This is a genomic window from Chryseobacterium sp. SSA4.19 (assembly GCF_022601875.1).
Taxonomy (GTDB): domain Bacteria; phylum Bacteroidota; class Bacteroidia; order Flavobacteriales; family Weeksellaceae; genus Chryseobacterium.
Genome location: NZ_JAKVIP010000006.1, coordinates 111,107 through 168,777, shown reverse-complemented (window position 1 = coordinate 168,777; position 57,671 = coordinate 111,107). Strand labels below are relative to the sequence as shown.

General features: G+C 38.1%; 44 protein-coding genes (1 of these 44 cut by a window edge). 23 read left to right on the top strand and 21 right to left on the bottom strand.

All coding sequences use genetic code 11. The features are described from left to right. Positions 1-303: 303 nt before the first annotated feature. The gene (gene dnaE, locus MKJ01_RS06210) at positions 304-4,977 is read right to left on the bottom strand and encodes a DNA polymerase III subunit alpha (protein ID WP_241612631.1); all 4,674 of its coding nucleotides are present in this window, start codon (positions 4,975-4,977) and stop codon (positions 304-306) included. Positions 4,978-5,247: 270 nt separating this feature from the next. Between dnaE and MKJ01_RS06205 the strand changes: the two genes are divergently transcribed. From MKJ01_RS06205 to MKJ01_RS06195, 3 genes are all read left to right on the top strand, one after another. Beyond that, positions 5,248-7,356: a S8 family peptidase gene (locus tag MKJ01_RS06205; RefSeq protein ID WP_241612629.1), complete on the top strand. Its 2,109-nt coding sequence runs from the start codon at positions 5,248-5,250 to the stop codon at positions 7,354-7,356. 72 nt (positions 7,357-7,428) lie between these two features. Further along, entirely contained in the window at positions 7,429-9,501 is a 2,073-nt protein-coding gene (locus tag MKJ01_RS06200; protein ID WP_241612627.1) for a thiamine pyrophosphate-dependent enzyme, read from the top strand. A gap of 131 nt (positions 9,502-9,632) precedes the next feature. Next, positions 9,633-10,664: a bestrophin family protein gene (locus tag MKJ01_RS06195; protein ID WP_241612625.1), complete on the top strand. Its 1,032-nt coding sequence runs from the start codon at positions 9,633-9,635 to the stop codon at positions 10,662-10,664. Positions 10,665-10,666: 2 nt separating this feature from the next. On the opposite strand, the gene MKJ01_RS06190 is transcribed toward MKJ01_RS06195, so the two are convergent. After that, a complete protein-coding gene (locus MKJ01_RS06190; protein ID WP_241612623.1) occupies positions 10,667-11,125 on the bottom strand; it encodes an Lrp/AsnC family transcriptional regulator in 459 nt (152 codons plus the stop codon). A 154-nt stretch (positions 11,126-11,279) separates the two neighbouring features. On the opposite strand from MKJ01_RS06190, the gene MKJ01_RS06185 reads away from it, so the two are divergent. Further along, positions 11,280-12,503, top strand: a complete 1,224-nt coding sequence (locus tag MKJ01_RS06185; protein WP_241612621.1) for an aminotransferase class I/II-fold pyridoxal phosphate-dependent enzyme — start codon at positions 11,280-11,282, stop codon at positions 12,501-12,503. Positions 12,504-12,649: 146 nt separating this feature from the next. On the opposite strand, the gene MKJ01_RS06180 is transcribed toward MKJ01_RS06185, so the two are convergent. The 3 genes from MKJ01_RS06180 to MKJ01_RS06170 form a co-directional block, all read right to left on the bottom strand. Beyond that, a complete protein-coding gene (locus MKJ01_RS06180) occupies positions 12,650-13,654 on the bottom strand; it encodes a glycosyltransferase family 2 protein (RefSeq protein WP_241612619.1) in 1,005 nt (334 codons plus the stop codon). Between the two features lie 112 nt (positions 13,655-13,766). Next, complete coding sequence (locus MKJ01_RS06175) at positions 13,767-14,162, bottom strand: hypothetical protein (protein WP_241612618.1); 396 nt, start codon at positions 14,160-14,162, stop codon at positions 13,767-13,769. 5 nt (positions 14,163-14,167) lie between these two features. Continuing rightward, the gene (locus MKJ01_RS06170; protein WP_241612616.1) at positions 14,168-15,334 is read right to left on the bottom strand and encodes a class I SAM-dependent RNA methyltransferase; all 1,167 of its coding nucleotides are present in this window, start codon (positions 15,332-15,334) and stop codon (positions 14,168-14,170) included. 136 nt (positions 15,335-15,470) lie between these two features. Here MKJ01_RS06170 and MKJ01_RS06165 point away from each other — a divergent pair, with 136 nt between their 5' ends. Next, positions 15,471-16,196, top strand: a complete 726-nt coding sequence (locus MKJ01_RS06165; protein WP_241612614.1) for a bifunctional 2-polyprenyl-6-hydroxyphenol methylase/3-demethylubiquinol 3-O-methyltransferase UbiG — start codon at positions 15,471-15,473, stop codon at positions 16,194-16,196. Then, positions 16,193-16,924, top strand: coding sequence for a ZIP family metal transporter (locus MKJ01_RS06160; RefSeq protein WP_241612612.1), 732 nt, complete (start codon positions 16,193-16,195; stop codon positions 16,922-16,924). The genes MKJ01_RS06165 and MKJ01_RS06160 overlap by 4 nt, the downstream gene beginning before the upstream one ends. 77 nt (positions 16,925-17,001) lie before the next feature. Here MKJ01_RS06160 and MKJ01_RS06155 read toward each other — a convergent pair whose 3' ends face one another. Further along, positions 17,002-18,384, bottom strand: coding sequence for an OmpP1/FadL family transporter (locus MKJ01_RS06155; RefSeq protein WP_241632534.1), 1,383 nt, complete (start codon positions 18,382-18,384; stop codon positions 17,002-17,004). A 51-nt stretch (positions 18,385-18,435) separates the two neighbouring features. Beyond that, positions 18,436-19,530: a hypothetical protein gene (locus MKJ01_RS06150; RefSeq protein ID WP_241612608.1), complete on the bottom strand. Its 1,095-nt coding sequence runs from the start codon at positions 19,528-19,530 to the stop codon at positions 18,436-18,438. 144 nt (positions 19,531-19,674) lie between these two features. Between MKJ01_RS06150 and proS the strand changes: the two genes are divergently transcribed. The 5 genes from proS (at position 19,675) to dnaJ (ending at position 26,022) form a co-directional block, all read left to right on the top strand. Next, complete coding sequence (gene proS, locus MKJ01_RS06145; protein WP_241612606.1) at positions 19,675-21,150, top strand: proline--tRNA ligase; 1,476 nt, start codon at positions 19,675-19,677, stop codon at positions 21,148-21,150. A gap of 125 nt (positions 21,151-21,275) precedes the next feature. Further along, entirely contained in the window at positions 21,276-22,577 is a 1,302-nt protein-coding gene (locus MKJ01_RS06140) for an OmpA family protein (protein WP_241612605.1), read from the top strand. A 107-nt stretch (positions 22,578-22,684) separates the two neighbouring features. Continuing rightward, positions 22,685-24,019: an Nramp family divalent metal transporter gene (locus tag MKJ01_RS06135; protein ID WP_241612604.1), complete on the top strand. Its 1,335-nt coding sequence runs from the start codon at positions 22,685-22,687 to the stop codon at positions 24,017-24,019. A gap of 265 nt (positions 24,020-24,284) precedes the next feature. Further along, the gene (locus MKJ01_RS06130) at positions 24,285-24,821 is read left to right on the top strand and encodes a nucleotide exchange factor GrpE (protein WP_241612603.1); all 537 of its coding nucleotides are present in this window, start codon (positions 24,285-24,287) and stop codon (positions 24,819-24,821) included. A 79-nt stretch (positions 24,822-24,900) separates the two neighbouring features. Continuing rightward, positions 24,901-26,022 carry a molecular chaperone DnaJ gene (gene dnaJ / locus MKJ01_RS06125; RefSeq protein ID WP_241612602.1) on the top strand — a complete coding sequence of 374 codons (1,122 nt, stop codon included), beginning with the start codon at positions 24,901-24,903 and terminating at the stop codon, positions 26,020-26,022. Positions 26,023-26,121: 99 nt separating this feature from the next. On the opposite strand, the gene MKJ01_RS06120 is transcribed toward dnaJ, so the two are convergent. From MKJ01_RS06120 to MKJ01_RS06110, 3 genes are all read right to left on the bottom strand, one after another. After that, positions 26,122-27,699, bottom strand: coding sequence for a T9SS type A sorting domain-containing protein (locus MKJ01_RS06120; protein WP_241612601.1), 1,578 nt, complete (start codon positions 27,697-27,699; stop codon positions 26,122-26,124). Between the two features lie 81 nt (positions 27,700-27,780). Next, positions 27,781-28,704, bottom strand: coding sequence for an acyltransferase family protein (locus tag MKJ01_RS06115; protein WP_241612600.1), 924 nt, complete (start codon positions 28,702-28,704; stop codon positions 27,781-27,783). Positions 28,705-28,762: 58 nt separating this feature from the next. Further along, positions 28,763-29,662, bottom strand: a complete 900-nt coding sequence (locus tag MKJ01_RS06110; protein WP_241612599.1) for a DUF808 domain-containing protein — start codon at positions 29,660-29,662, stop codon at positions 28,763-28,765. A 253-nt stretch (positions 29,663-29,915) separates the two neighbouring features. On the opposite strand from MKJ01_RS06110, the gene MKJ01_RS06105 reads away from it, so the two are divergent. Then, on the top strand, positions 29,916-30,788 hold the full coding sequence (locus MKJ01_RS06105) for an alpha/beta hydrolase (protein ID WP_241612597.1): 873 nt from the start codon (positions 29,916-29,918) through the stop codon (positions 30,786-30,788). Positions 30,789-30,852: 64 nt separating this feature from the next. On the opposite strand, the gene MKJ01_RS06100 is transcribed toward MKJ01_RS06105, so the two are convergent. The 3 genes from MKJ01_RS06100 to MKJ01_RS06090 form a co-directional block, all read right to left on the bottom strand. Then, positions 30,853-31,557, bottom strand: a complete 705-nt coding sequence (locus tag MKJ01_RS06100) for a DedA family protein (protein ID WP_241612595.1) — start codon at positions 31,555-31,557, stop codon at positions 30,853-30,855. 85 nt (positions 31,558-31,642) lie between these two features. Next, positions 31,643-32,755, bottom strand: coding sequence for a peptide chain release factor 2 (prfB, locus tag MKJ01_RS06095; protein ID WP_241612593.1), 1,113 nt, complete (start codon positions 32,753-32,755; stop codon positions 31,643-31,645). A 132-nt stretch (positions 32,756-32,887) separates the two neighbouring features. Then, positions 32,888-34,243 carry an AAA family ATPase gene (locus MKJ01_RS06090; protein WP_241612591.1) on the bottom strand — a complete coding sequence of 452 codons (1,356 nt, stop codon included), beginning with the start codon at positions 34,241-34,243 and terminating at the stop codon, positions 32,888-32,890. A 162-nt stretch (positions 34,244-34,405) separates the two neighbouring features. Here MKJ01_RS06090 and MKJ01_RS06085 point away from each other — a divergent pair, with 162 nt between their 5' ends. From MKJ01_RS06085 to MKJ01_RS06075, 3 genes are all read left to right on the top strand, one after another. Next, complete coding sequence (locus MKJ01_RS06085) at positions 34,406-35,308, top strand: ABC transporter ATP-binding protein (RefSeq protein ID WP_241612590.1); 903 nt, start codon at positions 34,406-34,408, stop codon at positions 35,306-35,308. Positions 35,309-35,310: 2 nt separating this feature from the next. Continuing rightward, entirely contained in the window at positions 35,311-36,156 is an 846-nt protein-coding gene (locus MKJ01_RS06080) for an ABC transporter permease (RefSeq protein ID WP_241612588.1), read from the top strand. Between the two features lie 155 nt (positions 36,157-36,311). Continuing rightward, positions 36,312-36,938: a hypothetical protein gene (locus tag MKJ01_RS06075; RefSeq protein ID WP_241612586.1), complete on the top strand. Its 627-nt coding sequence runs from the start codon at positions 36,312-36,314 to the stop codon at positions 36,936-36,938. A 109-nt stretch (positions 36,939-37,047) separates the two neighbouring features. On the opposite strand, the gene msrB is transcribed toward MKJ01_RS06075, so the two are convergent. The 3 genes from msrB to MKJ01_RS06060 all read right to left on the bottom strand — a co-directional run bounded on the left by msrB (position 37,048) and on the right by MKJ01_RS06060 (position 39,841). Further along, on the bottom strand, positions 37,048-38,070 hold the full coding sequence (gene msrB, locus MKJ01_RS06070) for a peptide-methionine (R)-S-oxide reductase MsrB (protein ID WP_241632535.1): 1,023 nt from the start codon (positions 38,068-38,070) through the stop codon (positions 37,048-37,050). Between the two features lie 448 nt (positions 38,071-38,518). Next, the gene (locus MKJ01_RS06065) at positions 38,519-38,806 is read right to left on the bottom strand and encodes a hypothetical protein (protein ID WP_241612584.1); all 288 of its coding nucleotides are present in this window, start codon (positions 38,804-38,806) and stop codon (positions 38,519-38,521) included. A gap of 60 nt (positions 38,807-38,866) precedes the next feature. Beyond that, positions 38,867-39,841 carry a D-glycerate dehydrogenase gene (locus MKJ01_RS06060; protein WP_241612582.1) on the bottom strand — a complete coding sequence of 325 codons (975 nt, stop codon included), beginning with the start codon at positions 39,839-39,841 and terminating at the stop codon, positions 38,867-38,869. 167 nt (positions 39,842-40,008) lie between these two features. On the opposite strand from MKJ01_RS06060, the gene alaS reads away from it, so the two are divergent. From alaS to MKJ01_RS06040, 4 genes are all read left to right on the top strand, one after another. Then, on the top strand, positions 40,009-42,612 hold the full coding sequence (gene alaS / locus MKJ01_RS06055) for an alanine--tRNA ligase (RefSeq protein ID WP_241612581.1): 2,604 nt from the start codon (positions 40,009-40,011) through the stop codon (positions 42,610-42,612). A gap of 504 nt (positions 42,613-43,116) precedes the next feature. After that, complete coding sequence (locus MKJ01_RS06050; protein WP_241612579.1) at positions 43,117-45,600, top strand: hypothetical protein; 2,484 nt, start codon at positions 43,117-43,119, stop codon at positions 45,598-45,600. Between the two features lie 211 nt (positions 45,601-45,811). Further along, complete coding sequence (locus tag MKJ01_RS06045) at positions 45,812-48,232, top strand: hypothetical protein (RefSeq protein WP_241612577.1); 2,421 nt, start codon at positions 45,812-45,814, stop codon at positions 48,230-48,232. Between the two features lie 34 nt (positions 48,233-48,266). After that, a complete protein-coding gene (locus MKJ01_RS06040; protein WP_241612575.1) occupies positions 48,267-48,503 on the top strand; it encodes a hypothetical protein in 237 nt (78 codons plus the stop codon). Between the two features lie 53 nt (positions 48,504-48,556). On the opposite strand, the gene folP is transcribed toward MKJ01_RS06040, so the two are convergent. Next, positions 48,557-49,402: a dihydropteroate synthase gene (gene folP, locus MKJ01_RS06035; protein WP_241612573.1), complete on the bottom strand. Its 846-nt coding sequence runs from the start codon at positions 49,400-49,402 to the stop codon at positions 48,557-48,559. 117 nt (positions 49,403-49,519) lie between these two features. Between folP and MKJ01_RS06030 the strand changes: the two genes are divergently transcribed. The 4 genes from MKJ01_RS06030 (at position 49,520) to tpiA (ending at position 52,473) form a co-directional block, all read left to right on the top strand. Further along, positions 49,520-50,086, top strand: coding sequence for a DUF1599 domain-containing protein (locus MKJ01_RS06030; protein WP_241612571.1), 567 nt, complete (start codon positions 49,520-49,522; stop codon positions 50,084-50,086). A gap of 1 nt (position 50,087) precedes the next feature. After that, entirely contained in the window at positions 50,088-51,200 is a 1,113-nt protein-coding gene (locus MKJ01_RS06025) for a BT_3928 family protein (RefSeq protein ID WP_241612570.1), read from the top strand. A 62-nt stretch (positions 51,201-51,262) separates the two neighbouring features. Next, a complete protein-coding gene (locus MKJ01_RS06020) occupies positions 51,263-51,610 on the top strand; it encodes a TerB family tellurite resistance protein (RefSeq protein ID WP_241612569.1) in 348 nt (115 codons plus the stop codon). A gap of 104 nt (positions 51,611-51,714) precedes the next feature. Next, complete coding sequence (tpiA, locus tag MKJ01_RS06015) at positions 51,715-52,473, top strand: triose-phosphate isomerase (protein ID WP_241612568.1); 759 nt, start codon at positions 51,715-51,717, stop codon at positions 52,471-52,473. Positions 52,474-52,824: 351 nt separating this feature from the next. Here the strand turns inward: tpiA and MKJ01_RS06010 are convergent, their stop codons facing one another. The 4 genes from MKJ01_RS06010 to dnaG all read right to left on the bottom strand — a co-directional run. Beyond that, entirely contained in the window at positions 52,825-54,093 is a 1,269-nt protein-coding gene (locus tag MKJ01_RS06010; protein ID WP_241612567.1) for an esterase-like activity of phytase family protein, read from the bottom strand. A 137-nt stretch (positions 54,094-54,230) separates the two neighbouring features. Beyond that, positions 54,231-54,779 (bottom strand): type 1 glutamine amidotransferase domain-containing protein, encoded by a 549-nt coding sequence (locus MKJ01_RS06005; protein WP_241612566.1) that lies wholly within the window; start codon positions 54,777-54,779, stop codon positions 54,231-54,233. 242 nt (positions 54,780-55,021) lie between these two features. Beyond that, positions 55,022-55,708, bottom strand: a complete 687-nt coding sequence (gene clpP, locus MKJ01_RS06000; RefSeq protein ID WP_241612565.1) for an ATP-dependent Clp endopeptidase proteolytic subunit ClpP — start codon at positions 55,706-55,708, stop codon at positions 55,022-55,024. A 118-nt stretch (positions 55,709-55,826) separates the two neighbouring features. After that, positions 55,827-57,671, bottom strand: partial view of a DNA primase gene (dnaG, locus tag MKJ01_RS05995; protein WP_241612564.1) — the 3' portion only. Its footprint extends 144 nt past the window's final position; only the last 1,845 of its 1,989 coding nucleotides appear in the window; its start codon lies off the right edge, out of view; its stop codon occupies positions 55,827-55,829.

The window sequence follows — 57,671 nt, the reverse complement described above, 5'->3', positions numbered from 1 at the left end:
ATTAATAAATATTAATATTAAAAATCAAAAATTAACATAAAATATTAAATAAAAAATAATTATTAACAATTATATTAACAAAAAATCAAATGTATAGTGAATTTTAACAAAAATTTACTAATTAAAATTATCACAATAACAAGTTAATATACAATGCATTACAATGGTTATTAAATCACTTTAATATGATTTATAATAATCTTATACCACTCAATATATTTATTTTATCACTAAAAAATGATTTAAATAAATAAAAAAAAACGACAAAAAAATGTCGTTTTTTAATTTATAATCTGTTTAATTTTAGTTTAAATAAAACTCATATTTATTTAAAAGCTGAATTTGTTTGATAAGTTCGCCATTAAGATCCACTGAATGCTTCATCGACTGAACCTCAAGATGTTCAGCCTGTATATCATCATCCATATTTTTTATATAGAATTTGATTTTCTGATTCCCCTGATTTCTTTCCAGCACTTTCCGGAAAAACGAAAGATCTTCCGGCCGGAAATCCATGACATCCATTACCAGTGAAATGCTTTTTGCAAATCTTTCAAAAGCTTCCTGCAATTCAATTACTTCATTTACATTGACAAATACACGACCATCCTTCACCTGGGCAAACTTAATTTTTAAGATGACAAATCGCTGAACTTCGAGTTTTTCCTTTAACTTCATGTAATCCCTGTCTCCCAACCTGAAAGAGTATGACCCGGAGTAATCTTCCAGTGTTAAAAAAGCTACTTTCTCACCGCTTCGGAAGCCATCTTTTACCACATATTCCGTAATTAGTCCGGCAACAGTGTATTCTTTTCCGCCACCGCCGTTCTCCCGCTCTTTCTGTATGGTTTTCCAATCTTTTTTCTTTTCTTCAAACAGCTCTTCCTGCTTATTGGCAAATGCCTGTTCCTTATAAGCATCTACTTCATCAAGATTCAGGAACTGGAAGACCCCTTTCGGCTCAGCTTTTTTGGTAACCTCTTCAATTATTTCTTCTCCGGTCGATAACTCATCGGAAACAATTTCCACAAGATCAGCAACATCTTCCGGCGCATCCTGTTCTAAAATCGGAACCTCCCCGGTCACCAGTTTTGTATCCTCTTCCTTTTCCAGCACTGCTTTCTTGGAAAGCTGTCCCTGCATAAACTGAAAATGATACCTGAATTCGTCCAGCGGATGGGCAGAGAGGTAAAATCCAATAATCTCTTTTTCTTTATTAAGCTTATGCATATTCGGCCATTCCGGGCATGGAGCTAACTTCGGCTGTTCAATCTGAACTTCATCTGCAAAATCTGCAAACAGGGAATTTTCCATTTCGTTTTTACTTTCCTGGAAACTCTGCCCATATCTGATCAGTTTTTCCAGATTGGTTCTTCCTGCCATATCAATATCGAAGTACTGTCCTCTGTGGAATTTGTCAAGTTCATCAAATGCTCCTGCCAGCACTAAACTTTCCGCCACCCTCTTGTTCATTTGAGAAGGCAGGATTCTTTCAAAAAAATCATAGATATTTTTAAACTTACCGTTTGCCCTTTCCCTGGTTATAGCTTCACTCGGACCTTCTCCGATTCCTTTAATCGCTCCGAGGCCAAAGCGGATCTGCCCTTTTTCATTAACTGAGAATTTATATTGAGATTCATTAACATCAGGCCCTAAAACATCAACGCCAATACTTTTACAATCTTCCATGAACATGGTGATGGATTCGGTATTGTTAATATTATTACTCATTACGCTGGCCATGTATTCTGCCGGATAATTGGCTTTCAGAAAGGCTGTCTGATAAGCAATCAGCGCATAACAGGTAGAGTGGGATTTGTTAAAAGCATATTCTGCAAAAGCCTTCCAGTCATTCCATATTTTTTCTAACCGTTCTTCATTCAGATTATTTTTTCTTCCGCCTTCTATAAACTTAGGATACATTTTATTCAGGACATCAATCTGTTTTTTACCCATTGCTTTTCTCAAAGTATCGGCTTCCCCTTTTGTAAAGTTGGCCAGTTTTTGAGACAGGAGCATTACCTGCTCCTGGTATACTGTGATTCCGTAGGTTTCTTTTAAGTATTCTTCGGTTTCAGGCAAATCATAAACAATTTCTTCAATCCCGTGTTTCCTGTTGATAAAGTTTGGAATATATTTAATCGGTCCCGGACGGTAAAGAGCATTCATCGCAATAAGATCGGCAAAAACCGTAGGCTTAAGCTCCCTCATATATTTCTGCATTCCCGGACTTTCATACTGGAAGATCCCGATTGTTCTCCCTTCTTTAAAAAGCTGATAGGTCTTTGCATCTTCTAATCCTATTTTATCAGGGTCAATATCAATTCCGTGTCTTTGTTTAACTAATTTCAGGGCATCTTTAATAATCGTCAGTGTCCTGAGGCCCAGGAAATCCATTTTGAGCAGACCGGCACTTTCTGCAACCGAGTTGTCAAACTGGGAGACAAGAATGTCCGCATCTTTTGCTGCAATAGTCACCGGAACCAGGTTACTCACATCTTCGGGCGTAATAATCACCCCACAGGCATGAATCCCTGTATTCCGGATACACCCTTCCATTTTCTTTGCACTCGCCAGAACATCATGGCGCGGATCCGACGGACTGTCAAGCACCGATTTCATTTCATCAACCAGCATCTGGTCTTCCGGTCTTAATTTGTCATATTTAGACAGTGCTTTTGCAATATTCATCCCCGGTGTGGAAGGAATCAGTTTGGCAATATTGTTTGTGTCAGGAATCGGGAGATCGAGAACCCTTCCTGCATCTTTAATCGCAGATTTCCCTCCTAATACCGAATACGTAATAATCTGAGCTACCTGGTTTTTACCGTATTTTTCTACTACCCATTTGATAATCTTATCCCTTCCTTCATCATCAAAATCAATATCAATATCGGGCATGGAAACCCTTTCCGGATTAAGAAACCTCTCAAAAAGGAGATCGTACTTAATAGGATCTACATTAGTAATCCCGATACAGTAAGCTACCGCAGAACCTGCTGCAGAACCCCGGCCGGGACCTACCCATACGCCCATATTGCGGGCTTCATTACAGAAATCCTGAACAATAAGAAAATAACCGGGATACCCCGTATTTGCGATAACTTCCAGTTCGAAATCCAGACGTTCTTTAATTTCATCGGTAATTCCGGTTTGAAAATATCTTTTTTTCGCACCCTCATAGGTAAGATAGGTAAGATAAGCCATCTCCCCTCGTTTTCCACCATCAACATCATCCTCTGTATGAATAAATTCTTGTGGAATATCAAATTTAGGTAATAAAACGTCCCTTTTTAAAGTGTACGGTTTAAATTTAGCTGTAAATTCTTCATATGCATCAAAAGCATCGGGGTACGCTAAAAAAGCTTCTTTTAATTCATCTGAATTTTTAATATAATATTCTCCCGTCGCAAGACCTCTTCTTTTTCCGAATCCTTTTCCAACCGGCGTGGTCAGTTTTTCCCCGTCCTTGATACAGCTTACGATATCCTGTATATTGGAATCGTCTTTATGGGTATAAAAAGTTTCGTTCTGCGCTAAAATTTTTACATTGTACTTATCTGCAAAATGCAATAAGACATCATTTAAATGCTCTTCTTCAGGCAATTTATGATTTTGTATCTGTACATAGAAGTCATCTTCAAACGTATTTTTCCACCATTTGAAAAGCTCCTCCCCTTTTTGTTCACCGGTATTCAGGATGGCATCCGGAATATCTCCGTGGATACCTGAAGTCAGGGCGATAATACCTTCTTTATATTGAGCAATCAGTTCCCTGCTTATTCTTGGAACACCAAAATAAAATCCTTTCAGGAAACCGATACTTGAAAGTTTCGCTAAATTTTTATATCCTTCAAAATCTTTTGCCAGCAAAACAACCTGTGTCCTTCTGTCAGGATCGTCTTTGGTAAACTGTTTTTGCTCGTAACGGTCTGAAATATAAAACTCGCACCCTACTACAGGAATCAGGGGTTCTGACAGAGGTTCTTTTTCGTTAAATTCTATTCCGCTTTCTTCCGCTTCCTGTTTCTTTGCTAAAAATTCCTTATGTTTTTTTGCCCTGTCCCCATTTGCACTTTCTACTGCGGTAACAAATTTAAAAGCTCCCATCATATTCCCGAGATCTACGATACCCACGGCCGGAAAATTGTCATCTGAGGCTTTTTTAATCAGGTCATTAATACTCGAAGTAGCTGATAAGGTAGAAAAAACACTGTGATTATTGAAATTGAAATATTTCCCGAGGTCAATTTCATCTATGTTTCCGAAGTCCTGTTGTTTTTTCTTATTATTAAAATCGGCAACCTGCCTTCTGATAACAATGTTGAATGGCTTTATAGGATCCGGGTGGAGTGTTTTAAAATAAGCAAGCTGGTCTTCCGAAGTTTTTAAAATCTCAGCAGGAATAATTCCGATCCTCATCATTTCGAAGAACACCTGTGCCGTTGCGTTTACGTCTGCGGCGGCATTATGGGCTTCATCAAACTTATGCCCATATAACTTTTCATAAAGCTCCTCAAGCTTTGGAGATTTATATTTTCCCCCGCGGCCACCTCCCAGCTGACAATACTCTGTCCCTAGAATCATGGTATCGGCTTTCGGTTTCTCCTGAAGATGGTCATTAATATTTTTGCGGTAAAACTCAGCTCCAACGATATTGTAATCGAATTCAACATTGTGACCTGAAACTACCCGTACCTGTTCTAATACTTTTGAGAACTCTTTTAAAACTTCTTCAAGATCACGACCTTCTTCATTGGCTATTTTTGTTGTAATCCCGTGGATCCTGGCAGCATTAAAGGGAATATCATACCCTTCCGGCTTTATAATATAATCCTGATTTTCAATTAATGTCCCATCATCATCATGCAGCTGCCACGCAATCTGTACCATTCTTGGCCAATTGTCTGAATCTGAAAGCGGAGCGTTGAAATTCTTTGGTAAACCTGTGGTTTCTGTGTCAAAAACTAAATACATATAATTTTTTCCAGCTTTTAAAGTAAAAAGAGAATGTAAAGTTACTTCATTTTTTCTGATGTGAAAAACTAAAACTATCTGTGATCACCTCCTATAATTATTCATAAAACAACGTAATACTCTCTTGCTAAGTAATAATATACATTTTCTATTAAATTATTAAGATTAATTAAAATTTAATTAACATCAATTGAAGCATTCTTAGTTAATAGTAGGAAATAATTAATATGCATATATTTGCTGTGAAAAGTTATTTAGTCATTAAGCGGCATGAAAAAAAATCTAATCTTAATCAGCACTTTACTCTCTTTATCAATAAGTGCTCAAAAAAATAATGAAAAATTATCAAGAGAATTTGAGCAACAAAAGATTCAGAATGAAAAGAAGTTTTACATCTATGCAGAAAAATTATATGGGAAAAATCGGGACTCAGCAACACAGAAAAAAATAGATTCACTAAAATCAAGATTAGGAGGATTTAATTTTGATATACCCTATTTTTTAGAGGAGCATGATACAAGACAACTATTAAACTCCAATTCTGATCAGTTAAATACTGCAGGCAATATAACCGGTTTAACAGGAGCTTTTAACGGAGAAAATATTAAATATACCGTTTTCGATGGCGGGAGAATCTATGAATCCCATACAGCTTTTGACAATATTCCGGGAAGAATTACCAATAAAGAAGCAAGTACACAAAGCTATTCAGATCATTCTACAGGTGTAGGGAGTTTTATCGGCGGAAAAAGTGTAAATTTATCCAGCGGAGGCGTTACTGTAGGAAATGCAAAAGGCGTTGCCATCAATTCAGTTATGGACAGTTATATGTTCAGCACGACTACTTTACCCGGTGCTACTTCAACAAGCACTGTTTTTGAGAAAATCCTTGCGGCCCAGCCTAATATTTCCAATCACTCTTATGGAGTGAATTCGGGTTGGACTGTAAATTATGACAATAGCGGAAATGTTTCCTCTTATGTTTATAACGGATCAAAAAGCGGGAATACATTCTATGATTTTCAGGGTACTTATAATACAAATGATTACAATTACGATGCCCTGGTGTACAATGACCCGTCTTATATTATTGTAAAATCTTCAGGAAACTATTTTGATATGGGACCAGCCGGCTCCACTTCAACAGCTCCTAAATATTACAGGACTTCAAGTGGCCAGACAGCCTTCAGTACGACTGATATATTACCAGCCAACAACTGCTCCCAAGGATACGACTGTATCGGTCCAGGTTCGCTGGCAAAGAACATTATAGTTGTAGGCGCTACGGATATCATCACAACAAATAATTTCCGCTATACCAACGCAAGTGATGTTGTACATTCTGAATATAGCAGTGCAGGCCCGAGAGACGACGGCGGAATAAAACCTGATATATCAACAGTTGGTACTAATGTTCTGTATGCTGCTACCTCTGCCACCGGAAGCGATTCCTGGGCAATGAATAGCGGAACTTCTTTTTCTGCACCTGTCGTTACAGGAATCATCGGGCTATGGACACAAATCAATAAACAATTATTCAATAATGCATTGCTTAATGCTGCTTCTGCAAAAGTGCTTATGGTACACTCTGCTGCTGAAGCAGGAAACGTTGGCCCGGATCCATGGTTCGGATGGGGATTTATTGATGCTAAAAAAGGCGCCGAGCTTCTTGTAGGCAAAGCCAACAATACCGTAATTTTTAATGATGAGACTCTTACCAGTGGTGTTAAAAATACAAAAATAATTAATGCATCCGGGTCAGAGCCCCTAAAGGTAACTGTCAGTTGGATCGATCCTCAATATACCCCTGATTATCAGTTTGTGTCTGATGTTTTTAACAATAGAACCTCAAAACTGATTAACGATATCGATGTCAGAATCATAGATACTACCAACAACACGGTATATTATCCATGGAAGCTGGATGCCAACAGTCCTTTAACGCCTGCCACAAAAGCAGACAATACGGTTGACAATGTTGAACAGGTGGTTTTAGATAATCCTGTAGCAGGAAGAAGTTACAGGATTGAAATAACCAATAAAGGATCATTGGTTGATGATTCCGGTGCTTCCGCTCCACAAAATTATTCGATCATGGTTACCGGCCAAAATCAGCAATCTGTGCTGGGAACAACTGATCTGGTAAAAGATAACGGAATCATAATCGCACCGACCCTGACAAAAGATTTTGTAAAAGTACTTAAGGCTCCTAAAAAATCCTCATATACGATTTATGACCTGTCGGGTAAAAAATTGCAAAACGGTAACATTAATGGTGATGAAGCAAGCTTAGATCTTAGTTCTTATATCAAAGGAATCTATATTATTGAAGTCAAAACGGGTAACGATATTATTTCTAAAAAAATCATTAAGGAATAATAAACCTTCGAAATACATCGTAAAACACTAACAATTGTTAGTGTTTTATTTTTTTGTTTATCTTTGCTTCCTATGGAAAATACGCTTCACGAAAAAGTTTCTCAGGATATTCTGCTCAAGGCTTATAACCACATGATGCTTGCCAAAGCCATGGCAGACATTTATGAAGAAAACAGAAATATCACCAAATATGTTCATAGTACTTCGAGAGGGCATGAAGCCATTCAGCTGGCAACAGCATATCAGCTGAAAAAGGAAGACTGGGTATCGCCTTATTACAGGGACGAGAGTATTCTTTTGGGAATCGGCTTTGAGCCTTACCAGCTGATGCTGCAATTATTGGCAAAAGCTGACGATCCTTTTTCAGGAGGCAGGTCTTATTATTCCCATCCGTCCAGCAGGGATGAGAATAAGCCTAAAATCATTCATCAGAGCTCGGCAACGGGCATGCAAACCATACCGACAACCGGGGTAGCGCAGGGAATCAAATATATCCAGGACTTTAACTTACAGCAGTTTGAAAACAATCCTGTAGTAGTCTGCAGCCTGGGAGATAATTCTGTAACCGAAGGTGAAGTAAGTGAGGCACTTCAGTTTGCAGCCCTGCATCAGCTTCCTGTTATTTTCCTGGTCCAGGATAATGAATGGGGAATTTCAGTAACGAAAGATGAAGCCAGAACCTGTGATGCCTACGATTTTGTGGCAGGATTTACAGGACTTAGCAGAATGAGGGTTGACGGAACTGACTTCGTGGAAAGTTTTGAGGTGATGAAGAAAGCGGTTGATTTTGTAAGAAGCGAAAGAAAACCTTTGGTTGTCTGTGCAAAAACAGTACTGATCGGCCATCATACTTCCGGAGTAAGAAGAGAGTTTTACCGTGATGAAGAAGATTTAACCAAGCACCGTGCAAAAGATCCGGGAGAAATTCTGAGAAGTCACCTTCTTGACACCGGTGTTGACGAAGAATTATTAAAACAGATTACAAAAAAAGCACGCCTGGAAGCTGAAGAAGCTTTCGAAAGAGCCCAAAAGGCAGAAGATCCGAAACCCGAAACGGTAATGCAGCATATTTTCGCACCGACTCCGATTACGGAAGAGTCAGGCACGCGCGAACCTGAAGGGGGAGAAAAAATCGTGATGGTAGATGCTGCTATCCATGCAATCCAAGAGATTATGTGGAAGCATCCTGAAGCGTTATTGTATGGACAGGATGTAGGCGAAAGAATCGGTGGTGTCTTCCGTGAAACGGTAACATTAGGAAAAAAATTCGGAAGCAAAAGAGTGTTCAATACTGCCATTCAGGAAGCCTATATAATCGGATCTACCACAGGAATGAGTGCCGTTGGTCTAAAACCTATTGTTGAGGTACAGTTTGCAGATTATATTTATCCGGGAATCAATCAGCTGATTACGGAAATTTCAAAATCGAGCTATTTAAGCCAGGGAAAATTCCCTGTCAGCAATATCATCCGCGTACCGATCGGAGCATACGGCGGCGGCGGACCTTACCACAGCGGAAGCGTTGAAAGTATTTTAGCCAATATCAAAGGGATTAAAATTGCTTATCCAAGCAATGCAGCTGATTTCAAGGGATTATTAAAAGCAGCGTATTACGATCCGAATCCGGTAGTGATGCTGGAGCATAAAGGTTTATACTGGAGCAAGGTTCCCGGAACTGAAGATGCGAAAACCATAGAACCTGCTGAAGACTATATTTTACCGTTCGGTAAAGGAAAAGTAATTATCGAGGCAGATAAAGAAGAAACGGAAAAAGGCAGAACCTTGCTGGTCGTTACCTACGGAATGGGTGTATACTGGGCAAAAGAAGCTGCGAAAAACTTTAACGGTAGAGTTGAGGTTATCGATTTAAGAACCATAATTCCGTTGGATGAAGAATTGGTTTTCGAAAGAGTGAAAGCTCATGGAAAATGTATCGTTTTAACAGAAGAACAACTGAACAATTCTTTTGCAGAAGCCTTCGCCCACAGGATTTCAAAGAATTGTTTTAAATATCTTGATGCACCGGTTGAAACCATGGGATCTCTTGATACACCGGCGGTTCCGATCAATTTAGTGTTGGAAAAAGAAATGCTTCCTAATGCTGAAAAGCTGACCGGGAAAATTGAAGAAATGCTGAAATGCTAATATCATATCTTAAACCTCTGAAATCAGAGGTTTTTTTATGCCTTCAATTTTAACACGCGCTTAATTTATACCACACCATCTTGGTATTTATTTTGCTTATCCCTTCGTTGACCTTAATTCCTTCATCCTCTATGATCACAACAAAATACGTTAATTACAAACAGGTTCTCAATTTATCAGGATTTCATGTTATCCTGATTTCTATTTGGTGTACTTTGATTGCAGTTCTGTTTCACGTCTTTCATTGGGATTGGATGATTATTCCATGGGTTCCGGTGGCTCTGATTGGTACAGCAGAGGCTTTTTTAGTAGGTTTTAAAAACAACCAGGCATATGACCGGCTCTGGGAAGCGAGAAAAATCTGGGGTGGAATTGTAAACTCCAGCCGATCGTTTGCATCAATGGTTTACGCATTCAATACAGGTAATGAAGAAATAGGAAAATTTGACCTGGAAAACCGCAGAAGAAAAATAGTCTGTCGTCACATCGCATGGCTGTATCAGTTGCGTGAACAGCTTCTGATTCCCACAGAATGGGAACATATAAAGGTGGAAGAAGAACAGTTTAAAAATATTGACCACAAACGTAACCGTTTGATCAAAGCAGGCTTTCCGGATTATGGGAGAACGCCTATTTTCCTCAACAAATATTTATCGGAAGAAGAATCGGAACTTCAGTCTCATTATAAAAATTTTGCGACCTACCTTATTTCCCAACAGTCAAAAGATGTTAATGAATTGAAAAACATGAATATTATTTCAGATTTCAATCAAAAGCAGCTGCAGGATTGCCTTAATGAATTTTACACATTACAGGGGCAGGCTGAAAGAATCAAGAAATTCCCTTTGCCAAGGCAGTTTGCAAGCACCGCTTTCGTTTTTAATATCATCTTTATTATGCTGCTTCCGTTAGGGTTAGTCAGTGAATTTGCCAAATTAGGCGATTGGGGAATTTGGGCGTCCATTCCGTTTTGTATTACCATCGGCTGGATTTATATCATTATGGAACTGGTTGGAGATTATTCCGAAAATCCTTTTGAAGGATTAATGTTTGATATCCCGATGCTCTCGATATGCAGAACAATTGAAATTGACCTGTTACAAATGGCGGGAGAAACCGATCTGCCTGATGTAATTTCCTCTAAAAATGGAGTTTTGGTTTAATCTCATAATACAATTGCCGTTGTATTTTTCACCTCTGAGATCATAAAAGAACTGTGGGTACTCGCAATATGCTGTAAAGTCGTAAGTTTTGTAAGCATAAAGTTCCGGTAATCCTGCATATCTCTGACGCCGATCTTTAAGATATAATCATAATCCCCGCTAACATGGAAGCATTCGGTAACTTCATCGAGAGTCATTATTTCTTTTTCAAACTGGAGAACATGCTGTTTCTTATGCTGTGTTAATTTTACATGGCACAGAACAATAAAATCTTTGTTAATTTTATGACGGTCAAGAAGTGCTACATATTTTGAAATTACTCCCGTATTTTCCATTTTCCTGATACGTTCATAAACAGCTGTTATTGATAATCCGAGTTTGTAAGACAACTCTTTAGTCGTCTGTTTTGAATCTTCCTGCAAAAAAAGAAGAAGTTTTCTATCAATTTCATCAAAGTTCATAGATAAATTTTTGTTAAAAGATGATGAATCCCAAATATAAAAAACTTTTTTACTAAATTATTATCATATAATAGATTTATATTCTAAATATCAAAATTCACATTGTAAAAAATAAGGAATTATTTCAAATTTACCTCGTAAAAATCTATTACATATGAATGAATTTAATGCAGCCAATGAAATTCAGGATTTGCAATATTTCGGTGAATTTGGTGGAGTAAATCCATCTATTTCAGACAGTTCAACCTATACTTTTCTTTCAGCAAAGACAATGTTCGATACTTTTGAAGGAAATGCAGAAGGATGTTATTTATATTCGAGGCATTCTTCACCCATGAATCTGTATCTTTCCGAGGCACTTGCCAAAATGGAAAATACGGAAGCTGCCAATGTCACCGCTTCTGGAATGGGTGCCATTACTTCTGTTCTGATGCAGGTCTGTAAAAGTGGAGACCATATAGTTTCCAGCAGAACCATTTACGGCGGAACGTATGCGTTCATGAAAAATTTCCTTCCGTCTTTTCATATCAACACCACTTTTCTAGATATTAACAATTTTGATGCTGTAGAAAGAGCTATACAGTCTAACACCAAAGTGATTTACTGTGAAAGTGTCAGCAATCCGCTTCTGGAAGTTGCCGACCTGAGAAGATTGTCGGAAATCTGTAAGAAATATGGTATCAAACTGATTGTTGACAATACATTCTCACCCTTGACCATTTCACCGACGCTATTCGGAGCAGATATTGTGATCCATTCTTTAACCAAATTTATTAACGGAAGCAGCGATACGGTAGGCGGTGTATACTGCGGAACCCAGGAATTTATTAATGATACCAAGAATGTTAATACGGGCGCATGCATGCTTTTGGGCCCTACCATGGACAGCCTGAGGTCTTCAAGCATTCTGAAAAATCTGAGGACACTTCATATAAGAATGAAACAGCACAGCCATAATGCCATGTATCTGGCGGAAAGGTTTGAACGTGACGGTTTAAAAGTTTCTTATCCCGGATTAAAATCCCACAAAAACCACGAGCTGATGAAAAGTATGATGCATGAAGAGTACGGATTTGGCGGATTGCTAACGTTAGATGCAGGAACTACTGAAAAAGCCAATGAGCTGATGGAAATGATGCAGCAGGAAAACCTTGGCTATCTTGCAGTGAGCTTAGGATTTTATAAAACCCTATTCTCTTGCTCAGGAAGCTCGACCTCCTCTGAAATCCCAGAAGAAGAACGCGAGGCCATGGGAATCTCCGACGGACTGATCCGATTTTCCATCGGTCTTGACTACGATATCAAACGAACTTACGAAAAGATGAAAGAATGCATGTTCAAAACAGGTATTCTCAACCATGAGACCATCTCTATATGATTATTCAGAAAGCTGTTGTAACCCAACAGCTTTATTTTTTAATGCTAATTACTAAGTTTAATTTCCATCTTCTTTTATTTAAGAAGTATAAAAGAATCAACTAATTTATTTGTTTTTATCTATTAGTTAATGACTACCTACCTTAATCAGTTCTTATGAAAATGAGCAGGGAAGGCTTCTTCAGGTTTCATCCTGAACACATTTAATAAGATCCAGGATTTTAAAAAGCCATATCCGTAAGAAAACATCTGGATATACGTAGAAATGACAGCCATACCGGCAATACTGATATTTTTGGTAACCACTAAAGCGTGGAACAGAACCATAAAAGTATACAACCCGTAAAAAGCAAGGATGACTCCTCTTCCTAAAATAAAATATTCCAGGAATCCGATAAGATAACCCAGCAAAAACAGAGTCGGAAAAGCGAATGAAATTTTAACATAATTCGGATGTCTCTGGTTAAGTATAGGTCTTGCACAGCCGAACTGGTAAATCTGTTTTGAAAATTTTCCGAAATCTACCCTGCGTTTATGGTAAACGGCAATATCGTCAAAAAAAGCTGTAGTATAGCCATTTTCCCAAAGTGTCATGGACAGATCCGGATCCTCTCCTATTCTCATTTCCGAAAAACCGCCCACCGTATTAAAAACTTCTTTCCTTACCCCCATATTGAAGCTTCTCGGCTGAAATTTTGAGACGGCCTTTTTATTTCCCCGGATTCCTCCGGTGGTAAACACGGAAGTCATAGAATAAGAAATTGCCTTCTGCATCAGATTAAATCCTTTATGTGCCTTATCTGCTCCGCCAAACGCATCACAGGGAATGGTAAGAATATCTTTTTTAATATTTTCAATATAATCCTTCTCTACAATCACATCACTGTCTACAAAAACCAGCCATTCATTTTGGGCCCTTCTTGATCCGTAATTCCGTGTCAGTCCTGGCCCTGAATTGTCTTTCCTGAAATATTTAATATCTAAAATTTCCTGGAAATTATGAATGGTTGGTTTTAAATCGATCAGAGAACCGTCATCTACTATAATAATTTCAAATGCTTTATCCGTCTGTGCGGTAAGCGAATTCAGGAGTTCGAAAAGTTCGTCTTTGCGGTTAAAGATGGCAACAATGATGGAAATGGTAGGCTTCAAATTGAAAATTTTTCAAAATTACTTATTCATGAAGGAATGCGCAAAAGATTTCAAATAATTAACTGCAATAGCAAGATAAAACACAGAAGAAATATCTTCAGTTTTATGCTTTTTATACAAATATTCCTGAGTTGAAATAAATATAAAATACGCCTGAAATTGATAATAAAACAAAAGAACAGCTGAACAAAAGCAATTTTGATAAGCTTTTAAAATAAAAAAGTCTGAGATGAAACAACGAGAAGAATACAGCAAATGAAATAATAAGACCAGCGAAACTGCAAATGAATAGAGTTTGCAGATAATCTCCAGGCAAGGGATTCTTAAAAACCGTAAAATACAGAATGGAAGCGATCAAAAGAAAGCCTCCACTCCATAGTTCTGTTGTATATTTTGATTTTCTTGATTCTTCCTTTTTCTTTTCAATTTTTTTTGATGAATTGTCAGAAAAATCTAAAGTCAGCAAATCTGCAAGAAAACCTAAACCATCAAGAAAATCAAAAGGCATATTTATTATTTATTTTCTTCTAATTTATGCACTTTCTTTGTTCCCTCATACATCTCATACTGTAAAAACCTTGTTTCAAGCTTTCCGTTGAAAAGTTTGATTTTTCTTGACGGACGGAGACCGATCTTCTTCACAGCTTCCAGATCAGAAGAAATCAGCCAGGCCAAAGTATTCGGATAATAGGTCTTAAATGTATCTCCTATTTTCTTGTAAAAGTCATCATCGTTAATAGAAATTCTTTCGTCATAAGGAGGATTGAATACCATTAATAATGGGAAAAGATCTTTTTTAGAATCAAAGAAATTCTGCTTTCTTACTTCAATGATATCTTCCATTTCAGCTGCTTCAATATTGGTTCTGGCAGCGTTAAGCATTCGGGCATCAATATCATAGCCAACGATTTTTCCTGTAAATTCTTTTACACGGCCGATTCTGAATTCCTTGATTTTCATAAATAAATCAGCATCGTAATTGCTCCAGTTCTGGAAAGCAAACCGTTTTCTGAAAATCTGTGCCGGAAGATCCAGGGCAATCATTGCCGCTTCAATCAGTAAAGTTCCGGAACCGCACATCGGATCAAGGAAATTCCCTTTTCCGTCCCATCCTGCCAGCTGAAGCATTCCGCTTGCCAGAACTTCATTGATTGGCGCTTCCCCCTGTTCTTTTCTATATCCTCTTTTAAACAGGGCATCACCTGAAGAATCCAGGGAAATTGTTACCAGCTCACGGTCAATATGGAGGTGGAATTTAATATCCGGACTTTTAGGCTCTACATTGGGACGCTTTTTAAATTTTTCCTGAAAATAATCTACAATAGCGTCTTTCATTTTCAACGTAACAAACTGAGAATGCTTAAAGGTTTCGGAATTTACCGTTGAATCAATCGCAAAAGACTGATCAACATCCATAAACTGCTCCCATTCCACTTTAAAGAGCTTATCATAAAACTGATGCTGATTGAACGCTTTGAATTCCAAAACCGGAATTAAAATTTTCAAAGCGGTTCTTGCAGAGTAGTTGATTTTATACAGAAAGCCGAGATCGCCTTCACAATTTACTGCACGGTTTTTAATTTCAACGTTCCGGCCGCCTAATTTTTTGATTTCTTCCGCAAGAATCTGTTCAAGACCGAAGAATGTTTTTATCTGAATCTTTAAGTTTTCTGTATCCATAAATAATCATTAAAAAGATATAAATATTTAAAAGTTAAAAGATTAGGTATTCTTTTTTGGATTTAATTGAATGTTTCAATCTTTCAATGTTAAATACTTTTTCCTTTTACCGCACAAATTTAGTTATTTTTGCATTATGGAATGGTTTGAATCTTGGTTTGATACCCCTTATTATCATCAGCTGTATAATAACAGAGACTACACAGAGGCAGAAAGCTTCATCACAAAACTCACTGCAGACCTGCAGCTTCCTCAAAATTCAAGAATTATAGACCTGGCATGTGGAAAAGGAAGACATTCCGTTTTTCTTAACCAGCTGGGATATGACGTCCTGGGACTTGATCTTTCCAGACAAAGCATAGAATTTGACAAACAGTTTGAAAACAAAACCCTAAAATTTGACGTGCATGATATGCGGAATCCTATTCAATCGGATCCTGTAGATGCGGTTTTTAATCTTTTTACAAGCTTCGGGTATTTTGATCATGAGGATGATGACAAGAAAGTTTTTCAATCCGTACATCATGTTCTAAAGCCGGGAGGTTTTTTTGTCCTGGACTATCTCAATGAAGAATATGTAAGAAAGAATATCGTTCCGGAATCTGTTATTAAAAAAGAAAATATTGAATTTAAAATCAGTAAGAAAATCGAAGGCAGGCATATCGTAAAAGATATCCGGTTTGAAGCAGACGGAAAATCACACCATTTTTTTGAGAAGGTAAAGCTCCATACTCTGGAAACTATTAATTCATATGCTTCAGACTGCGGTTTTGAAAGAATAAAAATCTGGGGCGATTATCAGCTTAATGAGTTTAAAAAAGAAACTTCCCTCCGTTGCATTAATTTATTTAAGAAAAAATGATCACTGTCCTCCTACTAATTTTAAGTGTTATTACAGGGGTATTTCTTGGCAAACATTTCGGTAAAAAAGAAAAACTCGCCAAAAACCTGTTGATTCTCAGTGCCGGATTCTTAATTACCATCTGCTTGAATGAAGTATTTCCGCAGGTATATACTGCCGAAACCGGTAGCAGCCTTGGCATTTTTGTTATTGCAGGCGTATTGTTGCAAATGATTCTGGAAGCTTTAACAAAAGGTTTTGAACACGGACATGTTCATCATCACAGCGAACATAATATTCTTCCGGTCGCTTTAATGGCAGGACTTTTCGTACACGCTTTTATTGAGGGAATTCCCTTGGCAAATGAAGAGCATGAATTCTCACCTTATCTTTTAGGGATTGTTTTTCATAACCTTCCGATTTCATTTATTTTAGGCGCTTTTCTATTCAACAGAAAGAATGAATCCAGATCCACTCCATCTTATCCTTCCTTATTAATCGTTATATTATTTGCGCTGGCATCACCCATGGGAATGCTTCTGGGCAACTATTTCAATCCTGATTTACAGCCTTACTTCTTGGCTGTCGTTGGTGGGATTTTCCTGCATATTTCTTCTGTCATCATTTTCGAAAGCAATAAAAACCATAATATCGACTGGACAAAAATAGGACTGGTCATTGTAGGTGTTTCATTGGCTTTGGTGATGCATCTGTTTCATGATCACTCTGCAGTTGGCCATCATCATTAATGGTATATTGATGTATAAAATAAAGAAGCTTCGGATTTTTCCGAAGCTTCTTTATAATTATTGTCAGTATTCTGTATTTAAAATTTCCAGCCAAAGGTAAGAAAGAAATTATTCCTGATACTTTTCACATCTGATACGGCATAACCTTCACTTGCAATCAAACGGTTAGAAGAATAATATCCATCTTCAAAATTATTATTCACCAAACCTCTTAAAAATGGGTTGCTATACTTTGATGACATATTCTGATAAGCAGCATCAATGTAGAATGATCTGAAATCATATCCGATACCGAATGAAAGTAAATTTCTGTCATTAAGGATGAGGTTGCTGTAAGATCTCGGATTGTCTGATAGACTTCCGTTATTATCATAAGAATTTACAGACAGTGCATTGAAAGGACTGGAAGAATAAGAATATCCTCCTCTTACCCTGAATTGCTTCAATCTGTATTCCGCACCCAATTTCAATTCTGAAAGATTCTTGGCATCTTCTTTAAAAAAGTCATTCAGGTCAGTCTCTGCCGGGCCATATACTTTATATTTTGGTTTTGTTAAACCAAGGGTATAATCCACGTTTAAAGAGAAACTCTTGCTGGCAATAAATGCTGCACTTACTGTTGCTTTTAAAGGTGAGGTCAGTTTTCTGTTTTCAACAGCGTAATCGTCTCCATAGACCGGATCATTATAAAAATTATAGCTTCGGTCAATATTCCAGAAAGTTGGGGTTTCCAATGCCGCTCCGATTCTGAAGTTAGGATTTAATTTTCCGATTACCCCTAAAGAAGCAGAAAAACCATTCCCTTTTTCATAAAATGGGGTATTCTGCTTGCTGAAGTATTCTGAATTTCCCGAAGATAAATCATTAAAAATGGCAGTATCCGACTGGTCCATGGATGAATTTAGGAAATTCAGTCCGGCACCAATGTATAAGTTGTTATTATAATTTGCTCCTACCCCGAAACTTGTTTTTGATAAATATCCGTATCGGTCATACGCATGTCTTCCGAAAGAGGAACTGTTTGTTGCGTCAAAATCATAAATCAGATTACTATTTCCCGGTGTTTCAATATAATTCTCAAGAGACTGGTTGGAATAATTTACCCCAATATTAATAAACTTCCAGGCGCTTTCTGTCATTAACTGAAAGGTCATTACAGCTCCTAAGTTTCCAATATCTCCCTTATTCGTATTATATGAAAAAGAAGATCCGGCATAGGAAGATGTATTTTTATTCCCCATAAGAGATAACGTTCCGGAGATTTCTCCTGAAATCGCAACGCCCAATCCTGCAGGGTTGGTCAGTAAAGAATTTGCGTCACCTCCCAAAGCTCCGTTGGAACCTGCCATCGCATTAAATTTTGAAGAACCTATATTCTGGGGATTAGAGTAGACCTCTACCGTATTTCTTATCACAGAAACATCCTGAGCCTGCGCAAAAAATGCCGCAGAAATACTCATTATTGCTAAAGATTTTTTTAACATTATTTTTTTAAATAGTTATTAATTTTATTATCTGCCACCTCTGAAGCCGCCGCCTCCACCGCCGCCGCCGGATCTAAAGCCACCGCCGCCGCTTCCGCCGCCAAAGCCACCGCCGCCGGATCTGAAGCCGCCGCCGCTGTTTGAATTATTGAAACCACCACTGTTATTTCTAAAACCGCTGTCATTTCTGAATCCGCTATCACTTCTTCTTGGCTGAGACTGCTGATTATAGTTAGGCCTTGTCTGTGTCTGAGGATTACGGAATCCACCCTGATTTCTAAAGCCGCCATTGGTGGTACCTTGTCTGAAGCCACCGTTGGATCCTCTGAAACCTCCGGTAGACATATTGCCGTTTCTGAATCCTCCATTGGCCGTATTTCCATTTCTGAAACCACCTGGATTAGAATTGCTTCTTCTGAAACCGTTTCCTGAAGTCACGCCATATTTATTGGCAAAGCTTCCATTATAGGAGTTAAAGCCTCTTCCGCCTGAAGCACTTCTTCTGTACATAGAGTTATAGTAATTACCACCCCAATATCCGCCGTATCCCCAGCCGCCATAAAGATATCCATATCCGTAGTAGCCACCCCAGTAAGGATTATAGCCGCCCCAATAAGGTGAGTATCCCCAGCCCATATTCCAGCCGCCACCCCAGCCCCATGAGCCACCCCAGCCCCAGGAAAGTCCTAGGCCCCAGCCGCCGCCCCAACCCCAATAAGGGCTGTAACCGCCATACCATCCCCAGGGAGATCCCCATGAATTGTCATAATAGTTGGTTTGGCTTCCTGCAAAGTTACCCCAGTCAGAATCTGTGGCATTGGTATTCCAGTTGTAATTGTTCCAGTCTTCATACCTGCCCTCTTTAGAATTCATTTCTGCATTCTGAACAATATTCGTATCATCCTGATAATAGTTGTAATCCTCTCCTACTCTGTTTCCTCTGTCATTAATGATCACTCCTTCCGGAAGCGTATCTTTATTCGGGTCGTAATAAACACCGTCCGTCTCGCTGTAGCCTCCCATTTGAGCACCACAGGACACCAGCAACAAACCGCTTGAGATAGCCAGAATACCCTTGGATTTCAGCATGCCCAGCAAATTTTTATGTATATTTCTTTTCATGATAACGTAAAAATTTTTAATTTAAATTATATTTGTAGTCTGTACCAAAAATGTACCATTAAAAGGTACTAAAAATCTATCAAAAATAGATTTTTATTTTTAGATAACAATAATAGGAAAAAGTTAAAAAAATTAAAAAAAACAATGGCAAAATTAACCTCAAGAAGCGAAGATTACAGCAAATGGTATAATGAGTTGGTGGTAAAAGCGGACTTGGCCGAAAATTCAGGTGTGAGAGGCTGCATGGTAATCAAACCTTACGGCTATGCAATCTGGGAGAAAATGCGTGATGAAATGGATAAAAAATTCAAGGAAACCGGTCACGTAAACGCTTATTTCCCGCTGTTTGTACCCAAAAGCTTATTTGAGGCCGAAGAGAAAAATGCAGAAGGTTTTGCAAAAGAATGTGCTGTTGTTACACACTACAGACTGAAAACAGATCCTGATAATCCGTCAAAACTGATTGTGGATCCTGATGCCAAACTGGAGGAGGAACTTATCGTCCGTCCTACTTCGGAAGCCATCATCTGGAATACCTATAAAAACTGGATCCAATCCTACAGAGATTTACCGATACTGATCAACCAATGGGCCAACGTTGTGCGTTGGGAAATGAGAACTCGTCTGTTCTTAAGGACAGCAGAATTCTTATGGCAGGAAGGTCATACCGCACATGCGACAAAGGACGAAGCCGTTGAGGAAGCTGAAAAAATGAATAAAGTATATGCGGATTTTGCAGAAAACTTCATGGCAATGCCAGTAATCCAGGGACTGAAAACGCCTTCTGAAAGATTTGCAGGTGCTGATGAAACCTATTGTATTGAAGCTCTGATGCAGGATGGAAAAGCTCTTCAGGCAGGAACTTCCCATTTCTTAGGACAGAATTTTGCCAAGGCATTTGATGTAAAATTCACCAATAAGGAAGGAAAAATTGAACATGCATGGGCCACGTCATGGGGAACCTCAACCCGTTTGATGGGTGCTTTGATTATGACGCATTCTGATGATTTCGGTTTGGTGCTGCCTCCGACCCTCGCTCCGATCCAGGTGGTGATTGTTCCGATCTTTAAAGGAGATGAGCAACTGGCACAAATCAGTGAAGTAGCCCTGGACATCCAGGCTAAGCTTAAAGCTAAAGGCATCTCTGTGAAATTTGATGATGATACCCATAACAAACCAGGCTGGAAATTTGCAGAATATGAGCTCAAGGGAGTTCCGGTACGAATCGCTATGGGCCCGAGAGACCTTGAAAACAAGTCTGTAGAAATTGCAAGAAGAGACAACCTGACCAAAGAAGTGCGTTCTATCGAAGGACTGGATTCGTACATTGAAGACCTGTTACAAACTATTCAGAAAGACCTTTATAAGAAAGCAGCTGACTTCAGAAAAGAGAATATGACGAAAGCTGACAGCTATGAAGAGTTTAAAACAATACTAGAGGAAAAAGGTGGGTTTATTTATGCCCATTGGGACGGAACCGCTGAAGAAGAAGAGCAGATTAAGGAAGAAACCAAAGCGACGATACGGTGCATTCCTCTGGATGATGATATTGAAGCAGGGATATCCATGATTTCAGGAAAGCCGTCACAACGAAGGGTTCTATTTGCAAAAGCTTACTAAGATCATTTTTAAATAATATAAAAAATCTTTATAAATCTATGAATTTATAAAGATTTTTTATTTAATAGCCAAATTGGACAAGTTTTTGATTGGTGTAAGGAACATTAATCTCAAAATAATTTATTATGTCTTTAAACATCATTGATTTAATTAAAGGGCAATTGGGTCCCGCTTTGGTATCCCAGGCTGCTTCACAGTTCGGAGAAAGCGAATCAGGCATTTCTAAGGCGATAGGCGGTTTGTTACCTGCTGTTGTTGGCGGTCTTGCCAACGATGCGGACAATCCTCATGTCCTGGATGCGATCAGCCGTTCTTCATTAAACGGAGTTTCCGGAAACATATTAGGTGAAACCTCTGCTCAATCTGATATCCCGGGCATATTATCTTCAATCTTCGGAGATAAACTAAATGGACTGATCAATGCCGTTGCTACGTATGCCGGCATCAGCAATAACTCTTCAGGAGCTTTACTGAATGTAGTCACGGCAGCTGCTGTAGGAACTTTAGGAAAATATGCTGCTGATAATAATTTAGATAAAACAGGGATTTCAAACCTTTTAAAAGAACAGCAGGGAAATGTTTCCGGACTATTGCCTGCCGGTCTTTCATTTGCTTCATTAAGCATGGGCGATTGGGATGCAAGATATAAATTTGATAATGACCGTGACCAAATAAATGCTCCTGCTCATGAAGAACCTAAAGTTGACGTGACAAGAAGTGTAGCTCCTGAAGGAACCTTTCCTGACAGAAAAACTGATGAAGGAGGATCAATCTGGAAATGGCTTCTTCCGCTTCTACTGTTAATTGCAGCCGGTTACTTTATCTGGCAGCAATGTGAGAAAAAAGAAACTACGATCACGACTACTCCAACCGATTCAGGAAATGTAGTAACCGATACTTCTACCGTAACTTCTCCGGCGAACGCAACGGGGCAGACGGTTACTGCCACAAAAGTAGATGAAGATATCGATTTAAACGGAACAGCACTGAAAGGATACAGAGGAGGAATGGAAGATCAGATGATTGGTTTCCTTAAGTCTGACGGATATAAAAATGCTAAAGATGATGAAGCCCTGAAAACACAATGGTATAATTTTGACCATGTAAATTTTAAAATGGGAAGCGCCAATCAGCTGGAAGCAGGATCAGAAGGTCAGCTGCAAAATTTAGTGGCTATCTTAAAAGCGTATCCGGATGCAAAAATTAAAATAGGAGGATATACAGATAAAACCGGAGATGAAGCTAAAAACATGAAATTATCTGCTGATAGAGCGAATTTCATTAAATCCTGGCTTGATAAACAAGGCGTAGGATCACAGGTAACAGCAGCAGACGGATACGGAAGCGAATTTGCGACCGTGGATGCCTCTGCTTCAGATGCAGAAAGAGCCACTGACAGAAGAATGGCGGTAAGGTTTTCAAAATAACCTTCCATATATATTCCTGAGTCCCGGAAAATTAATTTTCCGGGATTCTCTTTATGTTTTGTAATTTTTATTTATTTAACTATATTTGTTAGTCATTTCTAACATCTATGAATCTAAATTTGAAGAACGCCTGGCGAAAAGATAAGACTTCCCATTCTTTGGCAGAAGTATATTCATCAGTTAAAATTCCTAAAAATGCAAGTTTTTGGAGAAAATATCTGGCCTTTGCAGGTCCTGGGCTTATGGTTGCAGTAGGATATATGGACCCTGGAAACTGGGCTACTGATATTGCAGGAGGTGCTCAATTCGGTTATACCCTGCTTTCCGTCATTTTGATTTCAAATATTTTTGCCATGGTATTGCAGCATTTATCCGTGAAGCTGGGTGTTGTTGCAGAAAGAGATTTAGCACAGGCCTGCAGGGATCATTTCGGCCCCAAAACCAATTTTATGCTTTGGGTATTTTGTGAAATTGCCATTGCCGCGTGTGACCTTGCAGAAGTTATCGGTTCTGCGATTGCTTTAAATTTATTATTTCAAATCCCTTTAACCTGGGGAATTGTCATCACTACGGTTGACGTTCTCATCATCCTTTTGCTGCAATCCAAGGGATTCCGCTGGATCGAAAGTATTGTCGGGGGATTAATTTTTATTATTCTCGCCTGTTTTATTTATGAACTTGTGATTTCAAAGCCCGCTATTAATGAACTGCTGGGAGGCCTTGTCCCTAAAGCAGAAATCATTCGGAACCCTGCAATGCTTTATATTGCGATCGGAATTCTGGGGGCCACCGTTATGCCACACAACCTGTACCTGCACAGCAGTATTGTTCAGACCAGAGATTATACGCGTGACTTGGAAGGTAAAAAGGAAGCTATAAAATTTGCTACTCTGGACAGTACGGTTTCGCTAATGCTTGCATTTTTCATCAATGGTGCGATATTGATTTTAGCTGCTGCTACTTTTCACATTACTGGCAATAAAGATGTTGCAGATATTCATGATGCCTATAAAATGCTGACTCCTATTCTGGGAGCTTCTATGGCAAGCATTGTTTTTGCAGTTGCTTTACTGGCTTCAGGACAGAATTCCACCCTGACAGGAACTCTTGCAGGGCAGATTGTAATGGAAGGCTTTTTAAACATCAGGTTAAAGCCATGGCTCCGACGCTTAATTACCAGACTGATTGCTGTAATTCCTGCTTTAATTGTTGCCATTCTTTATGGAGAAGAAGGAACTACAGAGCTTTTGGTCTTAAGCCAGGTTATTTTATCGATGCAACTAAGCTTTGCGGTGGTCCCATTGGTGATGTTTACCAATGATAAAGCAAAAATGGGAGAATTTTTCAATAAACCGTTTCTAAAAATCTGTGTCTGGATTATTTCATTTATTATCATTATTTTAAATCTTTATCTTCTTTACCAGACATTTTTCGGTGAGTAATTTTATTTAACATTCTCAAAGATTATTGCAGTAGCGGTAATTGACTAGCCGCGATAGTAACGGTTACCCCACAGCAGGCAGAGGATAAAGCGGCTGTGCGAGGAGTATGAGTGGATAGCGCGAAACAGCTCCTGATCTTATGATCAACCTTAATACATACCGTTTTTTCAATCAAAATACTTGTAAATATCCTTTTATGCCTAAATGTCTCACTTTTTTATTTGGCAGAATGTTTGTCAATACTAATGAAAATAAATATTGAATTATGGAAAACCAGGATATTAACGAAGAAAGCATCAATAATCAGGAAGAAACGAATATTCAGAACGAAGCCGTATCAGAAGACAAAGTGACAGAAAAACCTTCTGCTGAAGAACTTTTGGCAGACGAAAAAGACCGTTACATCAGATTGTACGCTGAGTTCGAAAACTATAAAAAAAGAACATCAAAAGAGAAAGTGGAATTCTTCCAGTATGCCAACCAGGATATGATGGTATCCATGCTTGGGGTGTTGGATGATTTTGAAAGGGCTTTAAAGGAAATTGCCAAAAACGGCAATCCTGCTGATCTTCAGGGTGTTGAACTTATCTACAATAAATTCAAGAATAAACTTACCGAGAAAGGCTTAAAAACAATGGAAGTAAAAGCCGGAGACAGCTTTAATGTAGATTTTCATGAAGCCATCACGCAGATCCCAGCTCCTTCGGAAGACCTAAAAGGGAAAATCGTAGATGTTATTGAAACCGGTTATACGTTAGGTGATAAGGTGATCCGTTTCGCTAAAGTGATAACAGGAAATTAAAAACATAAGCAATGGGTAATCAGTAATAAGCAATTTTGAATATTACCGATTATCCATTACCAATTACTCATATAACAACATGTCAAAAAGAGATTATTACGAGGTTCTTGAGATCAGCAAATCTGCATCAGCCGACGAAATAAAGAAAGCATACCGCAAAATGGCGATTAAATATCACCCTGATAAAAATCCTGGTGATAAGGAAGCGGAAGATAAATTCAAGGAAGCGGCAGAAGCTTATGAAGTCCTGAGCGACGAACAGAAACGCGCACGGTATGATCAGTTCGGTCATGCCGGGGTTGGCGGAAACGGCGGCTTCGGAGGCGGCGGTTTCGGCGGCGGAATGAATATGGAGGACATCTTCAGCCAGTTTGGCGATATTTTCGGCGGTGGTGGCTTCGGAGGATTTGGCGGTGGCGGCGGTGGCCGTCAGCAGGTGAAAGGTTCCAATTTAAGAATCAGGATCAAACTGAACCTTGAAGAAATGGTGAACGGAACCCAGAAAACCATTAAAGTTAAAAAGATGAAGATGGCAGAAGGCGCCACTTCAAAAACCTGTCCTACCTGCGGCGGTTCCGGAGTTCAGCTGAAAGTGATGAACACCATGTTCGGACAGATGCAGACCCAGACCACCTGCGGAACCTGCCAGGGAATCGGAAAAGTAGCCGATAAAATCCCGGCCGGTGCCAATGCTCAGGGTCTGATAAAAGATGAAGAGGAAATATCAATTAATATTCCGGCCGGAGCAAGAGACGGTATCCAGCTGAATGTAAGAGGAAAAGGAAATGATGCACCTTTCGGTGGTGTTCCGGGAGATCTTTTGGTAATTATTGAAGAGGAAATTGACCGTGTTATCAAGAGAGAAGGTGACAACCTGCACCAGGAATTGTATATCTCATTTGCAGAAGCAGCATTGGGGACTAAAAAAGAAGTTCCGACAGTGGGAGGAAAAGTGAAGATTACGGTTGATCCGGGAACACAGTCAGGAAAAATATTACGGCTTGCCGGAAAAGGCCTTCCAAGCATCGACAGCTACGGAAAAGGCGACATGTTCATCCATATTAATGTATGGACACCGCAGCAGCTTACGAAGGAACAGAAAGAGTTCTTTGAAAAGCAGATGAACAGCGGAGAAATGGTTGCAGAACCATCCGGAAAAGAAAAAACTTTTTTTGATAAAGTGAAAGATTTATTCAACTAATCATACTAAAAGAGACTTAAAAATTTAAGTCTCTTTTTTATTGAATACAGTTATAAAATATGACCTGCATATTATGCCCATATTTTATCATCAGTGAAGTTATTTTTTAATAATTTTAATTGTCCGTGTTTTTTTATCGGTTTTTACTTTTAGCAAATAGTTTCCTGCTGTAACACTTTGAAAATCAACTTTTATTCGGGTTCCTTCTGTTTTATAATTCAAACTGTTTAGTATCCGTCCTTCCATAGTATATAAGTCTATCTTGTCTATGGATTCTTTATTTTTTAATTCAGTATATAAATAGTCTGAAACAGGATTAGGATAAAAGCTTAGATCCAAATCATTTTTGCTGATCTCTGAAATATTCAGGGTTTCATTACTGATTAAGATCCTGGCTGCCGAAAATTGCCTGTCGCTGTGATTAGAGTCTCCTGTCACGATTAATCTTCTATTATTATCGAATTTCATCCCAAACATTCTTCGGACAATAAAATTACCGCCCGACAGTCGAAATAATCCGTTTGTACCAAAGGATAGATCAGGTTCACCGTCAAAATTAAATTTACTTAAATACATCCAGTCATAATCTGAAACTGCACTAGGAAAGTAAAAATTTCCTCCAATATAAATGCCGTTATTCCCCAAAACAATTGTATTTGGACCTTCAGAGTGGGCTGTTGCAACAATCTTACGCTTTACAATTCCGTTATTACCAAAGTCAGTAACAAGCTGTCCGTCAGGGCTTATTTTAGCTACCCAGGTCTGTGATGTGGAATTAGCAGACAACCAACCGGTCATATAAACATTTCCGTTTGTATCCTGGACTGCAGCTCCATAATCAGAGTAATATCCCAAATTAAAAATAAATTTCCCATTGTTACCGAATGTTGTGTCATAAGTCCCATTAAGATTTAACCTTACCACATACATGTCATTTATTCCCGAAGGATTTTCACTTGTATCGGTAATTCTTCCTCTTCCTGCAACAATTAATTTATTATTCCATAAAAATATATTCATCCCGTTTGCTCTTTCTTGTGATAGTCCGGTATTCAATGTGAAATATACCTTTCCGTTTGTTCCAAAGGTCGTATCAACAGTCCCGTCCTGATTCAATTTAAGCAGACACGATCTTTTCTTCGGATAATTGTATTCTGCCCAGCCGCATAAAATTATCTTTCCATCCGGCAGTTCAACAGCACTGTAAGCCATATCAATAGTTTCTACAGTAACAGGATATCCCATATTTACAGCAACCTTTCCATTATCTCCAAAAGATGTATCCAAAGTTCCATCAGCATTGAATCTTTCTGTAAAAAAATTCTGATTATACATATAGCCTACACTTCCTATGGTAAGATATTTACCATTACTTAATTTAAGAATCTGGAAGTGAGAAGATTGATTTTGAGTAATTGTTGTTCCGTTACTTCCGAAAGAAGAATCCGTACTCCCGTTGGCATTCAATTTATACATTGCCCGCTTAGCTCCCGGCCCTATATTTCCTAAAATAACCATACTGTTATCCTGCTCTACAAAGATATCGCCGGATCTGTCCCAAACCGTTGATGGATTTGTAAAATTATATCCATCTGTACCGAAGGTTGTATCAAGAACCTGCGCGTTTGAAAGTGAAACAGAGAATAAAAAAGAAGTAAAAAATATTTTTTTTATCATATCTAAATTTTTGCAAATATAATTCAATAAAATAAGGTTTCTGTAACCGAATTTCTCAAATAACGGATCATTATATTCAGGTTACAACAAATACTTTATTTTTCTGTTCATAAAAACCAAAAGTAAACTTGCTGCCGTTAAAAGAATTATAAAAACTACATTTTGAAAGGATGTGATTGTATTCGATTTATAAACAAATTCTATAACCAATGGATGAATCAGATAGATCGCTGTTGAAAGGCTTGCTAAAATTTTAGAATCCGTTTTTATGATGATGTTTTTACAATATAAAAACAATAAAGGACATGCGATGAGCAGTGAAAATAATAAATCAACACTTTCTTTCCGGCTTAAACTAAAAACTCTATAATTCAAAAAAGCTTCAAAAACAACGAGACCAACCGAAATAAATACCACTAAAGCGGAAGGCTTCTGTTTGATATCGATTTCTAATTTTCTAATTAAAAAACCGATTCCCAAAAACGGAAAGCAAACAAACAAGAAGTTTCTGTAAGTAGGAAATAAATTGAGCAAGGTGTCAGGTTCACCGTTGAAATAATGTGAGTTTGCCAAATACTGAATGGCATATCCGGAACAAAAAAGAAACAAAATGACAGCCGTTAATATTCCAACCGGAATTTTCCTTAGCATAAATAAAAGCAATCCCGCAAAAAAAGTCCCGATCAGATACCATAAATGATGATAGCCAAACAGAATATTCAGCACAAAGCGGTCATCTTCTTTCCAAAAAGGAATATACACCGCCGACCAAATGATATACAGTAAAAATATTCTGAACGACCACTTTTTCAATCTGGAAATATCATCGATAAAGAAAAAAAAGTAACCGGAAATAATCAGGAATACCGGCACCCCAATCCGGAAAAGCCCGTTGACAAAAACATAGCTCAACGAAGGATAAGAATCGCGCAGGATGTGCAGATGAAGGCAAACGACAAATGCCGCCAGTATAATTTTCAGGATATCAATGGATAAACTTCTCATAAAAATCAAAAGCTTATGATCGGTTCATAAGCTTTATATATTCCAAATTTAAACTAAATTATTTACGTTTCACCAAAGATATCATCCCTTTTCCCATCGTGAAAAGAGCAACCGCAATCAATCCGCCTGCAAGTCCTAAAATAACTTCTTTCAGGATGGTAAGAATTTTACTGGAAGACCAGGACGGTAAAAAATGGTGAAAATAATCTATCCTGTGTGCAAAAATCCCACCGGCAACCATAATCAGAGCAATCGTTCCGATCACTCCCAATGCTTTGATAACAATCGGTAAAGCTTTTACCAACAGATGTCCCAATTTCCCGAAAAATCCTTTATCATTGCTTTTTTTAATCAGTTTAAAGCCCGCATCATCCATTCTTACAATTAAAGCAACAATCCCGTATACGCCTACCGTAGCAATAAACGCCACCAAACTGGTGACCAGAATTTGCGTAATGAAAGGATGGCTTTCTTCCAGCACTGTTCCCAAAGCAATAATGACAATCTCAATCGATAGAATAAAATCTGTGGTAATAGCAGATTTAATTTTAGTTTTTTCTATTTCCTCTGAATTTTTTTCGGTTACTTCCACTTCTTCCACAACCTCATGTCCTTCTTTGGAACGGTGGAAAAGAAATTCTATGATCTTCTCAACGCCTTCAAAAGATAAATATAATCCTCCTAGAATCAGCACATAATTAATTGCGGGAGCGTACAGCCAGTTAATTAAAAAAACAACAGGTAAAATAATAAGCTTATTGATAAATGAACCTTTGGCGATGGCCCACAATACCGGTAATTCCCGGGAAGAAAGAAATCCCGTCGCTTTTTCAGCATTTACCGCAAGATCATCCCCCAGAATCCCTGCCGTTTTCTGAGTGGCTATTTTACTCGTAACCGCTACATCATCCATCAGTGCTGCGATATCATCTAAGATTGCAAAAAAACCAGATGCCATACGTTTTTAATATTTTTTTAATAATTGTTAAAGGCAAAAATAATTATTTAATTCGACTTATATTGTAGTTGGATAAAGGTTTTAAAAATTATATTAAGCGTTGGTGATACAAATATCTTAAGTGTTTTTAAAATAATTAATATTGCTATAATAAAATTAGAACTATGAATTAATGATCATCGAATATCTCTATCCTGTTTAATATCATGATTGTAAACTGCCGTTCTGTATATATTTTCAGTACATTTATTCTATGAAAAAGCTGATTCTCAAATACCATTTTTTTGTTTTAGGATTAATTAGCTTTGCGTTGAGTTCTTGTAATACAAGAAAATTCAAAGTTTGGGTGGGTACGGACAATGAGCAAAAAATCTACAACCTGAAATACGGAGCACATAAAAAGCAGAAGATGGATGTTTTTCTTCCATCCGGTTATCCTGAAAATTCTCCTGTCATCCTCATTGTTCATGGTGGTGCATGGAGCCTGGGAAAAAAAGAACACATGATCCAGATTCAGAAAATGCTTTTTAAGAATCATATTCCGAGTATCAATATGAATTACAGGCTGGTTTCAAAATCAAAAAAAATCACTTACCGGGAACAGTTGGAAGATATCCGGTCTGCGATCGAAAAATTCAATGAATTGGCGGGAAAAGCTGAACTTCAGCCTGATCATTATATTCTATTGGGAGAAAGTTCCGGAGGGCATCTGTCTTTGTTATATGGCTATCAGCATCCGGAACAAGTCAAAAAAATCATTTCTCTCAGTGGCCCTACAGACTTTTATTCTCCAAGTTACCTGCACTCTTTTTATTCGAAATATTCTTCACCGACCATTCAGAAAATGGTAGGCGAAAAATTTGACCGTAAGAATCTGTCTGAAGAATTTAAGAAAGCAAGTCCTCTATATAATGTTTGTCATGTCCCTACCCTCTTATTTCAGGGAAATACGGATTTTTTAGTTAATCAGAAGCAAGGTCTGGCTCTGGATTCCGCTTTAACAGCACAAAACATTCCCCACAAATTAATTTTTATGGAAAATACAGGACACGTTCCGCGGTTTTTCAGCAAAAGAAAGAGAGAGAGTATTATTTACCCTAATATCCTGGAATGGATCAGGAATTGAATGATTTATTAATAAAAAAATAACCTGCTCAAAGGAACAGGTTGGTTATTCATTTTTATCTTATTTATTTCTCTTCATCGAAGTTATGATTCTCGTACTTAGAAAAATCCTGCTTTTTACCGAATAGGAATTTAATAATAATCGGCAAGGTGGTAACCAGTACAATAACGATGATAATAAGTTCAAGTTTCTTTTTAAGGTCAATCCCAAACTGATCCATGAATAGTTTATCCAGATAATGACCTGCAAAGATCAAGAGAAAGGACCAAAGTACCGCTCCGATAATATTATCTCTGAGGAATTCTTTTTTATTCATCCTTACAATCCCGGCAACAATAGGAGTAAATGTCCTCACCACCGGTAAAAATCTTGCCATAATGATCGCTAATGCGCCGTTTTTTTCAAAGAAATCATGAGCCTGATACAGATATTTTTTCTTAAAAAGCATCGTATCCTTCTTTTTGTACAGGGCAGGGCCGGTTTTAAGCCCGAAATAGTATCCTATCTCATTGCCGATAATTGCTGCAATGGCTACGCATGAAGCCAGAATGGTAGTATCTAAAAAATCACTGCCCGTGGATCCGAAAGTTTCAGAAATAATCTTAACCGCATAAATCCCCGACACGAAAAGCAAAGAATCTCCAGGAAGAAAGAAGCCTATAAATAAACCCGTTTCGGCAAACACAATGAATAAAATCAACCAAAATCCACCGTTATCTATATAAAATTCCGGGTTTAATAAATCTTTCCAATTATTGAAATCTTCCATACATTTTGATAAGTAACAAAAATAAGCTTAATAAAGATCAAAAGGAAATATATTATAAGATTTTAACTAAAATTAAACTAGGCATCTATAATTCCATATCATCATCAGAAACCGCCGTTCCATCAGCCATCAGAAACGCTTTCAGGAAAGGAGTGATATTCCCGTTCATGACAGAATCCACATCAGAAGTCTCATATCCTGACCTTACATCTTTTATCAATTTATAAGGGTGCAATACGTAGTTCCTGATCTGACTTCCCCATTCGATCTTCATTTTGCCGGCTTCAATTTCATTACGGGCTTTCAGGCGTTCTTCCAGCTCCATTTCATACAATCTTGAACGAAGCAACTGCATTGCTTTTTCCTTGTTCTGAAGCTGTGAACGGGACTCGGAGTTCTCAATGATGATCCCTGTCGGAGCGTGACGAAGACGCACAGCGGTTTCAACTTTGTTCACGTTCTGCCCTCCTGCACCCGAAGACCTCATCGTTTCAAAACTGATATCTGCAGGATTGATATTGATTTCAATGGTGTCATCTACCAATGGATACACGTACACCGAAACAAAGCTCGTATGCCGCTTTGCGTTGGAATCAAAAGGTGAAATCCTCACCAGCCGGTGAACACCATTTTCCCCTCTCAGGTACCCGAATGCAAATTCGCCCTCAATTTCCAAAGTCACCGTTTTTACCCCTGCAACGTCACCTTCCTGAAAGTTCAGCTCACGGATTTTATAGCCCTGCTTTTCTGCCCACATGGTATACATTCTCATCAGCATGGACGCCCAGTCGCAACTTTCCGTTCCTCCGGCACCTGCGGTAATCTGTAAAACGGCAGAAAGCTCATCGCCTTCATTGGAGAGCATGTTTTTAAATTCCAGATCTTCGATTTTTTCAACCAGATTGGGGAATGTTTCATCCAGCTCTTTTTCAGAATCAGGATCTTCTTTTGCAAACTCCGCCAGTACCTGCAAATCTTCGAACTGTGTACTAATTTCATCATAAGCTTCCACCCATTTTTTCTTGGAGCGTAGCTGCTTTAAAAACGCTTCCGCATCTTTCGGGTGATCCCAGAATTCCGGTGCGGCAGTTTTCTCATCATCATTGGCAATTTCTATCTTCTTCTTATCGATCTGAAGGTACTTATGCAGGTCTTTAATTCTCGATTGTGTTTCTTTTATATGGTCGTTGTTGATCACGAATATTTTATTTTTGGCAAAAATACGGATATTTGTTTAAAACAGGAGATAACACATTTCTTCTGAGCGGTCAATGATGTATTTATTCCGCAAATCTGTATCCAGGATCTATTAATTGATTCCTATTACTAATTAATGTTTCGGCTTTTCTTCGTCATTGTGATGGAAACCAATGATTCTTCTAGGTTCTTCTACCGCTTTGTAAGAGTCCAGTTCAGCCTTTAAACCATGCATCCTGTATTGGAATTGGTCAGCGTTATTGATGGAAACATCTCTTAAAAATTCTGCTATCTGATCTAAATATTCCCCTGTAAGTTTTCCGGCCGCGTCACGCAAAGCTCCATCAAGAAGAGTTTTATCAATCTTCAGTTTTTCATTTCCGGTTTTGTAATACAGATGTTTGATCCGTTTCTTCAGGCTTTGAGTAAAATCGATCAGCATGGTATTGCTGAATACCTTCATACTGGAGGAAACTCCATTCCAGAAAGGAATCTGGTCTGCCTTATTATTTTTTAAAATTTTATATAAAAGGGAATCCTTGTCCAGATTTTTGGTCATGGCATACAGGATAATCTCCGACCGTTCTGCAAGGTTAGGCGGAAATACCGGAATCATAACATCGAACCTTCCCGGAGCAATGATTTCTTCATCGATATCTGAAACAGAAGTGGCAGAACCCACCATCAGGACATTTTCCTGTTCGAATTTTGAAATGTAATGAAGAATAATCTCCTGGGTTTCAAGATTACAGGAAGCAATATTATTTTCCGCTTTTCTTGCCATCATAATTTCATCAAAATCATCAAGGAACAGCATGACTTTATCTTCTTTCATCATGGTTACCAGAAAATCATTGAAATTGATTTGATTTCCGTCTATAAAAGAGGTTCCCAGATAATGTTTTTTTACTTCTTTAAACTGATACCCTATAATTTCCGCAATCTTTTTAGCCCAGAAAATCTTACCGCTCCCCGGAGGACCATATAAAATAATTCCTACCGGCTTATTGATTCCCCAGTCTTTGATCTGCTGCGGATTTATAAAAGGCTCTAGAACACCGGAAATAAAGAAAAACAGATCGCGGTATCCTATAAAATCTCTTTTCTGAAGGCTGGTGGTATGGCCGAAATAGTTGTAGACAAACTGATAGTTTCCACCCAGTTTATTGTCTATGCCGTAACTTGAAACGGAAGATTTAAAAAACCCGTTGTCGAAAATATTCGGGGTTATTTCCTTTATGGCTTCTTCTACTTTTTCTTTTGGCTGATTGATTTTATCGGCAATCTGATCCGGTGTTTTTATTTTACCCAGATCTTTTTCATAACGTTTTAAAAAGTCTATATTTTCACGGGCGAATTTTTCAAAATCCTTTTTTACTTCAAAATTCGTGCTGATGCATTCACCAAGTTCAAGATCAAAATCCTGGATAAACTGTTTGATGGCTTCGGCAGATACTTCAAGCTCCTGAGCAAGTTCAATCAATTTCATAATTACCTATTAATACAATAAATATAATGAATTTTGAGAAATCAGGAAACCGTTTGAATTGATTTTAAGTAAGAAACAAATATAATCGATCCAAAGTATTTATGAAACGGTTTTGTAACAATTCACAACCTCCAGAGACTATTATAGAGTAAAACAAATTACATGGAAAAAATTTTATCTGTCAAGAATCTGACTAAAAAATTCAGGAGAACCGTAGTCAACAATATTTCCTTTGATGTAGAAAGAGGGAACGTTTACGGACTTTTAGGCCCGAACGGAAGCGGGAAATCCACTACTTTCGGAATGCTGCTTTCTACCATTAACCCGACAAGCGGAGAATGGTACTGGTTCGGAAAAAAGGGAACTGATCCGGATACGCTTAAAAAAATAGGAGCCATCATCGAACAGCCGAATTTCTATCCTTACCTGAGTGCAGAGACCAATCTTAAAATTGTAGCTGAAATCAAGGGAACACCCCACAAAAGAATTGATGAAGTTTTACAAACAGTAAATCTTTTAGACAGAAAAAAAGATACGTTTAAAACTTTTTCTTTAGGAATGAAACAGCGTCTCGCCATTGCTTCTGCCATGCTTAACAACCCTGAGGTTATGATTCTGGATGAGCCTACCAACGGACTTGACCCTGAAGGAATTATCCAGATCCGCGAAATCATCAGCAATATCGCCAAGCAGGGCATTACCATCATTATTGCCAGTCACCTTCTGGATGAAATTGAAAAGATTTGCAGCCATGTGATTGTTTTAAAGGAAGGAAATGCCATTTATTCGGGAAGAGTGGATGAAATCACTACGAACAATGGATATTTTGAGTTAAAGGCAGACAATAATACTTTACTGATGAGTGCGCTGGAAGAACTTCAATGGTTCACTTCCGTAAAACAGGAAGGCGATGTGCTGAAAGCCCAGATCCGGGATGATGCCTCAATCTCTGCATCCCTTCTTAATCAGAAGCTGGCTGAAAAAGGAATTTACCTTTCTCATCTGAATAAAAAGAAAATGTCTCTTGAATCCCAATTCCTTGAACTTGTAAAAAACACGCATTAATCATGACCAAACTATTAAAACTAGAATATTACAAAAATCTGAATTACAGGCCCTTCAAGATTTTTACGGCACTTTACTTTGTGATTCTTATTGCATTGCTCTTCATCGGGTTAATTGATTTTGATCTTTTTGGAGGAACCATCAATCTGAAAGAGGAAGGCATCTATAACTTCCCTGAAATCTGGAATTTTACAACGTGGATTGTTGCTCTTCTTAAAATATTCCTGGGGCTGATTATTGTTTTTTCCATCTGCCAGGAATTCAGCAACCGGATGTTTAAACAGAATACGATTGACGGACTGAGCAGGACAGAATTTATCAATTCAAAGCTATTAACCATATCTATTTTCACTATTGTTTCCACAGTTATGGTCTTTGCCATTACCATGTTTCTGGGATATCATTATTCTAAAACCACAGCTTCCGAAGCTGTTTTCAGAGAAATTTTCTTTATTGGAAATTATTTTGTAAAACTGTTCACTTTTTTCTGTTTCCTGATGTTCCTTTCGATTCTCCTGAGAAAATCGGTTTTTGTATTTCTTGCTTTATTTGTATTCTGGATTGCCGAAGGAATTTTATCAGCGGTAGAAGTATTTACCAAAGTAAAAGGACTTCAGGGACCTCAGAGAAACGAGGTTCTTCAGAACGACTTTTTTTTCACTCATCTATTACCGCTTGAAAGTATGTCGAGCCTTATCCCTAATCCGATGATGAGGCTGAATATGGCCAAGATGATGGGAATGAAATACGAATTCCACTATCCTACGGAAAGCATGATTGCCTGCCTGGTGTGGTGTGGAATTTTCATCTTCGGATCGTACTGGATTTTAAGAAAAAGAGACTGGTAAGCTTTCTGATTAAAAAATTAAAGATTTAAATATTAAAGATAATTGCCTTCATATTTGAAGATTGTTTTGAAAGTGATTCGTTTTCGGATCACTTTTTTGTTATGCAGAAAATGAACGAATTGATTTTTTCATTAATTTTATCAAAAACGATATCCATGAAGAAAATATATTATGTTCCGGGATTAATAAGTGCTTTACTGATTCCTGTTCTGTTCTGGTATTACGGAAATCAGAGAGTTCATCCACAGTATATGGTGATGGATTTAGGGCTTCCTGCAAAACATAATTACAGCGATGATTTTGATAATACATTTGAACCGTTTCGAGACTGGAATTATAAAAAGATTATCGTCCAACCCAACACGGCTCTGCAAAACCAATCCTATTATGTTTCTGAATTAAAAACACTTCAGGCAAAAAATAAAAAAGAAACAGGAATTGAATTTATAATCGGAGATAAAAATAATTATCAGGATTTTATCGCCTTAATTGATGCGATGAAACTGGCTAAACAGGAAACTTATGGAGTGGATATTGGAAAAACCAATCATTTTTTTGCGGTTCATATGTATAAAGATCCGAATATATCTGAAAGAAGTTATGATGTCATTGAAGGTTGTGTAGTTTATATAGATGATTTCAAAAAGGGTACTTTAAATATAATTATGCCTGAAACATTTGTAGGTCATCTCCCTAAGCAATCCTATTATCTCATCTTAGGATTTTTATTATTTCTAAACATTTCAATGTTAAGTATTAAAGAAAGGTTTCAATTACAATAATTAGAATAAAATTCTTAATTCCACATTGCCATATTTTGTATTGATTGAATGTACTTTAAAAAAAAGACTGCCTTTCGGCAGCCCTTCAATCACTTTCACTTAAAACACACTATTTTTTATCTTTTTCAAGCAAACTCAGATATTCTCCGTAGCCTTTTTCTTTCATTTCCGCTTTCGGAATAAATTTCAAAGAAGCACTGTTGATACAGTAACGAAGACCACCTTTATCCTCAGGGCCATCATTAAAGACGTGCCCAAGGTGCGCATCGCCCGTTTTACTCCTCACCTCAACTCTGGTCATGCCTGCGGTTCTGTCTAATTTTTCTTCCACCAGCTTTTTGGTGATCGGCTTGGAAAAACTCGGCCAGCCACAACCCGACTCAAACTTATCGGTAGAAATAAACAAGGGCTCGCCCGTCGTAATATCTACATAAATACCTTCGCGGGTTTCATCCCAGTATTCATTTTTAAAAGGCATCTCCGTACCGTTTTCCTGAGTTACTTTATACTGTTCTGAAGTCAGTTTTTCCTTTAATACTTTTTTATCCTGCTTCTGGTACTTTGTTTCCTTTTTCGGCGGGTTGGCATTTCTCGCCATTTCAAATAATCCCGGTTCAATGTGGCAGTAGCCTCCCAGATTTTTATCCAGGTAATCCTGATGATAATCTTCTGCTTTATAGAAGTTTTTTAGAGGGATAGTTTCCACAACAACAGGTTTGTTGTAATTCTTAGCCAGTTTTGCCACTTCCGCCTTCACAATAGCCTCCGTTTCTTTATCGCTTGAGTAAATTCCTGTTCTGTACTGATTTCCTCTGTCATTTCCCTGTTGGTCAATACTGGTAGGATCAATGGTTTTAAAATATAGACCAATCAACAGTTTCAGATCGACTTGTTCAGGGTCATATTTTACCTTTACCGTTTCTGCAAAACCTGTGGTATGGCTTACCACTTCTTCATAAGTAGGATTTTTAGTATTTCCGTTGGCATAGCCCACTTCTGTTCCCACGACTCCTCGGACCTGTTGAAAAAAGTGTTCGGTTCCCCAAAAACAACCTCCGGCAAAGTAGACTTCTTTTACATTTTTATTGTTCATAATGTTCTCATTTTCTTTTGTAATCCCGGCAGCCTTCATCTTTTTAGAATCTCCGCAACCCATAGCAAATACTCCTATTCCCAGAATGACTCCGAGAAGTACTAATATATTCTTCATTTTTATTTTTTTATTCATTTCATTTTAATTTAAACAAACCTCTTCGGATATCTTTTAAGTGCTTCATCACTATGCAAATTTCACACTAAATAATAAAAACTTCACAATGATACTATCTATCACAATTATAGGATAACTAACCGTTTCCGTTCAATTGTATATACGAAAAACAGAGATAAACGGTTTTAGAAAATTGCTTTTTTGCAGGCATTTAATATACTGATTAAGCAGATTATTATATTGTTTAAAAACTGTTTGGTCAGATAAAAAAAGAGTTTACAAATAGAACAATTAGTTTTACATCTAAAATTCCACAAACAAAAACCTCACTGATAAAGCAAGGTTCATAATACATAGTTAAGGTTTTCTGTTAACGCATCAGATCATCATTCTGTTCTTCATGATCATCATCATTATCACTTAAACCCCAATAGCTGTTTTCCTCATCTTCACCGATATCATTGGTTCCGGCTTCACGATCAGTTCCGGGGATATCAAGACCTTTGTCTAATGTGTCTTCATCTGCATCTTCATGAAAAATGGGTTTTCCATCTCCGTCAATCGGAATATGTTCTTCCTGATTGAAAATATCTTCATTGGCTGTATACTCTCTCTGCTCCAGTCTTCTTTCTTGTTCTTGTTCGCTATTTTCATGCATAATCATTGTATTTAGTGTTGGATAATAATTAAACAAAAATAATTCCAATCACGGTTTATATCAGGAATATATCTCAGGATTGACACAGGACGGCATTTTCTCATGTTTAGAAACAGCGATCAGATTTTCAGCAGCCAGCTTTGCCATTTCGGTTCTCGCTTCTATGGTTGCTGAGCCTACATGCGGAAGCACACATATATTGGACAGTTCCAGAATAGGATCATCTTTAAAAATCGGTTCTGGGTTTGTAACATCAAGCCCGGCACCCCAGATTTTCTTTTCGGCCAATACATCATATAAATCTTTCTGATGGTGAAAACCACCTCTTGCCGTATTGATAAAAATAGCATTCTCTTTCATTTTTTCAAAAACAGAACGGTTAAAAAGCTCTTTCTGCTCAGGTTTGAAATTTGCGTGGATGCTCAGCACATCGGAAGCGGCAACCAATTCCTCAAAGGAAACATAGCGGGCATTCAGTTCTTTTTCCGCTTGCTCGTTGTGGTGACGGTTGTGATAAATAATCTCCATATCAAAAGCAGCCTTTGATTTTTTCGCCATTTCAATACCTATTCTTCCCAGCCCGAAAATTCCCAGTGTTTTCCCATAAAGTTCCTGGCCCAACGCATGTAGCGGATCAAAATCTCCCCAATTCCCGGCTTTCACTTTTTCAAAATTATAGCTTGCCCTTCGTGCAACGGACTGCATTAGCAGAAATGCCACATCGGAAGTTGCCTTGCTTAAAACATCAGGCGTATTCCCAACCGGAATATTTCTCTGTACTGCTTCTTTTATGTCTACATGGTCAAAACCTACGGAATACAGGGCAATCGCTTTTATATTAGGACATTCATTAAAAAAATCCTGATTATATTTAAAATCGGCTCCCACACTTAAAATCATATCATGGCTTTTACAGTAGCCCAACCACTCTTCATGAGACAGGTTTTCATGTTCCGGAATAAAAACTTGCAGGCCTGCTTCCTCCAGCATTTTGATTCCTTCTTCAGGAATCCTTTTATTGACGAATACTTTCATATAGCTTATAGTATTTTATTAAAAACAATATTCTAGGATCAAAAAGCAAACCATCCGGATAGTATATAACTTAAAGATTATGGCTTTCCTTATTTGTTACGGGTTTCAGTAAAAAATCCTAAATTTGCATCTTATCAAATTGATTAAGCAAAGCAATACCTATACTTATGACATCACAAGAGATTCGTCAGAAATTTTTAGATTATTTTAAAAGTAAAGACCACCTGATTGTTCCCTCGGCGCCTATCGTGCTGAAAGACGATCCCACCCTTATGTTTTCCAATTCAGGGATGACGCAGTTCAAAGACTTCTTCTTAGGCTACAAAACGCCTACTGCCCCGAGAATTGCCGACACACAAAAGTGTCTGAGGGTTTCAGGAAAGCATAATGACCTCGATGATGTGGGCAGAGATACCTATCACCACACCATGTTTGAAATGCTTGGAAACTGGTCTTTTGGGAATTATTTCAAAAAAGATGCTATTGCTTTTGCCTGGGAACTATTAACGGAGGTCTACGGCATTCCGAAAGATAATTTATATGTCACTATTTTTGAAGGTGACGCTTCCGAAAATCTGGAAAGAGACCAGGATGCTTATGATTTCTGGAAATCCCATATTTCTGAAGACCGTATTATCAATGGAAACAAAAAAGATAATTTTTGGGAAATGGGTGAAAGCGGACCGTGCGGGCCATGTTCGGAAATTCATGTGGATTTGAGAACTCCGGAAGAAAAAGCTAAAGTTTCAGGATTAGATTTGGTTAATAACGACCATCCTCAGGTAGTGGAAGTATGGAACCTCGTTTTCATGGAATTCAACAGAAAGGCTGACAAATCATTAGAAAAACTTCCTGCGCAACATGTAGATACAGGAATGGGATTCGAACGTCTTTGTATGGCGCTTCAGGGGAAATCCTCAAACTATGACACTGACGTATTCACACCTTTAATTGCTAAAGTTGAAGAACTTTCAGATAAAAAATATACAGGCGTTTTAGAAAACGAAAAAGATATCGCCATCCGTGTGGTGGTAGATCACATCAGAGCGGTTGCTTTTGCCATTGCAGACGGACAGCTGCCTTCAAGCGGAGGTGCCGGGTACGTGATCAGAAGAATTTTGAGAAGAGGAATTTCTTATTCTTACAGATTCCTGGACATGAAAGAACCTTTCCTTTATAAATTGGTGGCCGTTCTCCAGGAGCAAATGGGAGCATTCTTCCCTGAGCTTGAAAAACAGGGAAATCTTGTCACTGAAGTGATTAAAAGTGAAGAAGAGTCTTTCTTAAAAACGATTGAAACAGGACTAATCAGAGTTGAAAAGTTAATTCAGCAGACGATTGATAATAATCTGAAAGTTTTACCAAGCGAAGAAGTGTTCGAATTGTATGACACGTACGGATTCCCGGATGATTTAACAAGAATTATTGCTGAAGAAAAAGGATTGACCATCGACGAAAAAGGTTTCAAAGCGGAAAGAGAAAAGCAGAGACTGCGTTCAAAAGAAGATTCTGCCCAGAAAGTATACGATTGGGTAACGCTGGAAGAAAGAGCAGAAAATTTTGTCGGTTACGACAAGACAGAGTCTGAAACCTATATTACAAAATACCGGAAAGTAGAAAACAAGGACGGCGAATTTTACCAGGTCGTATTAAGCGAATCCCCTTTTTATCCGGAAGGCGGAGGACAGATCGGTGATAAAGGGCTTCTTGAAAACGCTACGGAACATTTTGAAGTCCTGGAAACCAAAAAGGAAAACGGATTGATCATTTCTCTGATCAATGGCCTTCCTAAAGATGCAGGGGCTTTATTCTATGCTAAAGTAAATGAAAACGACAGAAAAAATTCTCAGGCGAACCACTCTGTTACTCACTTGTTGCATGAAGCTTTGAGAGACGTTCTGGGGACCCATGTTGAGCAGAAAGGTTCATTCGTTGGCCCGGATTATCTGCGTTTCGACTTCTCGCATTTCAGTAAGATGACGGAAGAAGAACTGGCTTCGGTGGAAGAAAAAGTAAACCGTAAGATTAAAGAAAGCATTGCATTACAGGAATTCAGAAATATCCCGATTCAGGAAGCTCTGGATAAAGGTGCTATGGCATTGTTCGGTGAAAAATACGGTGACAATGTAAGGATGATCCAGTTCGGAAGTTCAAAAGAACTTTGTGGAGGAACCCATGTAAAAAATACCATTGAGATCGGTCATTTTAAAATTGTTTCTGAAAGCTCCGCCGCGGCAGGAATCAGAAGGATCGAAGCGATCTCAGGCGATAAATCTGAAGAGTATTTCAAAAATTTAGAAAAACAGGTCACCGAACTTTCTCAATTGCTGAAATCTAAAGATATTGTAAGATCCATTGAAAAGCTGATGGAAGAAAATGCTTCTTTGAAATCTGAAGTGGATGCATTGAAGAAAGAAAAAGCAAAAGGAGAAATCGGTGACTGGAAAGGAGCTTACGAGCAAAAAGGCGATAAATTGCTCTTGGTAAAAAGAACTTCCTTAGATGCCGGTTCGGTAAAAGATATTGTCTTCCAGCTGAAGAAAGAAATCCCGACTTCAATAACGGTTATCCTGTCTGACGCAGACGGAAAACCGATGATTACCGTTGGCGTTTCCGATGATTTGGCAGGAATTTATCAGGCCGGAGCACTCATTAAAGACTTAGCCAAAGAAATCCAGGGCGGCGGCGGCGGAAATCCGGGCTTTGCAACAGCAGGAGGAAAGAATCTTGACGGACTGGAAAATGCGTATCAGAAAGCGTTGAATATTTAATTCCAATACCACTATTACCGATTACGGTCATTGATAAAGATTAGATTCTACTATTAGAAATTAATTTAACCAACGATCCCTTTCAAATTGAAAGGGATCGTTGGTTTTATAAAATCAATCCTCCGTCACCTCAAGTAGAGTTTTGCAAAAACTTGTATCGGGAAGTTTGTGATTGGGAGAAAATTTTGCACTTCGGCTCACCGGTCTTGATACATTTTTCTCCGCTGCGCTGCGAAAAACATTAAGCTCTCCATACAAAATTGTTTTTCAAATAATTTTTACTCGAACTAACGGAAGTTAAATTCCAGAAATAGTTTTTACTTTTCAAAGCCTTAAAAACTCTTAAATAAATTCCTTTTTCCATTCTTTCAGGAATTGAAAAATAGAAAAATCAGCAGTACTCCATTGAAATACAGAAGATTTTATTTTTAACAAAAGATTATATTTTCTGTTGTCGTTTTGTAACATTCTTATCAATAGTTTTGTCCTATCAATAAAAAACTAATGGCAAAATTTCTATCTCCTCTATTTTTATTTTTTACAGTACTGTTTTTCAGCCAGACTCAGCTTAAGGTATTTAACAAAAACAGCAGACAGCCAATACAGGATGCTGCAGTATATTGTGATGACAACCTGTTGGGAAAAACAAACCAGGAAGGTATCCTGAATTTCAAAACAAAATGTAAGAAAGTAGAAATCCTGGCCAGCAATTATGAAGATGCTTTAGTTGAGGTAAAGAAAACAATAGATGTTTCGATGCAGCCATTGTCTGATAAAATGAGCACGATCGACCGCGTGGTGATCCAGGACAAAAGCGATCCGAGAGCCTTGAGGATTTTGGATGAATTGAATAAAAGAGCCAAAGATAACTCTCCAAAGTCTCTGGATTCTTACGATTTTAAATCGTATACTAAATTTTCTATCGATGTTGATAAGGATTCTGTCGATACCTTTAAAAACTTCTTAGCCGTCCGAAAAGATTCTCTCTCAAGAGTAGAGAAAACAGAAGTTAAGCAGAAAGAGAAAGAAATAAAAGATTCGCTGATTGCTGAAGATTTCCTGAATGCTTCACAGGAAAGCCAGATGTTCCTATGGGAAAAAGCCACAGAATACAAGTATTCTAAAAGTTTTGGCGAAAAAACCAATATTATCGATAATAGGATGTCGGGTTTTAAAAATCCGATCTACGAAGCTCTGGCGATTAATATTTCCAATCTTGACCGAACACCGAGACAGTTACTACCTGAGAACAGAAAACTGTTTAATTTTTATCTTTCCGATACCTTACAGCTTGATGGCAGAAAAACGTATATCATTAAATTCAAGGAAATTACAGACAAGAAAAGACAAAATCCTAGAAAGTTCAACGGGAAAATCTATGTCGATTCTGAGACGTATGCCTTGAAAAAGTTTGAAAGTGCCAACAAAAAAAGAAATGAAGGCGATATTGTTTCTGTCTGGAAACCGATTAACGGAAAATGGTTTTTGGATTATGAAGATATTAAACTGAAAATGGGCGACCAGACTTTTAATGTTTCAAAGAAAGACAGCGTAAAAACCGACAGTTTAAAAAAAGGTCAGCATCTCAGTGAACGACAGAAGTATAACCAGAAAACGTTTGGGAATTACCTCTATGTAACCAACCGTTTTTTTGATTTTAAACTGAATGAGGAGCAGAAAGCTTCAGATTTTAAAGGCTATTCTCTGGAAATGAAAAATTCTGACGGAAGTCTTCTGGACAAATACAGAACCGACAGTCTTACCGCAAGAGAAAGCGCAACCTACACGAAAATCGACAGCTTTGTAGATAAACATAATTTTGAAAAGAAGCTTGGTTTTCTAACCCAATTGCTCAGGGGGAATCTCCGTTATAAAATGATTGATTTTGACATTACCAAGCTTTTCAGTTACGATAAATACCAAGGCGTTCGTTTGGGAGCGGGACTGAAACTGAATGAAAAATTCAACAAAACATTTTCACCCGATGCTTATTTCGGTTACGGGTTTAAAGATCATACCTGGAAGTATGGTTTAGGTTTAGACATAAAATTATCTGATAAAAGAACTTCTGTTTTCAGGGTTGATTATGTAGATGATGTCTTTGCGGCAGGAAGATTCAGCAATACGATGTGGGACATGATGATGAAAGTAAATGACCTGAATCTTGATCTTCACAACGCGAATTTCTATAAGAATCAGAAGTGGGAAGCATCTTACATATATGATATTTCGAATTCTTTAAGTATGAAGATTGCTGTGAATAAAGAAAAGCAACAGGCTCTTTTTGATTACAACTATAAAAATTTAGGCAACCAATTCGACAATACAAGCGCTACCCTGTCGTTTAAATTCTCTCCGAATGATAAAAACATCATGACACCAAGCGGAAAATACACTTATGAAAAAAGTTTTCCACAAGCGTATGTAAACTTCGAAAAAGGTTTTGAAATACTGGGCGGAAATTTAGATTATTACAGGGCAGATGCCTTGATTATTCATCAGTTCAGATCAAAATTGGGGTATACCAATATTAAACTTTTCGGTGGAATTTCTTCAGGAATGGCTCCGATCTGGAAGAACTTTGAAATTGCAGGTCAGAACGACAGAAATCCGGATCACTGGTATTCCAATATCAGCACGCCGTCTAATCTCGGGTTTACGACCATGCCGGCAGGAACTTATTTTGCAGACCGATTTGCCGCATTTAAAATTACACAATCCCTGCCATTCAGGTTTAAAACCTTTGGCAGCAGATATTCCAGCATTGAACTTGAATACCAGTCAGCGATAGGCAATATGAAGAACAGAGCAGACCATCAGTTTGATTTTCATGTTTTGGATCATTATTACCAGGAAGTCGGATTTATCTGGAACAGGTTCCTGGGCAGGAATTTCGGTGTAGGCTTTTCTTACAGGCTTGGACATTATCAGACTTCCCAGTTCAAAGATAATTTCGGGATAAAATTCAGGTTTAATGTCCTGAATTAAGATCATTTAAATCCATTTCTAAAAGAGAAAATTGAAAGTTATAATAATGGCAGGTTTTTAGAACTTATTCTAATCCGATTAATATATTCATCATTGATTTACAGTATGTAATACCGGACTTCTGCTTTATCAGGATTTATCTTCCTCATAGAATTCTATAGGATAAAACTTTTTCAGAATCAGAAATATCATTAATTTTGATGCAGCATTTATGAAAAGGATCTTATCAATTATATTTTTCTGGACCTTCATTCTGGGATATTCCCAATCAAGAATCAGGGTTATTGACGATATAACAAAGATGCCTGTTTCCCATGCTTCTGTTTCGTGTAACCATACTGTCTTAGGATACACGGATGTTAAAGGCTTTCTGGAGTTTTCAACCTCATGCAGCCGTATTGAAATATCTGCTGACCGGTACGGGCAGCAATCAGCTGAAGTGGGAAAAGATATGCAGATTGCCCTGCTGAAGCATTCCTCTAAAACCACCGCCATTGAAACTGTGATCATTGAAGATAAAAGTGATCCCAGAGCCTTGGAAATCCTGAAAAAAGTGGAACGGATGTTCCGGGAAAATTCGCCCAAAAGCCTCGAATCTTATTCTTATAAATCCTACGAGAAGATCTCTATGGACATTGATGAAGACAGCCTCGTCCAGTTTAATGAATTTTTCAGGAACAGCAATTTTATTAAGAAAAAAAGAGAAAAAGATTCTCTGAACAATATTTCTGCGAGAAACATATTTGCCCGGAGCAAACTGTTCCTCTGGGAAAGAGCCCAGGAATTTTTATATTCAAAATCTTACGGGGAAAAAATCAACATCCTCGACAACAGGATTTCGGGCCTCAAACAGCCCATCTACGAAATGATCGCCCTCCAGCAAAGCAACAGGGACCGTCTGCCCACACAGCTGAAAAAGGAGAACAGAGGGCTTTACCGGTTTTTTTTAACAGATACGATAGAGATGGACGGAAGGAAAAATTTTGTGATCCGTTTCCGGGAAGTTAATTATAAAAAGTCTGATAAAAAAAGGAAATATAACGGTGCAATTTATATTGACACCGAAACCTACGGTATTAAAAAGATAGAGAATTTCAGTAAAAATAAAAACGACGGGATTATTACAAGCACCTGGACTTATTTTAATCACAAGTGGTTCCTGGCCCACGAAACCGTAAAGCTGAAAATGAGCAATATGGTGCTGGAAGAAGATAGCAGGGAACAGGAACATCCTGAAGAGAAACATGAAAAAAAACATAAACAGAGTTTTGGCACCTATGCTTTCCTGAGCTCGAGATATTTCGATTACCAGTCACCCATTGTAAATAACAAAAACGATTTTAAAGGATATACTTTTTCTGTAAAAAATATCGGCGGGAAAACCTTGGACCGATACCGTACCGACCCTTTAAACGCAAGAGAAAAAAATACATATACGACCATCGACAGCCTGGGTAAAATTTATAATATCGATACTAAGGCAAGAGTCCTTACAGGCTTACTGAACGGGCAGATCCGTACAGGATCCCTGGATTTTGCAGTGGATGAAATTGTAAACTACAATTTATATGAAGGGTTCAGAGTAGGTTTAAAAGCTAAGCTCAATGAAACCTTCAATCCTTATTTTTCACCGGATTATTATTTTGCTTACGGCTTCAAAGATGACCGGTGGAAATACGGAATCGGGCTTGATATGAAGACAACTCTTGATAAAAATTCATTTTTCAGGATCGATTATACAGATGATGTAACAGCTTCCGGAGAGTTTTACAGAAGGCTCTGGAATTTTAAAATGAGAATGGCCAACTATGGAAACAACATCCAGAATGACCGGTATTACCGTTTCAGAAGTGCTTCTTTTTCTTATCTCAACGATGTCACCAATGGACTGACCCTTGTTTTTGCCGCAAGAAGGAATTATGAAGAAGCTTTATTTGACTATTCATTCAGGAACAGAGGACCCGGTTTTGATAATTTCAACACGTTATTCACCTTAAAATTCTCGCCGAACTCTACCAATATTATGACGCCACAGGGAAAATCCCTGATCGACCAGAAATATCCGGAACTGTATTTCAATTATGAACAGAGCTATACATTTTTTGGCGGAGATTTTAATTATACCCGTTTCGATGCGCTTTTTGTGCATAATTTCAAAACCATGCTGGGAACAACCGGCTTCAGGTTATACGGCGGAATTGTTCTGGGTGATGCTCCGATCTGGAAAAACTTTACGATGAACGGTCTGGCTTCTCCAAAAAGGGATTTTAATTTTAACCTGACCTCATTTTTGGGATTTGCAACCCTGGAAGGCGGTAAATATTACAATGACCGGTTTATTGCTTATTACTTCACACACAAGCTGCCGTTTTATTTTAAAAGTTTCGGGCAGAATATCTCAAGCTTTGATTTTGTGCTGAGAGGCACCATTGGGAATATGCAACATCCGGAATACCACCAGTTAAAATTCCGTCCGCTGAATCATTTATATCAGGAAGTTGGTCTGGAATGGAGCAATTTCCTGTCTTCTTATTTTAATTTAGGTCTGTTTTACAGAGTCGGTTATTACACCACTCCGAATTTTATGCAGAACTTTGCGCTTCAGTTTAAACTGAAACTGTTAGAATTTTAGGCCTAAAATCAATCTTAAATAATTATAAACAACAATGCAGAAAATAGAAATACAAGCAGAAAGCTTTTTTGAACTTTTAAAATTAAAGGATACCTCCATGTGGGAGATTTTTGCACAGATGATTGACGGAAATGAAAAAGAAATCATTTTCTTAGACAACGATAACAAAATTCTGTTCAACTATATTTTACCGTCGGAACAGGAAAAACTGGAAGAAGACCGAAAAGAGTTCTCAAAACAGTTTGCCGATAAACTGGCACATCTTAATTGAACGAACTGTAGTTATGAGTAATGAATTATTAATTATAAAGTTATACTCATCATTTATAACTCATCATTCATAACTTTTAAGAACATATCAATGGTTTTTTTAGCTTCCGCAACATCGTGCACCCTGAGGATTTTGGCTCCCTGCTGTAAAACTTTCATGTGCAGCTTCTGGGTTTCCTCATTGATATCCGATGGTAATTTCCCGAGCGGCTTATAGATAAAAGATTTTCTTGAAATACCGATCAGTAAAGGAAATTTTCCAAATCCTAAGTATTTCGCCTCATCGATCATCTTCATCTGGTCTTCCACGGTTTTACCGAAACCGAAACCGGGATCAAGGATAATGTCTTTCACTCCTTTTTCTAAAAGCATGGCTGTTTTTTCAGAAAAATAACGGTTAACGGCAAGTGTAATATCACTAAATTTTACTTTATCGTGCATGGTTTTATAGGACGGGTTAACATGCATCAGGATATAGGGAAGCTTTGTTTCCGCAACGGTATCAAACATGTTGTCATCATACTGGCCTCCGGAAATATCATTAATGAGATCAATGCCTTGCCCATATCCGAATTTAACCGTCTCAGCATAGAATGTATCCAGGGAAACCAGTGCATCCGGAAATTCTTTTTTAACAGAAGAAATAATGTTCCCGATTCTTCTGATCTCTTCTTTAGCCTTTAAAAATTCGGCATTCGGGCGCGTTGACTGCGGACCGATGTCAATGATTTCTGCCCCTTCTTTCAACAGCTTTTCAGCATGAAGAAGTGCTGATTTTTCATTATTGAATTTTCCGCCGTCGGAGAAAGAATCAGGGGTCAGGTTCAAGATTCCCATAATCTTCGGCGTAGATAAACTGATGAGTTTTCCGTTACAGTTCAGCGAATGATAATTGATCATGATAGATGATTTTGCATTCCGCAAAAATACTAACTTCCGGCTTCTTACCTTAAAAAACCAAATGCTAATTTCTGCTACCTGAAACTAATTCGTATATTTGAAAGATCAAGAGAATTTATGTCAGAAACATCAGTACAGTTCGGGAAAATCATTGCGGAATGCCGTGAGCTTTTCAGCAAAAAACTACAGGATTACGGAGCAGCATGGAGGGTTTTAAGGCCAAGTTCGATTACGGATCAGATTTACATTAAGGTCAACAGGATCCGTACCATACAGATGGCCGGCAAAAAGATGGTGGATGAAAGCGAAGAAGGTGAATTTATTGCGATTGTCAATTACTCTATTATTGCGCTGATTCAATTACAGAAAGGCTTTTCCAACGACTTCAATGAAGATACATCAGAGATTTTGGCGCTTTATGACACCTATTCCACGGAAGCGAAAAATTTAATGGAAAGGAAAAATCATGATTACGGTGAAGCATGGAGGGATATGAGGATCTCATCCATTACTGACCTGATCTACCAGAAGGTTTTAAGAACAAAGCAGATTGAAGATAACGAAGGGATTACTATTGCTTCTGAAGGCTTAGACGCCAATTATTTTGACATGCTGAATTATGCGGTGTTTTGCCTGATCAAATTCTCTGAAACAGAAAACAAAGCTGAATCTAAAATTCCATAATATGATCAAAGGTTTATTACGTTTCGTTATTGCCATTATTTTCATCCTTTCCGGATTTGTAAAAGCGGTGGACCTGGTTGGTTTTTCCTTTAAAATGGAAGAATATTTTTCTCCTGCGGTTTTCAACATGCCGTTTTTCGAAAAATTTGCTCTGCTGTTTTCAGTAATCGTAGTGATTTTAGAACTTCTTCTCGGGTTTATGCTTTTATTAAAGTTAAAGCTTAAATTCACCCTTTCGGCACTGATTGTGCTGTGTATTTTCTTTGGTTTCCTGACATTTTATTCCGCTTATTTCAATGTTGTTACCGATTGCGGATGTTTTGGAGATGCTATCAAATTTACACCGTGGCAGAGCTTCATCAAAGATATTGTCCTTTTAATCGGGTTAATTATTGTTTTTATTCTTTACAGGAAAGAATTTAAGAAAAAAGACAGTTACAGCTTCAATACTCAAAAGAACTCAGGAAATAAGTTGAAATATATCTTTTTAGGAATATTTTCAGTTGCCATGATCGTGATCGGCGCATACGGAATTATAAAAGAACCTGTGATTGATTTCAGGGATTATAAAATCGGGACCGACTTAAAATCCGAAAAGGAAAAAATTAATAAGAATCCTTCAGAATATAAGACGTTCTACACGCTCAAAAATCAGAAAACGGGAGAAGTACTGAAGGTAAATCAGGATAATTATATTAAAGAAACGAAATACTGGGCAGAAGGTTCACCATGGAAAATTGAGGAAGGAAAAAATGAATCTTTATTGGTAAAAGAAGGTTATACATCAGAAATCTCCAAATTCAAGATAGAAGACACTACAGGAATGGAAGTTACAGAAGAAGTAATTACTGCACCAAAGGCTATTCTTGTCTTCTCCTATCACCCGAAAGAAGTTTCGCCTGAGTTTTTAAAGCAGGTTGAGGCTGCAGTTAAAAGCAAGGGCGCAAATGTTGTCTACGGTGTTTCTACCGATCCAAACACGTTTAAAACCATTAAAAATATGATGATGGACGGTACTGCCATTAAAACAATTGCCAGAAGCAACCCGTTTGTACTGGTTCTGCAGAACGGTAAAATTGTTGACAAACAGCCTGCCAAGGATTATGTGAAGTAATGAACGACGTATTCATTCATCATCAATTAAAATATTAAGTACTAAATTATATACATTTAATAATGCACAAATCTAATAAACCGATTGCCGGTTACCATCTATTAATGATCCTTTCCTCTGTGGACGGGGAATTTGCTCCGGAAGAAGGAATGATTGTTCAGCAATATTTAGCAGATGAATTTCCTTTCAAAATCAACCTCGACAATGAGCTTGATGCCATTGCCACGCTGCAGCCGGAAGAATGGAAAGATCATTTTGAATTTCATGCCCGTTGTTTTTATGATGATTCTACTGAGGAAGAGCGCAAAAACTTTATCCAGTTTGCAAAGACACTCATTAAAGCGGACAATGTAGTGACGGATGAGGAGCATACTTTTTATACGCTTCTGAAAAACCTTTGGAATATTTAATTAATTGAAAAATTAAAGAATAGAGGTTAGAAATTAGTTTAAAGACTTACTGTAGTTCTAACTTCTAGTTTCTAATCTCTAACTTCTGAAATAAAAATAAAATTATGAGAAGAAAAATCGTTGCAGGAAACTGGAAAATGAATAAAAATGTAATTGATGCCCAACAATTAATGGTTCAGTTACTAAGCTATAAAAACAACCATACCACGAACTGTGAAGTATGGATTGCGCCACCATCCCTTTATCTGATGATGGCAAAAGATATCTTTGAAAAAGATGAGATCGGCGTATTTTCCCAGGATATGAGCGAGCATGAAAGCGGAGCCTTTACCGGTGAGATTTCTGCTGACATGCTGGAATCCATCGATGCTTCAGGCTCTTTGATCGGACACTCTGAAAGAAGACAATATCATGGCGAAACAGATTCCCACTGCAATAAAAAAGTGAAATTAGCCTTGGATAAAGGCCTGATTCCTGTTTACTGTAACGGCGAAACCCTTGAGCAGAGAAAAGCCGGAGAGCATTTTGAAGTGGTAAAAAACCAAACGGAAGTAGCTCTTTTTACGCTTTCTGCAGAAGAAATTAAAAAAGTAGTGATTGCTTACGAGCCGGTTTGGGCAATCGGGACAGGTGAAACAGCAACGCCAGAACAGGCCCAGGAGATCCATGCGCATATCAGAAGTACAATTGCGGCAAAGTACGGACAGGAAACAGCAGATGAAATTTCAATCCTTTACGGAGGTTCTGTAAAACCAGATAATGCAAAAGAAATATTCTCCCAGCCTGATATTGACGGCGGCCTTATCGGAGGTGCTGCTTTGAAACTGGAAGATTTCTCTAAAATTATTGAAGGATTTAATTAAACTGAAAGAGTACTGATCACATGAAAAAGTTCATCTTTCTATGATCTTGGAACTCTTTTGTTTGATGTAATCTATTCTTTTTTATATGATTAGTTTTGTTGGAATTGTGCCTGATGTTCTGAAATATCATTTTGCAACACTTCATATTCTTGTAAATTATTCTGTAGTGTTTATAGATGAAAATTTACCTTTTCATGCATCAATTCCGACGTATCAGGCGATCATCATATTTTTTTAGGAACTGTTTTGATACAGGCATTTCTAATGTACGTTAGTTTCTTTAAAAAGAAAAAACCTGATACCAACATAAATTAAAACGGCGGCATCTTCGATGCCGCTATTTTTCTAAATCTAATTAATATCAACGATATACATTGTCCCTTTATCCGTTTTACCGGTCTTAGGGAGAATCTTCGCTTTTGGGTTGCCGTTTCCGTCATCTACGATCCCGAAATCATCATCATTGAAAACTGCAATTTTATTGTTACCTAAATAAACCAGGCCTTCAAATTTATCATGTTCATAGCCTATTTTTGCGACAAGGTCAACAGCTAACTTCTTGGAAACGGCCTGGATTCCTGCTGCTGAAATTTCGCTCCACGTACACTGCTCCAAAGCTTTCCCATTGATTTTCACCCCGTCAACCGCTGCGAGATCGCTTCCGTTTACATCAGATGCTCCGGCAATATTGATTCTGTATACTTTTTTAATTCCTCCCTGGGAACCGAAGTTCCCGTCTCTTTCAATCACTAAAAACTCGGTGTTGCTGATGGCTGTAATATCACATACGGAATCTGAGGCTCCTCCGTCCTGCTGATACAGGAACTGCTTGGTTTGTCCTGATGCAATATCGAAAGTAACAATTCTGGTCAGTGTTTTATTGGTTGCTGCGTTTTTACTCGGCACATACATCATGGACTGTATCGTTCCCACCAATGTTTTCCCGTCAGGAGTCATACACAATCCTTCCATTCCTCTGTTCGCCCTTCTCTTAGCCAGAACTGCCGGCAGTTTTCTTGTTCCCGTATTCACACCGATCGGACTGATTCTTTCCATCTCAATACCTTCTGCGCTGTAATGTACAATGTGAGGTCCATATTCATCAGATACCCAGAAAGTACCATCCGCAGCTGCTACAATACTTTCACTGTCCAGTCCGTAATTATCGGTTCCCAAGACATTTCCATTGGCATCATACGCTGTTTCTCCGGTACTTCCCATTCCTGCCGGGTTCGGAAGCCCTGTAATCGCCTGTCCGGAAGGATTTTTAAGCTTGATGTATTTAATCACCTCAATATTCCCTTCAGCATTAATTTTAAAATGCATAATGGTGGGAGTAAAGGAAGGAGTAAGGAATTTTTTTCCGTTTAAATAGTCAGTGTTTGGACCGCGGTCTGTTATTACGTAAAATTCTCCTTTTCTGGTAGGATGCGCCGCCGCTCCTGAACCGAAACCGCCATTGATCACGGGAACACCGTTAACCGTTGCCATGGTAGAGAAAGGGAATTCCTGGGGTAATTTAGAGTAATTGATATCCTGGTTGCTTACGCTATCGTCTGTGTTGTTGTTACATGCCGTAAAAGAAATAAGGGCAAGTACAGGAAATAAGAATTTTTTCATGTTTACTTTTATTGGATGCGAAAGTAACTATTATATGTAAACTGATCTTAAATGGAATGACAACTGTATTTTAATTTACAGAATAAAAAAGACCCGGAAAAATACCGGGCCTTCTATCTTCGATCTTAAATTAAGGCTTACAAAGTTTGTTCTTCATGCTTGCCTTCCAGGATTTCTTCCACCATTTTGGCATTAAAGGCAGGAAGGTCTTTTGGAGTACGGCTTGTGACCAAACCGTTATCTACCACCACTTCACTGTCTTCCCATTCCGCCCCTGCATTTTTCAGGTCTTTGCTGATAGAATTTACCGAAGTCATATTTCTTCCTTGTACCACCTCTGCATTAATTAAAATCTGCGGACCATGGCAGATTGCAGCTACCGGCTTTTGCTGCTGAAAGAAATCTCTTACAAATGATAAAGCGGTTTCATTAGTTCTTAACTGGTCAGGATTAATAACACCGCCCGGCAATACCAACGCATCATAATCCGATGCATGTGCCTCATCCAAGGTTTTATCAACGGGATATTCCTTTCCCCAGTCTTTTTCTGCCCAGGCCTTGATTGTTCCTGATTCAGGACTTATGATATGAGCCGTCCAGCCCTGCTGTTCCAAATGTTCTTTCGGTGATTTTAATTCGCTTTCTTCAAACCCATCGGTTGCTAAAATTGCAATTTTCTTTGACATAATTTTGTGATTTAGTGTTATGCCGGTTTTATTGGAAAAATAATGCCGTTATCAATTCTGAACTTATAAATAAATGTTAAAGTTCAGTTATGTGTATTATCTATTGATCAATTTAGAAAACCACATGTAAGATAAAACAGTTTAATCTTTCTTTATAGCAATAAGTGCAGATGATGATAAACTGCAATACATAAAAAACGCATCAAAATTAATTGATGCGCCATATTTTCCTTTTCAGAAAATCATTTCTTCTCTTTAGATCTTTGTAAAACTTCGTCTACCATTCCGAAATCTTTTGCTTCTGTAGAAGTCATCCAATAATCCCTGTCTGATGCTTTCTCAACCCATTCGTAAGTCTGGCCTGAATGATCGGAAATAATATCGTATAATTCTTTTTTAAGCTTTAACATCTCACGTAAGTTGATCTCCATATCAGAAGCCACTCCTTGTGCACCTCCTGAAGGCTGGTGAATCATTACTCTTGAATGCTTTAATGCCGAACGTTTTCCTTTTTCTCCTGCTACAAGCAATACAGCTCCCATAGAAGCGGCAATCCCTGTACAGATGGTCGCTACATCAGGCTTGATGATCTGCATGGTATCATAAATACCTAACCCTGCGTAAACGCTTCCGCCCGGAGAATTGATATAGATCTGGATGTCTTTTGAAGGATCTGCACTTTCAAGGAATAAAAGCTGTGCCGTAACAATATTGGCTACCTGGTCATCGATTCCTGTGCCCAAAAAGATAATCCTGTCCATCATCAGACGGGAGAACACGTCCATCTGCGCTACGTTTAATCTTCTTTCTTCCATGATATACGGCGTAAGGTTAGTAGGGCCGTACATTCCCATATATTGATCAGTAGCCAAACCGCTGTTTCCCAAATGCTTTGTAGAGAAATCTCTGAATTCTTTTTTAATGTCCATATTTCTGTTGTGTATATTAAAATTTACGAAGTTTAAATTACAACTTTTATTCCTAAAATTTTACAGGACTTTTTGTCATAGAAAAGTATGGCTGCATCAGCAAGATGTCTTATAATCTTTATTTCCTGTTGGCATAAATGCCTTTAATAGGGGAATATTCAATCATATCGCTCAATCGGATAGACGCCTGTTTAAGAAGAGTAATTTGCTTAATAATTTCAAAATACCGGTTTTCATCCGTAGTACTGTATTGCTCCAGCTGCTTCGCAGTTTCTTTAATCAGATAATCAATATACCGGTATTTATGAAGTAATACATCTCCCCTGACCTGTTCGGCAATTTTATCGCCATAATTCGGCGGAAATATATTTCTGGAAGCCCAGTTTTCAAGATCGTCCAAAGGAAGAAGGGCATCTACTACTTTAGAAGTAATCTCCTCATCCATGAAATTGACAAAAAAACTGCCGCTTCTTAATTCATCATTCTGAATACCTTCTTTTACGTGATTAATGATCAGTTCATTATTCTTGGATAGAAAACTGTAATTTTCTTCTTCAAAATGATGCAGGATTTCTTCAATCACCGTAATCTGATATTCTTCATTCTTTTCATTGCTCCTCTTCAATACGACATCCCCAAACATGAGCATATGGTCCACCAGCTTATTTTCCATGAACAAAACATCGAATAAAAAGGGATCTTCTTTTCCCTCTTCTAACGGAACAATCTCCATTTTTGGAGGAGCAGCACTCTGCTTTTGCTGCTGAACGTGCTGGTTCTGGCTCTGGTTCTGCGTGATCTGCCGCTGAACATCAAGCTCATTGAAAAGACTCTGTTCAGACAGTCCGAATTTAGTGGAGACCTGCTTAAGATAAACTTCCCTTTTTAAAGCATTCTGAACAAAAGAAACCGATTTTACAATATCACGAATGGCTTCTGCTTTTTTTATCGGGTCATTCCCAACTTCCTTCAGAAGGATTTCAGCCTTAAAGTCAATGAAATCCATTGCTTCTTCCTCAATGAATTTCTCCACATATTCCTGCGGATGTTTCCGAGCAAAAGAATCGGGATCATCCCCGTCCGGAAATAAAAGGACGCGGATATTCATACCTTCCGTGAGCAGCATATCAATGCTCCGGAAACTGGCTTTAATTCCTGCATTATCACCATCAAAAAGAATGGTTACATTTTCAGTAAGCCTTTTGATCAGCTTTATTTGTTCCGTGGTTAAAGAAGTTCCGGAACTTGCCACCACATTCTCAATCCCGGACATATGGAGCGAAATCACATCCATATACCCTTCCACCAAAAGACAGACATTCTTTCTGGAAATGGCCTGCTTGCTTTGGTTTAGCCCGTAAAGGACATTGGACTTATGATAAATTTCCGTCTCGGGCGAATTAAGGTATTTTGCCGTTTTAACATTATTTTTCAGAATCCTTGCTCCGAAACCCAATACCCTGCCCGAAAAGCTGTGGATCGGAAACATCACCCTTTCCCGGAAACGGTCTATTCCCGAAGGTGTATTTTCCGGAAAGATCGAAAGCCCGGATTTTTCCAAGATTTCCTTATTGTAGCCTTTTTCTAAAGCATATGCCGTAAATGAATCTCTTTTTTCAGGAGAATAGCCGAGCTGGAACTTTTTAATAATATCGTCCTTTAGCTCACGTTCTTTAAAATACGCCAAACCGATAGACTTTCCTTCCTCGGAATCCCACAGGATTTCCTGAAAATAATCGTTGGCAATCTCGTGTATCTTATACAGTAAATCTCTTTCGGTATTCGCCTGCTTGGCTTCTTCAGAAAAAACTTTCTGATCCTCCTCGATCTCAATACCGTATTTTTTAGCGGCATGGCGAAGTGCTTCAGGATACGTAAAGTTTTCAATCTCCATCAGGAAAGAAATGGCAGTCCCGCCCTTTCCTGTCGAGAAATCTTTCCAGATCTGCTTACTTGGGGAAAC

Coding starts and splice junctions, on each gene's coding strand:
- dnaE (WP_241612631.1), bottom strand. CDS start 4,977: ATGTATTTAGTTTTTGACACAGAAACCACAGGTTTACCAAAGAATTTC.
- MKJ01_RS06205 (WP_241612629.1), top strand. CDS start 5,248: ATGAAAAAAAATCTAATCTTAATCAGCACTTTACTCTCTTTATCAATA.
- MKJ01_RS06200 (WP_241612627.1), top strand. CDS start 7,429: ATGGAAAATACGCTTCACGAAAAAGTTTCTCAGGATATTCTGCTCAAG.
- MKJ01_RS06195 (WP_241612625.1), top strand. CDS start 9,633: ATGATCACAACAAAATACGTTAATTACAAACAGGTTCTCAATTTATCA.
- MKJ01_RS06190 (WP_241612623.1), bottom strand. CDS start 11,125: ATGAACTTTGATGAAATTGATAGAAAACTTCTTCTTTTTTTGCAGGAA.
- MKJ01_RS06185 (WP_241612621.1), top strand. CDS start 11,280: ATGAATGAATTTAATGCAGCCAATGAAATTCAGGATTTGCAATATTTC.
- MKJ01_RS06175 (WP_241612618.1), bottom strand. CDS start 14,162: ATGCCTTTTGATTTTCTTGATGGTTTAGGTTTTCTTGCAGATTTGCTG.
- MKJ01_RS06170 (WP_241612616.1), bottom strand. CDS start 15,334: ATGGATACAGAAAACTTAAAGATTCAGATAAAAACATTCTTCGGTCTT.
- MKJ01_RS06165 (WP_241612614.1), top strand. CDS start 15,471: ATGGAATGGTTTGAATCTTGGTTTGATACCCCTTATTATCATCAGCTG.
- MKJ01_RS06160 (WP_241612612.1), top strand. CDS start 16,193: ATGATCACTGTCCTCCTACTAATTTTAAGTGTTATTACAGGGGTATTT.
- MKJ01_RS06155 (WP_241632534.1), bottom strand. CDS start 18,384: ATGAGTATTTCTGCGGCATTTTTTGCGCAGGCTCAGGATGTTTCTGTG.
- MKJ01_RS06150 (WP_241612608.1), bottom strand. CDS start 19,530: ATGAAAAGAAATATACATAAAAATTTGCTGGGCATGCTGAAATCCAAG.
- proS (WP_241612606.1), top strand. CDS start 19,675: ATGGCAAAATTAACCTCAAGAAGCGAAGATTACAGCAAATGGTATAAT.
- MKJ01_RS06140 (WP_241612605.1), top strand. CDS start 21,276: ATGTCTTTAAACATCATTGATTTAATTAAAGGGCAATTGGGTCCCGCT.
- MKJ01_RS06135 (WP_241612604.1), top strand. CDS start 22,685: ATGAATCTAAATTTGAAGAACGCCTGGCGAAAAGATAAGACTTCCCAT.
- MKJ01_RS06130 (WP_241612603.1), top strand. CDS start 24,285: ATGGAAAACCAGGATATTAACGAAGAAAGCATCAATAATCAGGAAGAA.
- dnaJ (WP_241612602.1), top strand. CDS start 24,901: ATGTCAAAAAGAGATTATTACGAGGTTCTTGAGATCAGCAAATCTGCA.
- MKJ01_RS06120 (WP_241612601.1), bottom strand. CDS start 27,699: ATGATAAAAAAAATATTTTTTACTTCTTTTTTATTCTCTGTTTCACTT.
- MKJ01_RS06115 (WP_241612600.1), bottom strand. CDS start 28,704: ATGAGAAGTTTATCCATTGATATCCTGAAAATTATACTGGCGGCATTT.
- MKJ01_RS06110 (WP_241612599.1), bottom strand. CDS start 29,662: ATGGCATCTGGTTTTTTTGCAATCTTAGATGATATCGCAGCACTGATG.
- MKJ01_RS06105 (WP_241612597.1), top strand. CDS start 29,916: ATGAAAAAGCTGATTCTCAAATACCATTTTTTTGTTTTAGGATTAATT.
- MKJ01_RS06100 (WP_241612595.1), bottom strand. CDS start 31,557: ATGGAAGATTTCAATAATTGGAAAGATTTATTAAACCCGGAATTTTAT.
- MKJ01_RS06090 (WP_241612591.1), bottom strand. CDS start 34,243: ATGAAATTGATTGAACTTGCTCAGGAGCTTGAAGTATCTGCCGAAGCC.
- MKJ01_RS06085 (WP_241612590.1), top strand. CDS start 34,406: ATGGAAAAAATTTTATCTGTCAAGAATCTGACTAAAAAATTCAGGAGA.
- MKJ01_RS06080 (WP_241612588.1), top strand. CDS start 35,311: ATGACCAAACTATTAAAACTAGAATATTACAAAAATCTGAATTACAGG.
- MKJ01_RS06075 (WP_241612586.1), top strand. CDS start 36,312: ATGAAGAAAATATATTATGTTCCGGGATTAATAAGTGCTTTACTGATT.
- msrB (WP_241632535.1), bottom strand. CDS start 38,070: ATGAAGGCTGCCGGGATTACAAAAGAAAATGAGAACATTATGAACAAT.
- MKJ01_RS06065 (WP_241612584.1), bottom strand. CDS start 38,806: ATGCATGAAAATAGCGAACAAGAACAAGAAAGAAGACTGGAGCAGAGA.
- MKJ01_RS06060 (WP_241612582.1), bottom strand. CDS start 39,841: ATGAAAGTATTCGTCAATAAAAGGATTCCTGAAGAAGGAATCAAAATG.
- alaS (WP_241612581.1), top strand. CDS start 40,009: ATGACATCACAAGAGATTCGTCAGAAATTTTTAGATTATTTTAAAAGT.
- MKJ01_RS06050 (WP_241612579.1), top strand. CDS start 43,117: ATGGCAAAATTTCTATCTCCTCTATTTTTATTTTTTACAGTACTGTTT.
- MKJ01_RS06045 (WP_241612577.1), top strand. CDS start 45,812: ATGAAAAGGATCTTATCAATTATATTTTTCTGGACCTTCATTCTGGGA.
- MKJ01_RS06040 (WP_241612575.1), top strand. CDS start 48,267: ATGCAGAAAATAGAAATACAAGCAGAAAGCTTTTTTGAACTTTTAAAA.
- folP (WP_241612573.1), bottom strand. CDS start 49,402: ATGATCAATTATCATTCGCTGAACTGTAACGGAAAACTCATCAGTTTA.
- MKJ01_RS06030 (WP_241612571.1), top strand. CDS start 49,520: ATGTCAGAAACATCAGTACAGTTCGGGAAAATCATTGCGGAATGCCGT.
- MKJ01_RS06025 (WP_241612570.1), top strand. CDS start 50,088: ATGATCAAAGGTTTATTACGTTTCGTTATTGCCATTATTTTCATCCTT.
- MKJ01_RS06020 (WP_241612569.1), top strand. CDS start 51,263: ATGCACAAATCTAATAAACCGATTGCCGGTTACCATCTATTAATGATC.
- tpiA (WP_241612568.1), top strand. CDS start 51,715: ATGAGAAGAAAAATCGTTGCAGGAAACTGGAAAATGAATAAAAATGTA.
- MKJ01_RS06010 (WP_241612567.1), bottom strand. CDS start 54,093: ATGAAAAAATTCTTATTTCCTGTACTTGCCCTTATTTCTTTTACGGCA.
- MKJ01_RS06005 (WP_241612566.1), bottom strand. CDS start 54,779: ATGTCAAAGAAAATTGCAATTTTAGCAACCGATGGGTTTGAAGAAAGC.
- clpP (WP_241612565.1), bottom strand. CDS start 55,708: ATGGACATTAAAAAAGAATTCAGAGATTTCTCTACAAAGCATTTGGGA.